Below are 51,964 nucleotides of genomic sequence, written 5' to 3' on the forward strand. Positions count from 1 at the left end.
CATCTTTTTTTCGCGTAACCTTATCGGCGTTGCGGGGCGCATTATGCGTATTGAGCCTTGAAGCGTCAACCCCTTTTTCATTGAAAATAGCTGGAATGTGACTGTTTGGTTAGGTTGCGAACAGCATGACGCAATATTCGGCAATTATTAGTTATTAATTGTTTTTTCGCGCGTTAAATCGACATAAAAAAAGAGCCCCGCAGGGCTCTTTGCTGATGATTCGCTTACTTATAGGCTGACTGATGCACGCCAACCGCGCGACCAGACGGATCGTTCATGGTTTTGAACGCTTCATCCCATTCAATGGCTTTTGCTGAAGAACAGGCAACAGAAGGGCCACCTGGAACACATTCAGCCGCGCTGGCAACCGGGAACAGTTCCTCAAAAATCTCACGATACAAATACGCTTCTTTAGAAGATGGCGTGTTATACGGGAAGCGGAAGCTGGCGGTTTCCAGTTGTTGGTCGGAAACTTGCTCTGCAGCGACTTCTTTCAGCGTGTCAATCCAGCTGTAACCGACGCCGTCAGAGAACTGCTCTTTCTGACGCCACGCCACGCTGGCGGGCAGATACGATTCAAAACATTCGCGCAGGACATGTTTTTCCATTTTTCCGTTGCCGCACATTTTGTCCTGTGGGTTGATGCGCATTGCCACATCAAGGAATTTTTTGTCCAGGAAAGGCACACGGGCTTCGACACCCCAGGCAGACATTGCTTTGTTGGCACGGGCGCAGTCGAACATGTGTAGCGCCTGCAGTTTACGCACGGTTTCTTCGTGCAACTCTTTCGCGTCTGGCGCTTTGTGGAAGTAGAGATAGCCGCCAAACACTTCATCTGACCCTTCACCCGATAACACCATTTTAATGCCCATTGCTTTAATCTTGCGCGACATTAAGTACATCGGCGTTGAGGCACGAATGGTTGTGACATCATAGGTTTCGATGTGATAAATCACGTCGCGAATAGCATCCAGACCTTCCTGCACGGTGAAATGGATCTCGTGGTGGACAGTACCAAGGTGGTTTGCCACTTCCTGCGCGGCTTTCAGGTCCGGTGCGCCTTCAAGGCCAACCGCGAAAGAGTGCAGTTGCGGCCACCAGGCTTCACTGCGTTCCTGATCTTCTACACGACGCGCCGCATACTTTTTCGTGATGGCGGAAATCACGGAGGAGTCCAGACCACCGGATAACAGCACGCCGTAAGGAACATCGGACATCAGGTGACTTTTCACGGCATCTTCCAGTGCCTGACGCAGCTCGTTTTTATCCGTAACGTTGTTTTTTACTGCATCGTAATCAAACCAGTCACGCTGGTAATACTGACGAATTTCGCCGTCTTTACTCCACAGATAGCTACCGGCCGGGAATTCTTTAATCGTACGGCAAACAGGGACCAGCGCCTTCATTTCAGACGCAACGTAGAAGTTACCGTGTTCGTCGTAGCCCATATACAGTGGGATGATGCCGATGTGATCGCGGCCAATCAGGTAAGCGTCCTGCTCGCTGTCGTACAGTGCGAAGGCAAACATGCCTTGCAGGTCATCCAGAAACTCTGGACCTTTTTCCTGATACAGCGCAAGGATCACTTCGCAGTCAGAACCGGTCTGGAACTGATAGCGATCGCCGTATTCAGCACGCAGCGCCTGATGGTTATAAATCTCACCGTTAACAGCCAGGATATGTGTTTTCTTCACGTTATACAGCGGCTGAGCGCCCGCATTGACGTCGACAATAGACAGACGTTCGTGCGCCAGAATGGCGTTATCACTGGCGTAAATACCAGACCAGTCCGGGCCGCGGTGGCGCATCAGACGGGACAATTCCAGAGCCTTTTTACGCAGTTCAACTGCGTCTGTTTTAATATCGAATACGCCAAAAATAGAACACATAACCTTCTCCGTTAACCTGTTGCGTGATGCTTTTTATGTTTGCTTGATAAAGAAAATGCCGCAAAGCCGCTGGGGGCGCAAGGAGTTTGGCACGCTGAAAATAAAAAACTCAATGATGATTGTTGAATGGTGAAAAAAGATTACGTAATGAGCGCATTTATTGATGAATCATCAATAAAATGGCAATTTTATTAGATGGGGTATTTCTGTGGGCCGAATAAGGCGCTTACACCATCATCCGGTATTCACGCCGCAACATTGCCGGATGATGACGCGCGTGCGTCTTATCCGGCCTGGGATCAAATCACATCAATCTCTGCAACGGAGGGATAGATCCAGCTTGGTCTGAATGGCATGTTGTCAATATCATCAAGCTTGGATACACCAGACAGAACCAGGATAGTTTCCAGACCCGCCTGGAAGCCTGCCAGAATATCGGTGCGCAGGTTGTCGCCAACAATGACCGTTTCTTCTGAGTGCGCCTGCATTTTGTTGAGTGCTGCGCGAATAATCCACGGGCTGGGTTTGCCGACATAAAACGGTTTACGGCCGGAGATCTTCTCAATACCGGCGCAGAGCGCACCACAGGCAGGGTAAAAGCCGCGACCGTGGGTATCCGGGTTAGTGGCGATAAAACGTGCGCCGTTAGCCACAAAGTAAGCCGCTTTATGCATCATGTCCCAGTTGTACGAACGGGTCTCTCCGACAATGACAAAATCAGGGTTAACGTCGGTAATAGTAAAGCCCGCTTTATACAGCTCATGGATTAACGCGCCTTCACCCACCACGTAGGCTTTTTTCCCTTCCTGGCGACGGAGAAAATCAGCAGTAGCCATGGCGGAAGTATAAAAGACGCTATCGGGGACATTCACACCCGCGGTGGCGAAGCGGTTTGCCAGATCTTGCCCGGTCTGCGAAGGGTAGTTCGTCAGCAGGACTAACGGTAAACCTTTCTCCAGAATGCCGGTCAGAAATTCTGCCGCACCGGGTACGGCAACATTGTCGTGCATCAGCACGCCGTCGATATCACAAATTACATTCTTAATGGTCATGAACTACCCAGGGAATTCGTTATGAGTCTTATATACCCGTCATACTTCAAGTTGCATGTGCGTTGGCTTTCCTCGCTCACCCCAGTCACGTACTGGTGTACGCTCCAGGGGATTCGCTGCGTCGCCGCGTTATTCGGCCAGGCGGCCTCACCCCTACGGGGCCAGCACAAGCGCTGTTCAAAACGCTAATGCGTTTTGTCCTGTAACTCGAATTATTTAGGGTATAGTAATCCACTACTATATGAGAGCATTAGCTTTCCAGCAAACGTTGCAGCAATGAACCATTGAGCATGGCGCGCTTCACCAACGCAAATGCACCAATCGCTGAACGGTGATCCAGCGTGGAACGTACCACCGGTAAATTGTGGCGAAACGCCTTCAGTGCCTGATTATTAATGCAGCTTTCTATTGCCGGAAGCAGGACTTTATCTGCTTCGGTAATCTCACCGGCGATGACGACTTTTTGCGGATTAAACAGGTTAATCGCAATCGCGATGGTTTTACCCAGGTGGCGACCCACGTGCTCGATAACTTCTGCTGCCAGATTGTCACCTTTGTTGGCTGCCTTGCAGATAGCTTTGATACTGCAATCGTCCAACGTGAGACGGCTCGGATAGCCTTGTTTCAGTAAATTTTGTACGCGATGTTCAATGGACGCATTGGCAGCGATCGTTTCCAGACAACCAAAGTTACCGCAATGGCAGCGTTCGCCCAGTGGCTCAACCTGGATATGGCCTATTTCGCCCACGTTGCCGTTGCGTCCGATGAAAATACGCCCGTTGGAGATAATCCCTGCGCCGGTTCCGCGATGGACACGCACCAGAATGGAGTCTTCGCAGTCCTGACTTGCCCCAAAATAGTGCTCGGCAAGCGCCAGGCTGCGGATATCATGGCCGACAAAACAGGTGACCTGAAAACGTTTTTCCAGTGCGTCGACCAGTCCCCAGTTTTCAACCTGAATATGGGGCATATAGCGAATGACGCCACTTTCGGGGTCAACGAGTCCTGGCAGGATAACGGAGATTGCAATCAGCTCACGGATTTTCCGCTGGCAACTGTCAATAAAGGTGGCAATCGTATTGAGCAGCGCGTGCTCCAGTGTTTCCTGGGTGCGCTCGGGTAGCGGATAATGCTCTTCGGCAACCACTTTGCTGCTCATATCATAGAGTGTCAGCGTGGTGTCGTGGCGGCCAAGGCGAACGCCAATTGCGTGGAAATTACGGGTTTCGGTGACGATAGAGATGGCGCGGCGGCCCCCGGTGGAGGCCTGCTGATCGACTTCTTTAATCAGCCCGCGTTCAATCAGTTGACGCGTAATTTTGGTTACGCTGGCGGGAGCAAGCTGGCTTTGCTCGGCAATCTGAATTCGCGAGATTGGCCCATGCTGGTCAATCAGACGATAAACTGCCGCGCTGTTAAGCTGTTTTACGAGATCAACATTACCTATTTGAGCTTGTCCGCCTGGTGTCATTCTTTCTCTTACTCAGTAACGACCTCGTTGCCATTAACGATGGTCTTGATAATTTTAAAGTCGTGCGTGAACGCGGTCAGGTTGGCTACTTTGCCTGGCGCGATACTGCCGAGTTGTTTGTCGACGCCAATGGCGCGAGCAGGGTAGAGCGTTGCCATACGCAGGACTTCGTCCAGTGCGATACCGCAATGTTCAACCAGATTGCGTACACCTTCGATCATGGTTAATGATGAACCGCTCAGCGTGCCGTTCTCATCAACACACAGTCCATTGCGGTAGTATATTGTTTTACCAGCGAAAATGAACTGTTCAATGTTTGCACCCGCTGGTGCAGTTGCGTCGGTCACCAGGCACAGTTTGTCACCTTTCAGGCGTTTGGCATTGCGGATGTTGGCATAGTCAACATGCATGCCATCGGCGATGATACCGCAATAAATATCGGCCTCATCAAGAACCGCACCTGCCAGACCTGGTTCGCGGCCGGTAATATAAGGCATCGCGTTGAACAGATGTGTTGCAAAGGAAATGCCTGCACGGAAACCGATTTTTGCTTCTTTCAGCGTCGCGTTAGAGTGGCCCGCAGACACCACGATACCTGCATTCACCAGTTGGGTGATCACTTCGGCAGGAACCATTTCAGGCGCCAGCGTCACTTTGGTGATGACATCCGCATTATCGCACAGGAAATCGACCAGCGCAGCGTCTGGCTGGCGGACAAAGCTCGGATTATGCGTACCTTTTTTCACCAGATTCAGCCATGGACCTTCAAGGTGTAGCCCTAATGCCTGATTTGGATGCTTAGCGAGGTATTCACGCATGACGCGAACGCCCTGCTTCATCAGGTCATCGCTGGTGGTGATTAGCGTTGGCAGATAGTTGGTGCAGCCAGATTTTTCATTGGCTTTCTGCATGATTTCCAGCGTCTCAACGGTAACGGCCTCTGCCGTATCGTTAAACTGTACACCGCCACAGCCGTTTAACTGCACATCAATAAAACCGGGGGAGACAATGGCCCCATTCAGTGAGCGTTGTTCAATCCCTGGCGGCAATTCAGACAGTGGGCAAACGCTATCGATCAGGCCATTGGCGACAACAATCGCATGGTCATCAAGAATTTCGTGACCGGTAAAAATCCGGCCCTGGGTTAAAGCATACATTCCGACCCCCGATTTCAAAAAAATGCCGCCCTGCACGTTTTCGGCAGGGCGGAGACATCATTACAGACCTTTAATATTTTCCGCTTCTAACTCGTTAAAGTATTTCAGCGTCTTCACTTTCAGCTCCATAGTGGAAGGCTCATCGCAGACCACAACCGCTTTCGGATGCAGTTGCAGACAGCTGATAGTCCACATGTGGTTAACGTTACCTTCAACAGCCGCCTGCAGCGCCTGGGCTTTCTGGTGACCCAGCACCAGGATCATCACTTCTTCAGCATCCAACAAGGTGCCCACGCCTACGGTCAGTGCATATTTAGGCACCTGGCTTACGTCGCCGTCAAAGAAGCGTGAGTTTGCTACGCGGGTGTCGTGGGTCAGCGTTTTGATACGAGTACGGGAAGCTAAAGATGAAGCGGGTTCGTTGAACGCAATGTGACCATCGTTACCTACGCCGCCCATAAACAGATGGATTTTACCGTAAGAACGGATTTTCTCTTCATACTGACGGCATTCTGCATCAATATCCGGCGCGTTACCATTGAGCAGGTTGATGTTTTCTGCTGGGATATCAACATGATCAAAGAAGTTGCGGTGCATAAAGCTGTGATAGCTTTCTGGATGCTCTTTCGGCAGGCCAACATATTCGTCCATGTTGAAAGTGACAACATGTTTGAAGCTCACCTGGCCCGCTTTGTGCATTTCGACTAATGCTTTATAGGCAGTCAGCGGAGTACCGCCAGTTGGCAGGCCCAGAACGAACGGACGATCTGCCGTTGGTTTGAATGCGTTAATACGGTTAACGATATGGCGAGCAGCCCATTTGCCGACTTGTTCAGCGGTATTCAGGGGGATCAGTCTCATTCTTCACCTCAAAAGTAAATGTAAGCAGTTGGCGGATTGAGTCTCTGTGCAGTATTAAGCGTAACCTGGTTTTGCATCGGTAAGGATCAATCCGTTTCGATTTTTTGAATGATAAAATAAGTTTTCGTAGTTAGCCAGTGTAAGGGAGGGTTAATAACGATATTTGGTGATTGGAATCACAAAAAACACGCTTTTAATTTGCGATACGAATTAATTTTTCACACACTCTGAATGTAGATGAATGGTTAATGTTGTTGTTCCAAAATCTCTTGCTGTTGCAGTTAGGAATGGTCGCACAATAAAAATATGGCTTCAAAGGAGCCTAATCGGGGTCTCGTAGGGGGAATAAAATGAATATTTTAGGTTTTTTCCAGCGGCTGGGTAGGGCGTTACAGCTCCCCATCGCGGTGCTGCCAGTCGCGGCACTGTTGCTGCGATTCGGCCAACCAGATTTACTGAACGTACCCTTCATCGCGCAAGCGGGTGGGGCTATCTTTGATAACCTCGCGTTAATTTTTGCTATCGGTGTGGCTTCCAGCTGGTCTAAAGACAGCGCGGGTGCGGCAGCGCTGGCAGGTGCGGTTGGTTATTTCATATTGACCAAAGCAATGGTTACCATTAACCCAGCGATCAACATGGGCGTTCTGGCAGGTATCATCACCGGTCTGGTCGGCGGCGCTGTGTATAACCGTTGGTCTGGCATCAAACTGCCTGATTTCCTGAGTTTCTTCGGTGGCAAACGTTTTGTACCTATCGCCACGGGCTTCTTCTGCTTGGTGCTGGCTGCTATCTTCGGCTACGTGTGGCCGCCGGTGCAGAACGCCATCCATGCGGGTGGTGAGTGGATCGTGGGCGCTGGCGCGCTGGGTTCCGGTATTTTTGGCTTCATCAACCGTCTGCTGATCCCAACCGGTCTGCATCAGGTTCTGAACACCATCGCCTGGTTCCAGATTGGTGAATTCACTAACGCTGCAGGCACAGTATTCCATGGTGATATCAACCGCTTCTACGCGGGTGACGGCACTGCGGGTATGTTCATGTCTGGCTTCTTCCCGATCATGATGTTTGGTCTGCCGGGTGCGGCACTGGCGATGTACTTCGCCGCGCCGAAAGCACGTCGTCCTATGGTCGGCGGTATGCTGCTGTCCGTTGCTATCACCGCATTCTTGACCGGTGTTACCGAGCCGCTGGAATTCCTGTTTATGTTCCTGGCTCCGTTGCTGTACCTCTTGCACGCTGTTCTGACAGGTATCAGCCTGTTCGTTGCGACGCTGTTGGGGATTCACGCCGGCTTCTCCTTCTCCGCAGGTGCTATTGACTACGTGTTGATGTACAACCTGCCGGCTGCAAGTAAGAACGTCTGGATGCTGGTCGTCATGGGTCTGGTGTTCTTCGTTATTTACTTCGTCCTGTTCAGCGCGGTTATTCGTATGTTTAACCTGAAAACGCCGGGTCGTGAAGATAAAGAAGACGAGATTGTTACTGACGAAGCGAACAGCAATACCGAAGAAGGTTTAGCTCAACTGGCAACTAACTACATTGCGGCGGTTGGCGGTACGGATAACCTGAAAGCGATTGATGCCTGTATCACCCGCCTGCGTCTGACCGTTGGCGATTCTGCCCGCGTAAATGATGCGATGTGCAAACGTTTAGGCGCATCGGGTGTGGTTAAGCTGAACAAACAAACTATTCAGGTCATCGTGGGTGCGAAAGCTGAATCTATCGGCGACGAAATGAAGAAAGTTGTGGCACGTGGCCCGGTTGCGGCAGCGTCTACTGACAGTACTCCGGCAGCGGCTGCCCCGGTTGCAAAACCGCAGGCGGTAGCGAATGCAGCCACCATTGAAGCGCTGGTTTCTCCGATTACCGGTGATGTGGTTGCACTGGAGCAGGTGCCTGATGAAGCCTTCGCCAGCAAAGCAGTGGGTGACGGCGTGGCGGTAAAACCAACGGATAAAATCGTGGTTTCTCCGGCAGCGGGTACTATTGTGAAAATATTCAACACCAACCATGCGTTCTGTCTGGAAACAGAAAAAGGTGCGGAAATCGTGGTCCATATGGGTATCGATACCGTGGCGTTGGAAGGTAAAGGCTTTAAACGTCTGGTTGAAGAAGGTGCGGTTGTTGCAGCAGGTCAACCGATTCTGGAAATGGATCTGGAATACCTGAACGCGAACGCACGTTCCATGATTAGTCCGGTTGTTTGCAGCAATAGCGATGATTTCGGTGGTCTGGTTGTTAAAGCCGAAGGTCATGTGGTTGCCGGTCAAACACCACTGTATGAGATTAAAGGTAAGTAATTGCTCGTAGGCTGGATAAGGCGTAAGCGCCGCCATCCGGCACGATGAGATGATTAACAGCGGCGGGGGATAATCCTCCGCCGCTTTTTTTTGCAGCAATTGCCCGCATAATAGCTGTCTGATACGTATTTTGCGTAACTAAAGGTTGTCAGTCAGTCCTGCTTATAAGATCATACGCCGTTATACGTTGTTTACGCTTTGAGGAATCCACGATGAGTGAGGCTGAAGCCCGCCCGAGTAACTTTATTCGTCAGATCATCGATGAAGATCTGGCCAGTGGTAAGCACACCACTATCCATACCCGTTTTCCGCCGGAGCCAAATGGCTATCTGCACATTGGCCACGCGAAATCCATTTGTCTGAACTTTGGTATTGCGCAAGATTACCAGGGCCAGTGCAACCTGCGTTTTGATGATACGAACCCGGTTAAAGAAGATATCGAGTACGTTGAATCGATTAAAAACGACGTTGAATGGTTAGGTTTCCACTGGACTGGCGATATTCGCTACTCTTCGGATTACTTCGATCAGCTACATGCTTACGCGGTAGAGCTTATTAACAAAGGTCTGGCGTATGTCGACGAACTGTCCGCCGACGAAATCCGTGAATACCGTGGCACGCTGACTCAGCCTGGTAAAAACAGCCCGTTCCGCGATCGCAGCGTTGAAGAAAACCTCGCGCTGTTTGAAAAAATGCGTACCGGTGGTTTTGAAGAAGGTAAAGCCTGCCTGCGTGCGAAAATCGATATGGCTTCGCCGTTTATCGTGATGCGTGACCCGGTGCTGTACCGCATTAAGTTTGCTGAACACCATCAGACTGGCAACAAGTGGTGCATCTATCCGATGTACGACTTCACCCACTGCATCAGCGATGCGCTGGAAGGCATCACACATTCACTGTGTACGCTGGAATTCCAGGATAACCGCCGTCTGTACGACTGGGTGCTGGATAACATCACCATTCCGGTTCACCCGCGCCAGTACGAGTTCTCGCGCCTGAATCTTGAATACACTGTGATGTCTAAGCGTAAGCTGAACCTGCTGGTGACTGATAAACACGTTGAAGGCTGGGACGATCCGCGCATGCCGACTATCTCGGGTCTGCGCCGTCGTGGTTACACGGCTGCTGCAATTCGTGAATTCTGCAAACGCATCGGTGTGACCAAACAGGATAACACCATTGAAATCGCTTCTCTGGAATCCTGCATCCGTGAAGATCTGAACGAAAACGCACCGCGCGCAATGGCGGTTATCGATCCGGTGAAACTGGTTATCGAAAACTACCCACAGGGCGAAAGCGAGTTGGTCACTATGCCTAACCATCCGAGCAAGCCGGAAATGGGCAGCCGTGAAGTACCGTTCAGCGGTGAAATCTGGATCGACAGGGCCGATTTCCGCGAAGAAGCCAACAAACAGTACAAGCGCCTGGTGATGGGTAAAGAAGTCCGTCTGCGTAATGCTTACGTCATCAAAGCTGAGCGCGTAGAGAAAGATGCGGAAGGTAATATCACGACTATTTTCTGCACCTACGATGCTGACACGCTGAGTAAAGACCCGGCCGATGGCCGTAAAGTAAAAGGCGTTATTCATTGGGTAAGTGCGGCTCATGCGCTGCCGATTGAAATCCGCCTGTACGATCGTCTGTTCAGCGTACCTAACCCGGGGGCTGCGGAAGATTTCCTGTCCGTTATTAACCCAGAGTCGCTGGTGATTAAACAGGGCTATGGTGAGCCTTCGCTACAGGCCGCGGTTGCTGGTAAAGCGTTCCAGTTCGAGCGTGAAGGGTACTTCTGCCTCGACAGCCGCTATGCAACAGCTGACAAACTGGTGTTTAACCGCACCGTGGGTCTGCGCGATACATGGGCTAAAGTAGGCGAATAAACCGTCGTTACGCATCCTTTCAAACGCCGCATTCTGCGGCGTTTTTTTTCGCCTGAAAATGGTTAGCAGACTCTATTTGCGCAGCGAAATAATTGTTATTCAGGAATGATTTTTGCTGTTTATATTTTTCTAACAAAAACCTTGTGTTATCAGTCACTCTGGACTGAAACCGATTTCATCTTTATGGAAAACAAGTCTTTTTTCAATTATTCAACGCTTTTTTATCTTCCAATGAAAATGTAACAGAAAGCAATGAAATATGTGCGGTTGCTCATGTTCTTACATACTGGTTACAAAAAGAGATTGATAATTCGCGTCGCGAAAAATAGTCTATTCATTGTAGTCAATGAGGTTTTCTCAGCGCTACTTTTTTAATTTTTGCTTTTTCGCTGTTCGCTTTTGTCGACAGCTTTTATACGTCAAAGAGGATTAACATATGCGTACGTTTAGTGGCAAACGTAGTACGCTGGCGCTGGCTATCGCCGGTATCACAGCAATGTCGGGTTTTGTTGTCGCTCCTCAGGTTCACGCCGAAGGTTTTATTGATGACTCTACCTTAACGGGTGGCATTTATTACTGGCAGCGTGAGCGCGACCGTAAAGACGTTACCGATCATGACAAATACAAGACTAACCTTTCTCACTCCACCTGGAACGCAAACCTCGACTTCCAGTCCGGTTATGCGGCTGATATGTTTGGTATTGATGTCGCAGCATTTACCGCTATTGAAATGAACGAAAGTAGCGAAAGTGGCCATCCAAACGAAATCGCATTCTCTTCAAAAAATAAAGGCTATGACGAAGATTACTCCGGTGATAAGAGCGGGATTAGCCTGTATAAAGCGGCCGCCAAATTTAAGTTTGGCCCAACCTGGGCGCGCGCTGGTTATATTCAGCCAACCGGGCAAACTCTGCTGGCACCACACTGGAGCTTTATGCCTGGCACCTATCAGGGGGCTGAAGCCGGTGCCAACTTCGATTATGGTGATGCGGGTGCGCTGAGCTTCTCCTATATGTGGGCCAACGAATATAAAGCACCGTGGCACACCGAAGTCGATAAATTCTATCAGGCCGATAAAAAGACCAAAGTTGATTACCTCCATTCAATCGGCGCAAAGTATGACTTCAAAAATAACCTGTTGCTGGAAGCGGCATTCGGTCAGTCTGAAGGCTACGTCGATCAGTATTTCGCCAAAGCCAGCTACAAATTTGATTTAGGCGGTAATCCGTTTACCACCAGCTACCAGTTCTACGGTGCCCGCGATAAGGTAGATGACCGCACTGTTAACGACATTTATGATGGCACGGCCTGGCTGCAGGCACTGACCTTCGGCTACAAAGTGGCAGAAGTCGTTGATCTGCGACTGGAAGGGACCTGGGTTAAAGCTGACGGGCAGCAGGGCTACTTCCTGCAGCGTATGACCCCGACCTATGCGTCTTCAAACGGTCGTCTGGACGTTTGGTGGGATAACCGCTCTGACTTCAACGCCAACGGTGAAAAGGCCGTGTTCTTCGGTGCGATGTATGACCTGAAGAACTGGAACCTGCCTGGCTGGGCAGTGGGTGCATCATACGTTTACGCGTGGGATGCTAAACCGGCAACCTGGCAGCTCAACCCGGATGCGTACTACGACAAAAATCGTACTATCGAAGAGTCGTCTTACAGCCTGGATGCGGTCTATACCCTGCAGGACGGCCGTGCGAAGGGCACTATGTTTAAACTGCACTTCACGCAGTACGACAACCATTCAGATATTCCAAGCTGGGGCGGTGGTTACGGTAACATCTTCCAGGATGAGCGTGACGTGAAATTCATCGTTATTGCTCCGTTCACCATCTTCTAATGCCGACAGCGGCAGGCCGCAAGCCTGCCGTTTTGTTGAGGAGTGTGTTATGAAAAAGCTGATACTCATCGCCGTCATGGCATCAGGGCTGGTTGCCTGCGCGCAATCACCCGCGCCGAAAGAAGATAGCCGTCTTAAGGAAGCCTACAGCGCGTGTATCAATACCGCGCAGGGCTCGCCGGAGAAAATCGAAGCCTGCCAAAGCGTGTTGAATGTGCTGAAGAAAGAAAAACAACACCAGCAGTTTGCGAATGAAGAAAGCGTGCGCGTACTGGATTACCAGCAGTGTATCCAGGCAACGCGTACGGGTAACGATCAATCCGTCAAGGCCGATTGCGATAAGGTCTGGCAGGAAATTCGCAGTAATAATACGGCGAAATAAAACGTGGTATGAACAAGAACGGGCGGAGAGATATCTTCGCCCGTTTGCATTTTAGCGTTGTTTTTCAATTGCCCACTTGAGTAATGCCGCACAACGGTAGAATCCGTGGGCAAATTTTCCGTATGGGATGGTCAGAAATAGCGCCATGACGACACCAAGATGAATAGCAAGCAAAATAGCCATCCATGAGGTATCTCTGCCTGCCAACAGCGCTAAGCCTGTCAGACTCGTCAGTAGCAGCAACAGGATAAAACCGCGGTCCATCGGCTTTTGCCTTGCGTCGCCCTGTAGCGGTGAGCGTTTAAAATTCAGCCATAGCAAGCCTGCAGGTCCGATCACCAGACCAATACCGCCCAATGTGCCAAGGATTACCGGGATGCTGAAAAACGGGTAGGGGGCTTCGATACCAGCGAAATAGTGGTAGCCTGTCGCCACGACGGTGGCGGCAAAACAGAGCATAAAACCGTAGAAAGTGAAGTGATGAAACCGGCGGCGCATCAGGGTGAAAGCATCATCCGCTTCGTTACACCCTTTACCGTGCCCACCATCGAGATATTTCAGCGTCAGCGCATTGTGTGAGGCTTCAGCAATGTCAGCAGAACGCGGCATCCCCGGAGAAATCTCCCGCCAGAACCGGATAACGCCCGCCATGAGCAGACCCATCGCCAGAATAAAGACTGAACCAAACATCCATGCCAGCAGGTTATGCGGGAAAATTTGATAAAAATCTCCGGCCAGCGGAGGATGGAGCAGGGAACCTTTTAACCCCACGGCAAGAAGTAAAAACAGGATCAGGCCGAAAACCAGCGACAGCGTTACGGTCATGCCAGCCCGGCGGTAAAGCGCGCCAAAAGTGGCGGGTTGCGTATAGTGTTGATAGGTTTCCAGCCTTACTTCTGCCATTGCTTTTGGCACATTGATGGCAAATTCATGGGGCGGTGCGTATTGACACGCGTGCAGGCAGGCGCCGCAGTTATGGCACAAATTGGCCAGATAGTTGATATCCGCTTTTCCGAATTCCAGACGCTGAGTCATCGCCGGGAAAACGGCGCAAAAACCCTCGCAATAGCGGCAGGCATTGCAAACTTGCATGACTCGTTCAACTTCTGCTTCTGGCTCGGTAAGCATTTTCGCTTCGATAATTAATCTCTCAAGCTGTTTCATGATGAGCCTCCTCACGTGCTGCCAGAGCGGCTTCTTTTCCGGCAATACGACCAAAGGTGGTCCCTATCGACATGCCCACACCTGCGGTGTAGCCTTTTCCCAGCACGTTGCCCGCCATCATCTCTCCGGCTACGAACAGATTGCGACTTGGAAGCCCTGCAAAATGCACCGCGGCGTGTTCATTCACCTTTAACCCCAGGTAGGTGAAGGTGATCCCCGGACGTAAGGCATAGCCATAGTAAGGTGGCGTATCCAGTGGTCGCGCCCAATGTGTTTTTGCCGGTGTCAGATTTTGTGTTGCACAGTTATCCAGTGTGGTGTGGTCAAAGTGCCCTGGCCGGCAGGCGCTGTTGTACTGCATGACAGTATGGGTAAAGCGCTCAGTATCCAGTCCCAACTGACGTGCCAGCTCTGCTAACGTATTGGCCTGTGCACCAGGAAAAACCGGGGGCATGAAGTGACCGATCGCTTTACTGTCGATAATGGAGTAACCAATTTGTCCGGGCTGGTGGGCAACCAGACGTCCCCAGATTGCATAACGTTTTGGCCAGAAATCCTCGCCTTCATCATAAAATCGTTCTGCATCACGGTTCACTACGATGCCCAGAGAGACACAGTCCACCCGGGTGCAAATTCCGCCGTCATATAAGGGAGCCCGGGCATCAATCGCCACGCAGTGTGATTGCGAGGGCTCGCCGATAATGTCCGCGCCGGCATCGATCATAAATTTGAGTAGTACGCCCTGATTAAAGCGCGTGCCGCGAATGAGGAAGTTATCCGCTGGCCATTCACCGCGGGCGTTCTCACCCCATGCTTCTCGCAGCCATTCGCGGTTAGATTCAAACCCGCCAGCAGCAAGTACACAGGTCTTTGCCGGAATGCGTTCTGCACCTGCCAGTGCTGCCACGAACTTGCCATTATGCAGTTCAAGTGCCTGGACTGGTGTGTTATAGCGGATTTGCACCCCCAGTTTTTCTGCGCTGCGATAATAGGCGTTTACGAGTGCTTTTCCTCCGCCCATAAAGAAGGCATTCGTTCGCGCGACATGCAAAGCGCCAGAAAGTGGCGGTTGAAAGTTAACGCCGTGCTGGCGCATCCAGTCGCGGCATTGGGAAGAGGTACGGATCACCAGCCGAGCCAGTGCTTCGTTGGTATTACCTTCCGTTACACGCCAGAGGTCCTGCCAGAACTCCTCTTCGGGATAGCTCTCCACCAGTACATCCTGTGGCGCATCATGCATACAGCGTAAATTACGCGTGTGTTGGGAGTTCCCTCCGCGCCATTCACGCGGGGCCGCCTCAAGCAGCAATACCGAAGCGCCTTGCTCCCTGGCGGTTAAAGCGGCACATAGTGCTGCATTGCCGCCGCCAATCACCAGAACATCAACCATCGCAGACTCCATTACCACTTAACCAATTGTTAAGTTTGTAATTAAAATGTATACGAGTAAGTTGTGGGGACGCTATGACGTGATGCTAAACAGCCCTTTAATTATTGTAAAGGGTAGCACCTGGCCAGCGTCCAGATTCCACCAGTTGATGCATCACTTTGGTGAGTACCACACGGGCAGCGAGGCCTGCTGGGGTGAGTTCATCGTCAGAAAGGCTGACCAAAAAGTTGGGGCGGCTAAGTATGGGATTATGGATGCCAACCACTCTTAATGTCTCTTTATCAAGATGGGAAATTGCCGCGCCGGGCTGAAGTGTTGCACCAATTCCGCTGCGAACGGCGTGCATCAGTAGCGTCAGGCCGTCAATTTCTGTGGCGATCTCAATGTTCAGCGCATGCTCCTGGCTGATAGCATCCAGTCTGCCGCGCAGACCATGACCTGGGCTTGGCATTATCAATGGAATATTAACCAGTTCGGCTGGCGCAATAGTGTCATCCGCAATACCTGCCAGCAAGGTATGAGTACCAATCAAAAATAACCGTTCCTCAAGAATCGCTCTTGCGCTCCAGCGCAGGATTTTTTCCTTCTGAAAGACCACGGCCAAATCAATTTGACGGGTATTAATCATTCGTTCCAGATTGCCAGAGAGACTTTCCACTACATGCAGGCGGACATCGGCATAGCTTTCCCGCATAGCGTTGATGAAAGGCATTCCGAGCACGGAAGCGGTGCTGGGTGCCATACCGACGCTGACGTGCCCGGAAAGTCTGGCCTCCCGTGCCGCAAGGATGGCATCGTCTGCGTGGCGTAATGCCAGTTGTGCCTGAGAGTAAAAAGCCAGTCCAGCGCTGGTGGGCGTCACGCCACGAGAAGTCCGTTGCAGCAGACGTATGGCGAGTTCGTTTTCCAGACGGGTCATTTGCTGACTGAGCGCCGAAACACCGATATTGAGGTCGAGCGCTGCGCTACCCATGCTGCCGGTTTCTACAATGCGCACAAAATAGCGTAACTGGCGAAGTTCCATTTCGACTCTCCGATGAAGGCAATTGATTTTTACATTAAAGCAACACAGGAGCGGTGGGAAGGGGAAAGGGGCAGGTAACGCCCATAAAAAAAGCCAACCGTAAGGTTGGCTTTTCAGAAAGCATCACATTATTTGGCGTCGTGCGCATGATCATCTTCGCGGCAATCGCCTTCAGCGCAGTGACCGTAAAGATAGAGGCTATGGTTAGTTAAACGAATACCATGTTTAGCCGCAATCTCACGTTGACGCGCTTCGATGGAGTCATCGCTGAATTCGACCACTTTGCCGCAGTCAAGGCAAATCAGGTGATCGTGATGATGTTGCTGGGTCAGTTCGAAGACGGATTTACCACCTTCAAAATTGTGGCGGGTCACGATACCGGCATCATCAAATTGGTTCAGCACGCGATACACGGTCGCCAGACCAATTTCTTCACCCATGTCGATCAGGCGTTTGTATAAGTCTTCCGCACTGACGTGATGGTTATCCGGTTCCTGAAGAACTTCCAGAATCTTTAAACGAGGAAGCGTTACTTTCAGGCCAGCCTTCTTTAATGCGGTATTGTTGTCAGTCATGCGGAATCTGTCCTGTAGCTAAACGGTTCACTTCATTAACAGAAGTGACAGAAATTGCACTTGAGATAATGCGTATCATTATAGAACTGCCATGCCTAAATGAAAACTGCAAGTCTCTGGCAAATATTGTTAATCAAAACGTGGTATCACCAACAAACACACTGTGCAATACCCGATTGGCATCCAGCCATTGTACAGGGTCAGGCGAAAAAGTTACAAATTTGTAGCAATTATTTTGATTGGTTTTATCTATTGATGCGGCGCAGATGAATATCTACGCCGCACGAAATCAGGCATTGATGATTTCGTCGAGGTGCAGCTCTTCAGCGATCTGCTTAACCCATTTTTCTACGCGTTCTGCGGTCAGTTCCGGCTGGCGATCCTCATCGATAGCCAGACCCACAAAGTGGTCGTCATCTGCCAGGCCTTTGGACGCTTCAAAATGGTAACCCGCCGTTGGCCAGTGGCCGACGATGGTAGCGCCGCGCGGCTCGATGATGTCGCGGATGGTGCCTAACGCATCACAGAAATATTCTGCGTAATCTTCCTGGTCGCCACAGCCGAACAATGCCACCAGTTTACCGTTAAAATCAATGTCTTCCAGAGTAGGGAAGAAGTCATCCCAGTCGCACTGCGCTTCACCGTAGTACCAGGTTGGGATGCCGAGCAGCAGAATGTCATACCCTTCCAGGTCTTCTTTGCTGCTTTTTGCAATGTCATGTACATCGGCAACGTCTTTACCAAGCTGTTTTTGAATCATTTTTGCGATATTTTCGGTATTACCGGTGTCGCTGCCGAAAAAGATGCCAGTGATTGCCATGAGTAAAATAACCTCTTGAAACTTATTGAAATGGTGGTGGCGCATTGCCCACGGATAAGGGCAATCATAGCAGAACAGTCCGGCATGCGGAAACAGCAAACACGCGGGACTGCACTCTGTGCTACACGATTTATGATTTAGAGCAGAAATTCAGACTATGCCTGACCGCGCAATGCGGTGAGTTGGTTCATCAGCATCTCTTCGATGAGTTCACTGCGACTCATGTTGCGCGCTTCCGCCAACTCATTTAGAGCGTCAACGGCATCCGCGTTCAATTTCAGTTCGACACGCTTGAGTCCACGAACTTTGTCGCGTTTAAGCTGATTACGTTTATTAATACGTAACTGTTCATCACGCGAAAGCGGATTGGTTTTGGGTCGTCCCGGGCGACGCTCCTGCGCGAACAGATCTAATGTCGTACGGTCCGTTTGTTCTTTGGCCATGATCTTGGTGACTTCGGGGAAACAATCAGCCAGGCGTCTGCCCGGATGGATAGCGCGCCATAATACATCAGCAGGGGAGGCGCGCCAACGCCCACGCACGTAATCGCGCGCGGACGCTGAGTTTTTAATCAGTTAACCTTCTCACTCAGATAACGACGGATAGCGCGCAGCACCGCATCGGGTTTTTCCGCATGTACCCAATGGCCTGCGCCGGCAATAACGTGGGCGCGGGCCTGCGGAAACTGGGCCAGTAATTGCTCGCGATACGCTTGTGTCACATAAGGTGAATTACCGCCGGGGATAAACAACGCCGGATGTTCCCAGGCGGGTATGGTTTCCCATCCTACGATATGGGGATACTGATCCCACAACACCGGGACGTTAAAGCGCCACTCGCCGTCAACAAAGGATTTCAGCAGAAACTGGATCACGCCTTCTTCTTGCAAATGCTGACGCATGACGCTCGCGGCCTGCTGGCGAGAGGAAGCCTGGGCATCTGTTACCGCGTTAATGGCGGCAAAAATCTCATCGTGGCGGCGTACGTGATAGTCAACCGGTGCAATATCGATGGCGACCAGTTGATCGATGCGTTCCGGTGCCAGTGCGGTCAGTGCCATGACGGCTTTGCCCCCCATGGAGTGCCCAATAAAGGTCGCTTTTTCGATGTGTTGCTCATCGAGGGTATCCAACAGATCCTGCGCCATTGCAGGATAATTCATCTCCGGTGAGCGGGGAGAGAGGCCATGATTTCGCATATCGACCTGGATGATATCGTGATCAACGACCAGGGAGCGTGCCAGTATGCCCAGATTATCCAGACAGCCAAACAGACCGTGAACCAGGACGATGGGAGAATTATTGTGCGGGTTTTGCGCAGATTGCGCTCGGATATTCAATTTCATGGCAAAGTTCTTTTTTTCACACTCACGGGTTAGGGTATCATGTTGACCATTCTGCCACATGGCTGCAACAACTACGGTTACTCCGAGTTTTGCTGGTCACCAGGCTCGACGCTATCCGCTGTTAGGATTTGCCTTTACACTACAGCGTGTAAAGTCCTGACAACTTGTATTCAGCCAAACATTGCACTGGATTAAGATGAAAACGATTGAAGTTGATGATGAACTCTATAGCTATATTGCCAGCCACACCAAGCATATTGGCGAGAGCGCATCCGACATTTTACGGCGTATGTTGAAGTTTTCCGCCGCATCACAGCCTGTCACTCCGGTAGTAAAAGAAGTCCGCGCCGTGCAACCTGTCGTGGAAGCCAAGCCGGTCAACCCCGCGAAAGACAAAGTGCGCGCTATGCGTGAACTGCTGCTTTCCGATGAATATGCGGAACAGAAAAAAGCAGTGAATCGCTTTATGCTGGTGCTGTCTACACTTTACTCACTGGATCAACATGCGTTTGCACAAGCAACAGAATCGTTGCATGGCCGCACGCGCGTTTATTTCGCAGCGGATGAACAGACGTTGCTGAAAAATGGTAATCAAACCAAACCGAAACACGTGCCAGGCACGCCATATTGGGTGATCACCAACACGAATACCGGCCGTAAATGCAGCATGGTTGAACATATCATGCAGTCAATGCAATTCCCCGCGGAGTTGATTGAAAAGGTTTGCGGAACAATTTAATCCTTGCATTAGAAGGACCAGGCAATGGCAATCCACAACCGTGCAGGTCAACCTGCACAACAGAGTGATTTGATTAATGTCGCCCAGTTAACGGCGCAATACTATGTACTAAAACCGACGGCAGGGAATGCGGAGCACGCGGTGAAGTTCGGTACATCCGGGCATCGCGGTAGTGCGGGTCGTCATAGTTTTAATGAGCCGCATATTCTGGCTATCGCTCAGGCGATTGCCGAAGAACGTGCGAAAAACGGGATTACTGGCCCGTGCTATGTGGGCAAGGATACCCACGCGTTGTCTGAACCGGCATTTATCTCTGTACTGGAAGTGCTGGCGGCGAACGGTGTTGATGTCATCGTGCAGGAAAACAACGGCTTTACGCCAACACCTGCCGTGTCTAATGCTATCCTGGTCCACAATAAAAAAGGCGGTCCGCTGGCTGACGGTATTGTGATCACGCCGTCCCATAACCCACCAGAAGACGGCGGCATTAAATACAATCCGCCAAACGGTGGCCCGGCAGATACCAACGTCACCAAAGTCGTAGAGGACAGGGCTAATGCACTGTTGGCTGATGGTCTGAAAGGCGTGAAGCGTATCCCGCTGGATGCCGCACTGGCGTCCGGTCATGTTAAAGAGCAAGACCTGGTTCAACCCTTCGTGGAAGGGCTGGCAGATATCGTCGATATGGCGGCAATCCAGAAAGCGGGTCTGACGCTGGGCGTTGATCCACTGGGTGGTTCCGGTATCGAATACTGGAAACGTATCGCTCAGCACTACAACCTGAATCTGACTCTCGTTAACGATCAGGTCGACCAGACTTTCCGCTTTATGCATCTTGATAAAGACGGTGCCATTCGTATGGACTGCTCCTCCGAGTGCGCGATGGCTGGTCTGCTGGCGCTGCGTGACAAGTTCGATTTGGCGTTTGCCAATGACCCGGACTATGACCGTCACGGTATCGTAACGCCGGCTGGACTGATGAATCCGAACCACTATCTGGCGGTCGCGATCAACTACCTGTTCCAGCATCGCCCACAATGGGGCAAAGATGTCGCTGTGGGTAAAACACTGGTGTCCTCCGCGATGATCGATCGTGTGGTGAACGACCTGGGACGTAAACTGGTCGAAGTGCCGGTGGGTTTCAAATGGTTTGTTGACGGTCTGTTCGACGGTAGCTTTGGTTTCGGCGGCGAAGAAAGTGCGGGGGCATCTTTCCTGCGTTTCGACGGTACACCGTGGTCGACTGACAAAGATGGCATCATCATGTGTCTGCTGGCAGCGGAAATTACGGCTGTGACAGGCAAGAACCCGCAAGAGCATTACAACGAACTGGCGGCGCGCTTTGGTGCACCGAGCTATAACCGAATTCAGGCTGGAGCCACCTCCGCGCAGAAAGCGGCGTTGTCTAAGCTCTCTCCGGAAATGGTTAGCGCCAGCACGCTGGCGGGCGACCCGATCACTGCGCGTCTGACGGCAGCGCCAGGCAACGGCGCATCGATTGGCGGCCTGAAAGTGATGACTGACAACGGTTGGTTTGCCGCACGCCCGTCAGGTACCGAAGACGCTTACAAGATCTACTGCGAAAGCTTCCTGGGTGAAGAACACCGCAAACAGATCGAAAAAGAAGCCGTTGAGATCGTCAGCGAAGTGTTGAAAAACGCGTAAAAATACTTTTTTAGTGGCCGAGTCTGACAGAGGCGATTACACAATCGCCTCTGTTTTTTTAGTCAATCTATTACACACTGCGAGAGCAGGCGATATCCATGGCGTGATCGCCTGCATTATCGTAAACGTTCCCGTTGGACCAGAACATATAGGTTCTTGAGTTACGTCCCTGTTCTTGTGCCCAGCCAGCGTTTTCGTTGCTGACCCGTGTCCATGTAGGGTAGTGGAGCAGCGATCCCCACTCGCCGTATAACGTGCCTGGCGTTCCATTATGCCCACTCCCGCCGAGAGGGGAATTGCTCATTTCCGTATAGCTGGGGACGTTCATCCCCATCGCTGAGCAAACGCCATCAGGTTCAGACTGATCGGCCGTCTGTTTCCCGGCGGATACAAACCAGCGATTGACGGTAAAGGTATAGGTCAGAGGATCGCCGGTTGCGCCATTTTTGGGCGTCGCGCTGACGGTAACCGTTTTAGTCGCGGTGCCAGGCGCGCCGGAAAACGTGACGGTACCGCTGCTGTCGACGCTCGCCCAGGACTGGTTCGTGCTCCAGCTATAGTTGGCTGCATTTCGGGCATCATAATTGATTAATATCTGAAAGTTCGCGCCAGGAAAACCGGTGGTTGGGACTCCTGCGCTGGGATCAAAACTAAAGCCGTTAATCATGACCTGGCTTATCGCGTTCTTATTAAAGCTAACGCTGCGAGACTGGCCGCTATCGGCGGTATTCGCCTTCGACCTGGCGTTAACGGTAACCGAACCTGCTGTTGTTGAGCTGAGTGTGACGGTTGCCTGGCCGCTGGTGTTGGTGGTGGCTTCAGTTGCACTGAGCGTGCCGACACCGTTTGTAATACTGAAGATGACATCTGAGTCTGGCACTCGGGCGCTGGCGCTCTGACCATTGGCGGTGAGTGTGGCAGTGAAGGCGATCGTTGCCTGTCCATTCGCATCTTGTGTGGTTACGTCAGAGGTTAATGCTCCAACCGCGATAGTAATGAATGAGGCGTTTGCTCTTCGCGTCTGACCGTTGTCCAGTATTGCCGTAATGGTGGCATTCCCGCCAACGGTATCCGTCATTGTGACCGAGGCTTTCCCTTCTTCATCCGTCGCGCCGGATGGTGTTAATACTACGCTGCTACGGCTACTCTGCCAGGTAATATTCTCTCCGGCGATCTTATTACCATAGGCATCGTTCACCATCACAGTGGCAATGTCTGTGCTTTTACCATCTGCAAAGCTGCCGTTTGGATGGACGATAAAACTGGCAATTTTTGCCGTTGCGCTGTTGGCAACGAACTGGCTCTGCACCGTTTTTGTGGCGCTGTTATCCAGTGTCGCGCTGATTGTTACCATTTGGGCTTTGGTATCAGTAAATGTGCCCGATGCCCTGCCATTGGCATCAGTCGTCGTATTTATTTGCGTGAACCTGGCGTTGCCGCTTTGCCTTGCCCACCGGACATGTTGATCGGGCATTGGGGTTCCGTTTTCGTCGACTACGGTCACCGTTGCCAGATTTTGAGTGACGCCATCAGCCGGGCTGTTGTCGTGCTCAACCACCAGAGACTGGATAGTCGCTGTTTGCTGGCCCTTGACAAAACTGGAGGTCACACTCAAGTGGTTTCCGTTCTCCAGTTGAGCCGTCACGGTGACGTTTTCGGCGATGGTGTCGGTAAACTGAATAGTTGTTTTACCCGACGCATCGGTGACGGGGGACGGGGTAAAATGAACGGTTGATTTATCGGCATGCCAGTTAACCTGTATGCCACTGAGGGCGTTGCCGTGGTCGTCTGTGACATACACTTGCGCAGCATTTTCCATTGAGCCATTTGCAAGGCTGCCATCTTGGGTGAGTTGCAAATCCTGCAATTGGGCAGATTTCGCGTCAGCTGCAAACTGTGCCGTTGCTGTTTTTGTTTCACCGTTATCAAGGCTAGCTGTCAGTGTGTCCGACTCCGCAATGGTATCGGTAAAGACTACCCGTAATTGGCCGTTTTTATCCGTTTGCGCAGACGATGATACCGAGGTAGCTTTCAGCGGTCTGAGCATGACCGTGTCGTTATTGACGCTAATATTGACACGTGTATCGCTGATGGGATTGTGGTTGGCGTCCGTTACAGTGAGCAGCGCGGCATCAGGTGTGATACCGTTGGCTGGACTGTTGTTCTTGACGATAGCAAAGGTGGAAATTACCGCACTTGCCGCATTGGCGACAAACGTACCTTGTTGTTCTGCGCTAAGGTTTCCTGCGTTAGCTTTGATGGTTGTCGTACCGGCCTGCGTTGCGGTTAGTTGTATTAGCGCCTGACCGTTGGCATCCGTTTGCGTATCGGCTTGTTTTACCACCGCTGGAGCGGTGACCGACCAGCTAATCTTGCTGTTAGCTATGGGACGATTATTGGCGTCCGTGATGGTTGCGACAGCGATGTCTGCTGAGCTGCCGTCAGCTACGCTTCCATCTTTAGTCATTTTCAGCGCCAGATTGCTGATGCTAACGGCGCTGAAATGACTCTCTTGCGCCACGGTAGATGCGCCGCTTTGGGCTGTGACGTTGACTGTTTCCACTGCCGTATTGGTCAGGTTGACGCTGGCGATCCCCTGTGCGTCAGTGACGGTGACGGTATTCTCCAATTTTGCTTGACCGCTGGTTGACCATACCACAGGCGCATTAATGACCGGCGTATTGTTCCGATTGGTTGCCAGCACTCGCAGAGTATTCGGCGTTAGTCCGTCGGCAGGCGAGTTATCGGTAATGGTTTGTAGCTTGAGATTGGCCACGCCCTGTGTAGCTTTCTTTTTATATTGCATAATTATCTGGTTATTTCGTTCAACCAGGTCATAGCGGCTCCCGGCCAGGGTACGCAATGCGTCCACATTTTCGGGATCCAGTTGGTAGCGCCAGTCGTGACCTAAATCATAACGAACATTCATCTGGAACTGCGTGTCGTTCTCAGCGTCCTGCCCCTGGCGAAAATGGGTCTCCAAAGATATAAGTGGGATAGGGGTGTAGCTCATGCCTAAGGTGATGGCTGAGGGGGAATGTTGTAGATGGTCGGTGTCGAAGAGTGCAACGTTATTGCCATAGTATTTTTCGTAGATAACTTTTGCGCCCATCTGCGGCCAGGCAGGGAGATAACCTTCAGCCTGAATATCGAAACCGTCTGCCGGTTTTTCATCATAGTCATCAAGATCGCGAGAATCATGCCACTGGCTAGTACCGACATAGGTGTTGGCCGATAATTTCAGGTAATTAGTCCACGCCTCAGCTCCAAATCCAATGCGCCGGTTTTTTCCGCTAACGTCGTCATCAAAAAAAACATTGCCACCAAACATCCAGTTATCGACATAGAACGTTCGTACACCAGAGCCGATATTGCTCGTGATGCGTCCGTCAGGTGCTCTCAACCCGAACTGCGTAAACCATACGGCTTTGCGATTATCGTAAAGTGGGGCGAGCAGATCGAATGCGCTTTGGTCCCAGTGTCCGTTGCTATCGACATTAAGAGCGACTTTGGCTGTGCCAAATTGGCTCAGCCACTGTTCTATATTGGCAGATGCTGCCCCGGTAGCCATACTTTGCGCATGGTTTTTAAGCCCGCTGGCGCCACTTGTCGATAATGAACTCGCGAGCGAACTTACCATCTGCTCATTCGGTAAATCATCGTTATTTTGCGGTGAAGCGGCGTTGGCGGAAAAGGCAGTAACTAATGGTAAAAGGGCCAGGGTGATGATTTGACTCCAGACAATAGCTTTCGTCTTAAAGGTAAAAAGTCCTTTAGAGGGGGATGTCATCAGATTATATCCGTATTTAAATAAGTGTTATGCCGTATAAGTGATTTCGTTATTCCAGAACGGTTGATTTATTTATCTGGTGGCCCTTTTAATAAAAGTAATGGTGGGAATATATATGCCGAAATCGTCGTACTCTAAGCTATAAGTGTCATAAATTTTCAGGTTTTTTTATTGATGAAATATGCTAATGGAAATGTTTTAGCGCTGCTAATGACTATTTTTAGCTATAATTTATATGTTCTCAATGATTGGTTTATAATGTCAGGGTTGTGATAAGTAATTTCTTGTGTAATATTTAGAAAAGGTTTGTTTGTTTTATTTTTTGTTTTTATATTTAATTTTTTTTTGTTGTGGTATATGCAGTCGTGCGGCAAGTAACAGGATGTATTAAATAAAATCAAGCGTTACCCATAATAATTTGTCACGTGGGTCATATTGAGCACAGTGATTAGATGTAACCGGGTACATGCTGAACCCGGCATTCGTTCAAGGCATAAACCGATAGCCAATCCCGGTTTCGGTAAGAAAATGGCGTGGGCGAGCCGGATCCAGCTCCAGTTTCTGGCGCAGGTGTCCCATATAAATTCGCAGATAATGGCTGTGCTCAACGGCGTTCGGCCCCCAGACCTGGTTCAACAGCTGGCGTTGCGTCAGTACCTTCCCGGCATTATTCAGCAGTACCGCTAACAGGCGAAATTCAATCGGCGTCAGATGGATTTCCTCGTCACCACGGTGTACGAGTCGGGCGGCGATATCCACTTTTACGTTGGAAAAATGCACCACCGGTTCGGGAGACGCGCCGCTGGCGTGGCGACGCAATGCCACGCGCAATCGCGCCTGTAGCTCGCCAATGCCGAATGGCTTGCTGAGATAGTCATCGGCACCGGCATCCAGCGCGGCGATTTTATCGCTCTCTTCGCTGCGGGCTGACAGCACGATCACCGGGATGGCGCTCCACTGCCGCAGGTCGCGGATAAAATCAATACCGTCACCGTCCGGAAGACCGAGGTCGAGAATGATGAGGTCGGGCTTTCGTGTGGCGGCTTCCAACAGACCACGTTGCAGCGTTTCCGCTTCATACACACGCAGGCCATCCGCTTCCAGCGCGGTGCGCAGAAAGCGACGAATGGCTTGTTCATCTTCAACAATCAGTACGTTTGTCACATATCCTCATGAAAATCTTCAAGTTCAGGGGGCGCTTCCTGCGGCAGTGTAACACGGAAACACGCCCCTCCCTGCGGACGATTATGCGCTGAAATCGTGCCACCGTGCACGTCGACAATCGCCTGACAAATTGCCAGCCCCAGCCCAACACCCGGTACCGATGATTCTTTGTTTCCACGGGAAAACTTGTCGAAAATACGCTGCTCCAGGCCGGCAGGAATACCGGGCCCATTGTCCCAAACATCCAGCAGCAGATGCTCGCCGTCGACCTGGGCGTCGATACCGATTTGCGCCTGCGGACCTGCATATTTGACGGCATTTTCCAGCAGATTGATCAGCACCCGCTCAAAGAGTGGCCCATCAACGTGTACCAGCGTCAACGGCTCCGGAAGTGACAGGTTAATGGGTGTTGCCAGCCCGGGCTCCAACATTTGCAGGGCGCTGCCTACTACCTCTTCCAGCGTTAGCCACTCTTTCTTAAGATTAAAGCCGCCAGACTGGATTCGCGCCATATCCAGCAGATTATTGACCAGTCTGGTGGTATTAAGCACGTGCTGGCGGATCTCGCTGGCCTGGCGAGCGTGTGGTGAACCTTCACTTGCCAGATCCAACGTTAATATCTCCGCCTGACCGAACAGCACCGTCAGCGGCGTGCGTAAATCGTGGGACAGGGCGGCAAGCAGTGCATTGCGAATACTTTCTCGCTCGCTGGCAAAGCGGGCCTGCTCTTCACTGGCCGTCAGAGTCAGGCGCTCCAGCGCACTGGCCACCAGTAGGGTGAAGGTTTCCAGCAGGCGTTGCTGTTCCGGGATCATCAGCTGACGCAGGTTTCCTGGCTCCACCACCAGTAGCCCATAGGTTTTATCGGCGCTTTTTAACGGTAAAATTTGATAGGGAACGCCGGGTAATGTGTCGGTGCCGGCACCGGCCATCTGCCCCTTGTCAAAACTCCACTGGGCAATGGCGTCATCCCACGGTGTCATACCCTGCTGATGCGTCAGGGGAACCAACTTACCGTTTTCGTCAGGTAATAACACCCGGCTACGGGCCTGAAACGTCGAGGCAATGAACTGTTCGCTGGTAGCCGCGATATCCTGCTGGCTGCGCCCCACAGCCAGTGCTTTCGACATCTCATACAGGTGCCGCGTTCGTTGCTCACGATAGCGTGCAACCCGGGCCTGATAACGTACCCCCGCGGTCAGATTACCGATAACCAACCCAACCGTCAGCATCACGGCGAAGGTCAGCAGGTACTGGACGTCAGACACGGCAAGCGTGCCGCGTGGAGCAATAAAGAAGAGATCAAAGCTGGCGACGTTGATAAACGTGGCCACCACCGACGGCCAGCGCCCGTAGAACAGGGCGATCACCACCACGCCCAGTAGATAGAGCATCACCAGGTTGGCTGCATCAAATGCAACCAGCCACTGCATAGCAATCAATGTGGTAACAGCGCACAATGCAGCCGCGACCACGCAACCCTGGATTTGTACCCGCCATTTATCCTTAAAGGTGCGGTTATCCGTGGTTTGTAATGTCTGACGAGAAGGGGGATCGTCCAGTGCGACAATCATCAGGTCGAGGTCTGGTGCGCGATGAGCCAGCTTGTCTGCAAAGGAATCGCTGCGCCACCAACGACGGGTTGTCGGACGCCCGAGCACAATTTTCCCCAGGTTGTGTTCCCGGGCATAACGGACAACGGCTTTGTCTTCGGCAGGGTCGGAGAGAGTGGCGGTTTCCGCCCCCAGTTCCTGCGCCAGTCGCAGCGCGCTTAAGATTGCCCGCCGCTGTTTTTCGGGTAGCCGGTGTAGTGCCGGTGTTTCAACATAGACCGCATGCCAGACGCTGCCGAGACGTGCCGCCAGGCGTGCAGCGGCTCGCACCAGTTTCTCGCTGCCGGTGTTGTGTCCAATACACAGTAAAATGGCATCGCGGGTATGCCAGACTTTTTCTTCTCCTGGGCGTCCCCGCCAGGCACGCATCTGATCGTCTACCCGATCGGCGGTGCGGCGCAGGGCCAGTTCACGCAGCGCTATCAAATTACCTTTGCGGAAGAAATGCTCGATAGCACGCTCTGCCTGACCGGCAATATAGACCTTGCCTTCGTTCAGGCGCTGACGCAAATCGTCGGGGGGGAGATCGACCAGGACCACATCGTCAGCGGCATCGAAAAACGGGTCAGGAACGGTTTCGCGCACCTGAATACCGGTGACGCCGCTGACCACATCATTCAGACTTTCCAGATGCTGAACGTTAACGGTGGTAAAAACATCAATCCCGGCTTCCAGCAGTTCTTCAATATCTTGCCAGCGCCGGGGGTGGCGTGATCCTGGCGCATTGCTGTGCGCCAGTTCGTCCATCAAAATCAGCGCCGGGCGGCGGGCGAGGGCGGCATCAAGATCGAACTCGCTGATATGCCGTCCACGGTGTGCCTGACGTTTCAGCGGTAGCACGGTGAGACCGTCCAGAAGTGCGGCGGTCTCCTTGCGCCCGTGGGTTTCCACCACACCAATCAGCACATCCAACCCCTGCGATCGTAGCCGTTGTGCCTCCGCCAGCATGGCCCAGGTTTTCCCTACGCCCGCACAAGCGCCAAAGAAAATTTTCAGTTTTCCCCGGTGCGGCGCGGTGGTCTGCTCCAGCAGGCGATCGGGGTTGGGACGTAGGGGTTCGCTATGCATGTCCTTTTTCTCAGTGCTTATCCAGCGCTAAATTAAGTTCCACGAGGTTCACTACCGGCTGGCCGATGAAACTGACCAGCGGCTTTTGTGTATAGTGTGCAACCAACTGCGTAACCTCTTCAACGCTGAGGTTGCGGGCTTGCGCCACGCGGGGAATTTGCCAGGCGACCGCATCGGGTGTCAGGTTATTGTCCAGACCGCTGGCGGACGCGGTGACCAGTTCCACGGGCACAACAGGGCTAGCCAGTGGGTTAGCAGCACGCAGTGCGGCAATTCGGCTTTGTAGCTGCTTATCCAGCTCCGGGTTGCTCGCTGCCAGGTTGCTGCCACCCGAAGCCATTGGATTATAGGGTACTTCTGCCGTTGCCGACGGGCGTCCATGAAAATAACCCGCGGCGGTAAAATTTTGCCCGATCAGTTCAGAACCGCGAATTATCTGACCCTCACGCAGAAGTGACCCGTTAGCCTGGTGGGGGAACCACCACTGCCCCAGCGCGGTGGTCAGCAGCGGATAAACACCGCCGGTGATAAGCATCAGGAAAAGCAATGTTGATAATGCAGGACGTAATCCACTCATCTGAAACCTCACACCAGACCCAGAAGGGTCAGCAGTAAATCAATCACTTTGATACCAATAAACGGCACAACCAGGCCGCCCAGACCGTAGAACCACAGATTGCGGCGCAGCATGGCGGAAGCGGATAACGGCTTGTAGCTCACCCCCTTCAGCGCCAGTGGGATCAGGAAGACAATCACCAACGCATTGAAGATGACGGCGCTCAGGATCGCAGAATCCGGCGAATGCAGTCGCATGACGTTCAGTGCGTTAAGCTGCGGGTAAGTTGCGGCGAACGCAGCCGGGATGATGGCGAAATATTTCGCCACGTCGTTGGCGATACTAAAGGTGGTCAGCGATCCGCGTGTCATCAGCATCTGTTTACCAATGTGCACCACTTCAATCAGCTTGGTGGGGTTAGAGTCGAGATCCACCATGTTGCCCGCTTCCTTCGCGGCCTGGGTCCCGGAGTTCATCGCGACCGCGACATCGGCCTGCGCCAGTGCCGGGGCGTCGTTGGTTCCGTCACCCGTCATCGCCACCAATCGACCTTCCGCCTGATACTGACGGATCAGTGCCAGCTTGGCTTCCGGTGTCGCTTCGGCTAAAAAGTCATCCACTCCCGCCTCTGCGGCGATTGCTGCAGCAGTCAGGCGGTTGTCGCCCGTGATCATCACCGTTTTGATGCCCATTTTGCGCAGCTGAGCAAAACGTTCTTTAATCCCACCTTTGACAATATCTTTCAGGGCTATCACACCCAGCACCCGTGAACCTTCAGCAACGACCAGCGGCGTCGCGCCAAGGCGAGCAACGTTTTCGACTTTCTGCTCTACATCGGCAGGGAAGTGGCCGCCGTTGGCTTCGACGTGACGACGAATAGCATCTACGGAGCCTTTGCGGATCATTCGGTTATCGATGTTGATACCGCTCATCCGGCTTTGCGCGGTAAACGGCACAAAGGTGGCATGGAGCGACTGTACATCACGTATCCGCAGGTTAAAGCGCTGTTTAGCCAGGACAACGATGCTGCGGCCTTCCGGCGTTTCGTCGGCCAGTGATGAAAGCTGTGCAGCGTCGGCCAGTGTTTTTTCGTCCACGCCCTGGGCGGGCATAAAATCAGAGGCCTGGCGGTTACCCAGCGTGATGGTGCCGGTTTTATCCAACAGCAGGACATCGACGTCGCCAGCCGCTTCTACCGCACGTCCGCTGGTGGCGATAACGTTCGCACCCAGCATGCGGCTCATCCCGGCGACGCCAATCGCGGAGAGCAGCCCACCGATCGTGGTGGGGATCAGACAGACCAGCAGGGCGACAAGTACCGTGATGCTGACCGCACTGCCGCCCCAGGCAGAGAACGGCCACAGTGTGGCGGTTGCCAACAGAAAGACGATAGTCAGCGCAATCAGTAGGATCGTCAGCGCGATTTCATTCGGCGTTTTACGCCGCTGTGCGCCTTCGACCATGGCGATCATTCGATCGAGAAATGTTTCTCCGGGATTGACGCTACACTCTATCACCAGCCAGTCCGAGAGAATGCGTGTCCCGCCAGTGACGGAGGCAAAATCGCCGCCGGATTCACGGATTACTGGCGCAGATTCCCCGGTAATGGCGCTTTCATCCACCGAGGCACCACCTTCGATAACTTCGCCGTCACAAGGGATAATATCGCCAGCTTCCACTAGCACGATATCTCCTTTGCGTAACTCCTCGGCTGGCACGTGATCCATTTGCGCGCCATATTTGGGTTCACGAAGTTTACGGGCAAAGGCGGTTTTTTTGACCCCTTTCAGGCTGTTGGCCTGCGCTTTACTACGCCCTTCAGCCAGCGCTTCCGCAAAGTTAGCGAACAGAACGGTCACCCACAGCCAGAGGCTTATCGCGCCGGTAAACACAGGGTTACCTGACATATGGCCTGTCGCCATCGCTACCGTTAACAGGGTAGTCAACAGACTGCCCAGCCAGACGATAAACATCACCGGGTTACGCCACTGAGTATGTGGACTTAATTTTTTCACTGCGTCCATTAGCGCTTGTGCGACCAGAGAAGGTTCGAACAGCGCCAGTTGCTTGCGACTCATAGTCATGTGCTCCGCATCACTCAACGTAAAGAGAGGTATTCTGCTACCGGGCCAAGCGCCAGCGCAGGAACAAAGGTGAGGGCGCCAACCAGCAACACTGTACCGATCAACAATCCAACAAACAGCGCACCGTGGGTAGGTAGCGTGCCGGGACTTGCTGGCTGACTCTTTTTACCGACAAGTGAACCGGCAATCGCCATCACCGGGATAATGACGCCGAAGCGGCCGAAGAACATGCACGCGGCCAGCAGGCTGTTCCAGAATGGACTGTTGGCACTTAATCCGGCAAAAGCGCTACCGTTGTTATTGGCGGCAGACGAGACTGCGTACAGCACCTCGCTAAAACCATGCGGCCCAGGATTGAGCATGGCGCTACGCCCGGCATCGCTCATCATGGCTATCGCTGTCCCAAGCAGCACCAACGCAGGGGTAACGAGAATCGCCAGCGCGGTCATTTTCATTTCGCGGACATCGATTTTTTTACCCAGATATTCCGGAGTGCGGCCAATCATCAGTCCGGCAATAAAGACCGCCAGCAGCACGAACAACAGCATGCCGTACAACCCTGACCCCACACCGCCGAACACCACTTCGCCAATCTGCATCAACCACATCGGTACCATGCCGCCCAGCGCAGTGAAGGAGTCGTGCATAGCAATAACTGCACCACAGGATGCGGCCGTCGTGACGACCGCAAACAGACTACTGACCAGCACGCCAAAGCGGCTCTCTTTACCTTCCATGTTGATATTGCTATCTGCGCCAAACGCCATCAGATGCGGGTTACCTTGCACCTCGGCCCACATCACAACCACCACGCAAACAACAAAAATGAGCGACATAGCCCATAGCAAGGTGCGTCCCTGTCGACGATCGCCCACGACGTCGCCAAAGGCGAAACACAGCGCCGTGGGAATTAAGAAGATCGCCCACATCTGTACCATGTTGGTCAGTGCTGTTGGGTTTTCAAACGGATGTGAGGAGTTGGCATTAAAAAAGCCACCACCGTTGGTACCGAGCATCTTAATGGCCTCTTGTGAGGCGACAGGTCCCATCGGCAGCAGTTGTTTTGCCCCTTCAAGCGTGGTGATCGCCTGATAAGGCAGCAGGTTTTGCAGCGCACCTTGCTGGATGAAAAACAGCGCGATGAGTAGAGAAATCGGCAGTAATATCCACAGCGTAATGCGTACCAGATCCACCCAGGCATTCCCCAGCGTGTTCATACTTTGGCGCGTAAAGGCGCGAGCCAGGGCAAAGATCACTGCAATACCTGTCGCCGCAGACAGGAAATTCTGCACAGTCAGGCCGGCCATCTGGCTGAAGTAGCTTAAAGTGGTTTCACCCGCATAGGACTGCCAGTTGGTGTTGGTCACAAAACTAACAGCGGTATTGAGCGCGAGATCCCACGACAGCCCCGGCAACTGTTGCGGATTCAGCGGCAGCAGGTTTTGCGCTATCAACATCGCAAACAGTATCAGCAGACCGAGGATATTAAGGGCGAGGATTGCCAGCAAATAGTGCAGCCAGGTCATTTCCTGCTGCGAAATACCCAGCCCACGCCACAGCACACGCTCAACGCCTGCAAGGCCGGGTAAGGAGGTGTTGTTGATAAGACGCGCCAGCCCAAAGCCCAGCGGCCTGGCGATAATAAACAGCACCAGCAGGAAACTGGCGATGAGTAAAAATCCTTGCGCTGCCATCAGAACGCCTCCGCATTAATCAAGGCATACACCAGATAACCCAGTAACAAAAAGACCAGCACAATGCCGGTTATCACGCCTGCACTCACAGTGCACCTCCAGTGGCATAAATGTGATAACCAGAGCGTAGGTTTTTGGTTGCAAAGATTTCGCAAAAATCTGCGGGCGGGGTGTAAAAAAAGTATAAAAATGGCAAAGACCATTATTTAACTAATGATTAGTATTAATTTAACTTTTATGTAACTTACTTACGAATTTAAGTTAAACGGAGCATCAATAGATAAAAATAAGTGGTCGGATGAGTAGCAAAATTACACACAAGGCGGTATTATTTTCATCAGTTAACCAAGTTTATTTTTCCGGTGCGATTCACCGAACAGATATATGGGAGAGGATTATGGACTTTTATAAAGAATATCCAGCACACATTGTTTTCTTGCGCCGTACCTTTGCCGTAGTGGCTGGTGTTCTGGCGCTGCCGGTCATGCTGTTCTGGAAAGACCGTGCCCGTTTTTACAGCTACCTGCATCGCGTCTGGTCGAAAACCAGTGATAAGCCGGTGTGGATGGAGCAGGCTGAAAAAGCCACCTGCGATTTCTACTAAGTTACCGTTCAGGCTCAAAAAAACCGCCAACAGCAATGTGGCGGTTTTTTTATACGTCGCAGTCTACACTTACCTGTGTAACGGATAAGGAGTGGCGATGAGCAAGAGAATTTCTGTTGGTATCCGCGCCTGTCTGACCACAGAAGCGAACGATAAATTTCTGTTTGACGAGAATACGCTGGTACGTATTTATGCCTTGCATGAATTGCACCGACTGCGCCAGAGCGGATTATCACGTGGTGCATTGATTGATTTTCACACCCGTTACAAGCTGGTGCTACTGGCACATTCCCAACCGGAGTATCGTGAGCTCGGCCCTTTTGTTGCCGCAATCCACGAATGGGCAAGCCTCGATGCTTTTTATACTGAGTACCGTTTGCGGTTGATTCATCTGCTGTTTAATCACGCCACCCGACGCAACCATACTAATGTCCTGATGCATGTGCAGGGTTATTTTCGTAACCAGCTCAATCTGCATCAACGTCAGGAATTGACCTCAATAATCGATAACTATCGACGTGAGATGCAGCCGCTGCTTGCGCCATTGATGCTCCTCCAACACTATATGACGGAACACCCGAACAGCTGGTTGTCCGGGCAACGTTACTTTGAACTCTGGCCTGCGATTCTGCGTTTACACGGCAAAGCTTAATTTTTATTCGGGAGTTTTATGACCACTCATCTGGTCTGGTTTCGGCGAGATTTACGTCTGCATGACAATCTTGCGCTGGCAGCGGCATGTCGGGATCGTTCGTCACGGGTATTGGCGTTATATATTGCCACGCCCGCACAGTGGAAAGCGCATGATATGTCACCGCGTCAGGCGGCGTTTGTCGGCAATCAGTTGAATGCGCTGCAAACGGCGCTGGCAGAAAAAGGCATCCCGCTGCTGGTTTATGACGTTGAGGATTTCACAGCCAGCGTAGAGATAGTCAAAAATGTCTGCGCACAGCATGACGTTAGCCGACTGTTTTATAACTATCAGTACGAAATCAACGAACGCCAGCGCGATGCTCAGGTAGAAAAATCATTACCCCAGGTGGTGTGTGAGGGCTTTGACGATAGCGTAATCCTGGCGCCGGGCGCGGTAATGACCGGGAATCATGAGATGTATAAAGTCTTTACACCGTTTAAAAATGCCTGGCTGAAGCGGTTAAAAGACAGTATCCCAGAGTGTGTTGCGGCACCAAAAGCCCGCGAAAGCGGCGCAATTCCCTCCCCATCAACGCCAGTTACGCTCAACTATCCACAGCAGGATTTTGATGTGGCGCTTTTCCCGGTAGAAGAAAAATCGGTTATCGCGCAATTACGTCAGTTTTGCCAGCAGGGCGCGGCAGAATACGAGCAACAACGTGATTTCCCGGCAAATGAAGGTACCAGTCGGTTGTCGGCAAGCCTTGCCACCGGCGGGTTATCGCCGCGCCAGTGTCTGCACCGTTTGTTAGTCGAGCAGCCTCAGGCGCTAGAGGGAGGCGCCGGGAGCGTTTGGTTAAACGAGCTCATCTGGCGCGAATTTTACCGCCATCTACTGACGTACTACCCCGCGCTGTGTCGGCATCAACCCTTTATTCGCTGGACCGATCGTGTGCAATGGCAAAATAACGTGACGCATTTTCAGGCCTGGCAGACGGGGAATACCGGGTATCCAATCGTCGATGCGGCGATGCGCCAGCTTAACGGCACAGGGTGGATGCACAATCGTTTACGCATGATCGCGGCGAGTTTTTTGGTGAAAGACCTGCTGATCGACTGGCGAAAAGGTGAGCAGTATTTCATGTCACAACTGATCGACGGCGATCTGGCGGCGAATAATGGTGGCTGGCAGTGGGCAGCTTCTACCGGAACGGATGCTGCGCCGTATTTCCGTATTTTTAATCCCACCACGCAGGGGGAGAAATTCGACCGTGACGGTGATTTTATCCGCCAATGGGTACCGGAATTACGCGATGTACCGGGAAAAGCCGTTCATGAACCGTGGACGTGGGCGGAAAAAATGCAGGTGACACTCAATTATCCTCGTCCGATTGTTGATCATAAGCAGGCAAGGTTAGCCACGCTGGCTGCCTATGAGGCAGCGCGTAAGGCGTGAGGGTAGAAGATTTCTGTGTAATGCCTTCCAGCAGAATGAATATGTTGCAGTCGTACACATTTAGCGCTGAAGGGGGCGCGCAAGTCTGCTAATGGCTGGATGTGCGGGGTGCTCCCCGGGCAGTAAAGTTCCGTTATCTTCTTTTCAGGTGACGGAACACGATGATAACGCCGACGACTTCCACACCGCATGATGCGGTATTTAAAACGTTTTTATACCATCCCGAAACTGCGCGGGATTTCCTCGACATACATCTTCCTGCTTCTTTGCGAACACTTTGCGATTTGGATACGCTGAAGTTAGAGTCCGAGAGCTTTATTGAAGCAGATTTGCGTTCCCGCTACTCCGATGTGCTCTGGTCGCTGCGCACACGCGACGGCGATGGCTATGTCTATGTCGTAATCGAGCACCAAAGTTCAGCCGACCCGCATATGGCTTTTCGTCTGCTGCGTTATGCGATAGCAGCCATGCAGCGCCATCTGGATGCCGGGCACAAGGAACTGCCGCTGGTAATACCGATGCTGTTTTATCATGGCTGTCGAAGTCCGTACCCGTATTCACTATGCTGGTTGAATGCGTTCGCCGAACCTGTGGCGGCCCGGCAACTTTATGCCAACACATTTCCGCTGGTGGATATCACGGTGGTGCCGGATGACGAAATCATGGCGCACAGGCGAATGGCGTTGTTGGAACTGATGCAAAAGCATATCCGCCAGCGGGATTTGATAGGGTTGGTAGAACAGCTGGCCTCACTGATCCTTACTGGATGTGCTAATGACACGCAACTCCAGGCGATGTTTAATTACATTCTGCAATCCGGTGATGAATCTCGCTTCAATGAGTTTTTGCAAGAGATGGCGCAACGGATCCCCCAACATAAGGAGAGGCTGATGACTATTGCAGAACGGTTAAGGTTAGATGGATTACAGGAAGGATTACAACAAGGGTTACAACAAGGTAAACACGAAGCCGCTTTGCGTATAGCGCAAACTATGCTGGCGCAGGGAATAGATCGCGAAATGGTGTTACTGGTTACAGGTCTGTCTGAAGAGGATTTAGCGGCAAAGAATTCGTAACCTGCGGATAAATAACGGGCCCGAGTGATATTACATCGTCGGGCCCGTAAACTCAGGACTCTACCGCGAGAGGACGGTTTTTAAATTTGAGTGATTGATATAACCAAATCAACAGCACCAGCGCCACACAGGCCAGCGCGCCCCAGGTAATTTCGCTAAAGACATCAATATAGGCGTTGATGGAATAGTTGATGGCACCGGAAGCATCAAACGCACCCTGTGATGTCTGGTCGGCAATCACACCCGCCAGGTAGTTGGCAATGGCCCCGGAAAGCAGCATATAGATGCCGGTTAATACGCCGGTTACCCCTGGGATCTCAATGCGAGTAATTTGTGACATGGCGACCGGGTCGATAAACAGCTCGGCGAAACCCATAACTGCCAGCCCTAAAACCATCAACGGCATAGAGGAGTGCCCATATGCGGCGGACCAGCGGGCGCTTAAGGTCAGAATACAGAAACCAGCACTCATTAACCCCAGACCGAGAGCAAACTTACCCCAGATACGAACGGTACGATTGCCACTCACGCTTTCTTTGACCACCCAGGCCAGCACGATGCCGCACAACATGACGGCGAAGGCGTTTACTGACTGGAACATGGCAGTTGGGACTGAATATCCCATCACGTTGCGATTAACAAAGCGGTCGATGTACAAGCTGATGGAACTACCACCCTGCTGTGCAAAGGCCCAGAACAACAAGCTGAAGAAGGTCAGGGTTACGATCAGACCCAGCTCTTTACGCTGCTTCTGCGTTTGCGCCTGACGGTAGATTTTTGCCAGAACCGCCAAACCAATGACAGTGGCAACAATCAGCGCGTACACGGACCACTCTTTCCAGAACAGGACGGTAATTAAAAGTGGTGCGGCGACCAGCAGAACCAGCAGCCAGGCCCAGTTCGGCAGAATGAACGATTTGGCACACAGCACGGCTTTGTTGACGCCGGTGGTGTGAGCAAAATGACGATTCCCGCATAAGAAAATGACCAGCCCGGCCAGCATACCGATAGCGGCCAGCGCAAAGCCCATTGCCCAACTGTACTCTTCCTGCACATAGCCGCAGGCGATAGGGGCAATAATTGAACCAATGTTACCGGCGGCATAGAGCAGAGAGAATCCGCCGTCACGGCGCGGATCTTCCGGTTTATACAATTCACCCAGCAGGCAACTGATGTTGGATTTAAACAAACCGTAGCCACAGACAATAATGGCCAGAGATAAGTAGAGAAACGCCGGAGCCATTTCACTGGCACCCAGGACCAAATGTCCCACTGCCATCAAAAATGCGCCAATCATTACCGCCATACGGTTACCGAGCACTTTATCCGCCAGATATCCCCCGAGAATCGGCGTGACATACACCAGCGAACAGTAAGCACTGAACAGTTCATACGCGTGATTATCGTTGTACTTAAGCTGGTTAGTGAGATACAGGATCAGCAGTGCACGCATGCCATAAAAACTGAAGTATTCCCAAATTTGCAGCGCGACGACGTAATAAATCGCGCGTGGCTGAGATGCTTGTTTATTCATTATTTTCTCGAAGTAAATGCCTCACGACGGAAGGAACGTGCCGTGTGAGTGTGTTTCCTTAAAGTTGTAACTTTGATACAGATCTGATTATTTTTGCAATATGCTGTCTGATTGCATAAATATACATGAATACGATCTCATGGTGGTAAGCAATTTACGTTTACAGGCCGCGTGATTGTTTCTTGATGTGTCAGCGAAATGGCTATCGACGAACGGAGGTGAGGACGCTATTTTAACTGAAGCTGTGTTGCTGATTGAGCAGGCAGAATTTATGACAACGAGGACGATGATGAAAAACACCGAGCTGGAACAACTGATTAACGACAAGCTGAACAGCGCAGCCATAAGCGACTATGCACCGAATGGTTTGCAGGTTGAGGGCAAAGAAACGGTGCAAAAAATCGTGACCGGCGTAACCGCAAGCCAGGCATTACTGGATGAAGCTGTTCGCCTTGGGGCCGATGCGGTCATCGTTCATCATGGTTATTTCTGGAAGGGAGAATCTCCGGTTATTCGCGGCATGAAGCGCCGGCGTCTGAAAACGCTGCTGGAAAATGACATCAACCTGTATGGCTGGCATCTGCCGTTGGATGCCCACCCCGAACTGGGGAATAACGCACAGCTGGCCGCGCTGTTGGGTATCACGGTGATGGGGGAGATAGAGCCTCTGGTACCGTGGGGGGAACTCTCCATGCCCGTTCCGGGGCTGGAACTGGCATCCTGGATTGAAGCGCGTCTGGGACGTAAACCGTTATGGTGCGGCGATACCGGGCCTGAAAACGTTCAGCGTGTTGCCTGGTGTACGGGGGGCGGTCAAAGTTTCATTGATAGTGCGGCCCGCTTTGGTGTTGATGCCTTCATTACCGGGGAAGTTTCTGAACAAACCATTCACTCTGCCCGCGAGCAGGGACTGCATTTCTATGCTGCCGGTCACCATGCTACCGAACGCGGCGGTATTCGTGCCTTGAGCGAATGGCTGAATGAAAACACCGATCTGGATGTGACGTTCATCGACATCCCTAACCCAGCCTAATAAAGAGGGACGAAAGTGCAGCGAGCGCGTTGTTATCTGTTAGGTGAAACTGCGGTGGTTCTGGAGCTGGAACCGCCGATTACGCTGGCAACTCAGAAACGCATCTGGCGTCTGGCTCAGCGTCTGGCTGATGCTCCGAATGTACTTGAGGCCATCCCGGGGATGAACAATATCACGGTGATCCTGAATTCCCCGCAGACGCTGGCGCTGGATGCAATTGAACGCCTGCAACGTTGGTGGGAAGAGAGCGAGGCGATGGAGCCGGATTCGCGTTTTGTCGAAATCCCCGTTATCTATGGCGGCGAATATGGGCCCGATCTGGCCGAAGTTGCCCGGCACAGTGGTTTGAGCGACAAGCAGGTCGTTGAATTGCATGCGTCAGTTGATTATGTCGTCTGGTTTTTGGGGTTTCAGCCGGGATTTCCCTATCTTGGGAGCTTACCTGAACCATTGCATACGCCAAGACGAGCTGAACCGCGCTTACTTGTTCCGGCAGGTTCGGTGGGGATCGGCGGTTCACAAACCGGTATCTACCCGATTGCAACACCCGGCGGGTGGCAACTGATAGGACGTACCGCGGTTAAGCTTTTTGATCCGCAGCGCGAGGAGCCTATCCTGTTACGGGCTGGAGATACTGTACGTTTTGTCCCGCAGAAGGAGGGCGTATGTTAAACATCATTCGTGCTGGCCTGTACACCTCCGTGCAGGATGGGGGGCGTCATGGCTTTCGTCAGTCAGGGGTAAGCCACTGCGGCGCGTTGGACAAACCGGCATTGAACGTTGCTAATCTGCTGGTAGGAAATGATGCGAATGCTGCCGCGCTGGAAGTCACGTTAGGTCAGCTGGTGGTGGAATTTGAAGCGGATGGTTGGTTTGCCTTGACCGGCGCGGGATGCGAAGCGCATTTGGATCGTACTCCGGTATGGAGCGGTTGGCGGTTGCCAGTTAAAGCCGGACAACGCCTGTCATTAAAACACCCGCATCATGGTATGCGCAGTTACCTGGCGGTGGCGGGCGGTATTGATGTTCCCGACGTTATGGGATCGCGCAGTACCGATTTGAAAGTCGGTATTGGCGGGTTTGAAGGGCGTTTGTTACGCGATGGCGATAAGTTGGCGATTGGCGTATCAACACGACAATTCAATGGCCCACAAGGGGTAAAACAGTTGATGTGGGGCAACCACATTCGTGCGTTACCTGGACCCGAATATCAGGAATTTGACGAGGCATCGCAGGCATCGTTCTGGCGCTCGCCGTGGCGACTGAGCCCACAGAGTAACCGTATGGGGTATCGCCTGCAGGGGCAGCCACTGACACGCACGACAGACCGCGAGATGTTGTCACACGGTTTGCTTCCCGGCGTGGTACAGGTCCCGCATAACGGGCAGCCAATTGTACTGATGAACGATGCCCAGACCACGGGCGGATATCCGCGTATCGCCTGTATCATCGAGGCGGATATGTATCACCTTGCGCAAATCCCTCTAGGACAACCGATTCACTTTGTTCAGTGCTCGCTGGAAGAGGCGTTGAAGGCACGTCACGATCAGCAGCGCTATCTGGAACAGTTAACATGGCGACTTAACGATGAAAATTGATTTGAATGCAGATCTCGGTGAAGGCTGTGCGAACGACGCGACGCTTCTCCAACTGGTGTCATCGGCTAATATCGCCTGTGGATTTCATGCCGGAGACGCACAAACCATGCTGGCAAGTGTGCGGGAAGCGCTGAAAAACGGCGTGGCCGTGGGGGCACACCCTGGCTTTCCGGACCGGGAAAATTTTGGTCGTAGTGCTATGAATCTGCCTGCCGAAACGGTTTATGCACAAACGCTGTATCAAATTGGTGCCCTGTCTGTCATCACCCGGGCAGAAGGGGGCGTGATGCGCCACGTGAAACCGCACGGCATGCTCTATAACCAGGCCGCAAAAGATCCTGTGCTGGCCGATGCGATAGCCAGAGCGGTTTATGCCTGCGATCCGTCATTGATACTGGTAGGGCTTGCGGGGAGCGAATTGATCCGTGCCGGTGAACATTATGGTCTGGAGACGCGTCAGGAGGTTTTTGCAGATCGGGGGTATCAGGCTGATGGTAGTCTGGTTCCGCGTAGTCAGCCAGGTGCACTGATCGAAGACGAAGAGCAGGCGCTGGCGCAAACGTTAGAAATGGTGCAGTCCGGGAGAGTAAAAAGTCAGAGTGGAACATGGGCAAGCGTAACCGCGCAGACGGTATGCATTCACGGGGATGGTGAGCACGCACTCGCTTTTGCCCGTCGTTTGCGCAGCGCGTTCAGCGCCTGCAATATTCAAATTAGCGCATAAGTATTTTTAATACAAAACAATAATATACAACACAACAACATAAGGGATTTAATTATGGGAGAGGCTATTTCTCTCTGGCCATTGACGGGGATCGCCATCATCGTGGTCGGATTTCTTTTACGTTTTAACCCGGTATTGGTGGTTATCGTTGCCGGGATCGTCACCGGGCTGGCAGCGCATATGCCAATCGCCACTATTCTCGAAAAGCTGGGTGAAGGCTTTCTCAACACCCGCAACCTGCCGTTTATCCTGCTGATTCCGCTGGCAGTCATTGGTCTGCTGGAACGTCACGGGCTGAAAGAGCGAGCCCAGGCGTGGATCGCGAAAATCCGTAGCGCCACCAGTGGTCGTCTGCTCATTGTCTATCTGTTTATTCGTGAAGCGACCGCCGCGCTGGGCTTGACCAGCCTGGGTGGGCATCCTCAGATGGTACGTCCGTTATTAGCCCCGATGGCTGAAGGGGCAGCGGAGAAAAACCACGGCGAATTGCCGGGGGCCGTGCGTTATCGCCTGCGTGCAATGTCTGCGGCGACTGACAACGTTGGTCTGTTTTTCGGTGAAGATATCTTCGTTGCCTTTGGGGCGATCATTTTCATGCACAACTTTATGCTGGAGTCCGGTGGGATCCAGACCGAGCCACTGCATATTGCTTTGTGGGGAATCCCAACGGCAATTTGCGCCTTCTTGATCCACGGTACGCGCTTGTGGCGTCTGGATAACTATCTGCAGCGTGAGGTGGCGAAAGCCAATGCGGCAGCGAAAGGAGCAGCGCAATGAATTTTCAGCAAAGCTATCTCTACTGGCTGGCGGGCGCGGTACTGTTGATTGTGGCGGTGATGTCCTGGCAGGACAAAGCGAACCCACGTCGTCTGAGCACGGGGCTGTTTTGGGGACTGTATGGTGTGCTGTTCCTGCTTGGCGACTGGACGTACTCACTGTTTGGTGACAAACGTACGGTACATATCGCGGTCGGCATTGCGGTAGTCGTATTGGCGCTGATTGCCGGGTTTGGCGGTGTGAAACTGGGAAGTTATCATCAACGCACCCAGCAGCAGCGTGAAGAAAGCGCCAGCCGACTGGGTAATCGCCTGTTTTTTCCGGCGCTGGCTATTCCGGTGGTGACCGTTATCGGTGTACTGATGTTTAACCATATTCCGGGCTTGCAGGATGCACTGTTTGGGCCGGGGAATCACGCCACGCTGGTCACGCTCTTTTCTATGACGGCAGGCTCGCTGATTGGCCTGGCAATGGCGATAAAAATGACCCATGAGCGCGTCCATCAGCCCATTCAGGAAGCCCGCCGTCTGCTGGACTCCATCGGCTGGGCGTTCATCCTGCCGCAAATTCTGGCGACGCTCGGGCTGCTGTTTACGGCGGCAGGGGTGGGCAGTGGTATATCGTATCTGACCCAGGAGTACCTCGCGGTAGATAGCCGCTTTATCGCCGTGGCGGTATACACCATTGGTATGGCGCTGTTGACGATGGTCATGGGGAACGCATTTGCTGCTTTCCCGATTGTAACCGCCGGGATCGGTATTCCAATTCTTGTGTTGCAGCATGGTGGTAACCCCGCGGTGATGGCGGCTATTGGGATGTTCTCCGGATATTGCGGAACCTTAATGACACCGATGGCAGCGAACTTTAACATCGTGCCTGCAGCCCTGCTGGAGTTGCCGGATAAAAACGCCGTGATTAAAGCGCAGGTGCCAACCGGCATACTGCTGTTGCTGGTTAACGTGTTCCTGATGTATTTCCTGATGTTCCTGTAAGGAGGAAGGATGAAAACGGTCTTAATCACCGGATTTGAACCCTTTGGCGGAGAGTCAGTTAACCCTTCCTGGGAAGTGGTCTCCGGGCTCGACAATGCTATCATTGCCGGATGTCGTGTCGTTGCGCGTCAGCTACCGTGCGTATTTGGCGAGTCTCTAACCGTACTTAATGCCGCGATTGACGCGTTGTCACCGTCGTTGGTGCTGGCGGTGGGGCAGGCAGGAGGCCGTACAGATATAACCGTTGAGCGTGTGGCGATCAACGTGGACGATGCGCGTATTGCGGATAACCACGGTCAGCAGCCTGTTGATGTGCCGATTGTCGCCGAGGGTCCGGCGGCATGGTTTAGCACACTGCCAATCAAAGCGATGGTGATGGCCATGCGCAATGCGGGTATCCCAGCCTCGGTTTCCCAAACAGCAGGTACCTTTGTTTGTAATCATGTGATGTATGGCCTGCTGCATACGTTACGCGACACACCGGCAGTGAAGGGCGGTTTTATCCATATTCCTTATCTGCCACAACAGGCCGCCGCGCACCCCGGAGCGCCAAGTATGGCGAGCGAAACGGTGCGCCGGGCGCTGGAAATTGCCATTGACACTGCATTGCAGGTGGACAGCGATATTGCAGTGACGGGCGGTGCAACACACTAACCAAGGACAGTATTATGCCTGAAGGCCCGGAGATCCGCCGCGCGGCGGATAACCTGGAGGCGGCAGTCAAAGGCAAACCGCTGACGGATGTCTGGTTTGCCTTTGAGCAGTTAAAACCGTATCAGTCTCAACTCATCGGGCAGCGCGTCACCCAGCTTGAAACGCGGGGGAAAGCATTGCTGACCCACTTTTCAAATGGCCTGACGCTATACAGCCACAATCAGCTTTACGGCGTATGGCGGGTGGTGGAGACCGGAAATATACCGGAAACGACGCGTGTGCTGCGTGTCAAACTGCAAACACACGATAAAACCATCCTGCTCTATAGCGCGTCTGATATTGAGATGCTGACATCAGCACAATTGGCGACTCATCCGTTTCTGCAACGGGTAGGGCCGGACGTGCTGGATCTGCGTTTAACGTCTGAGGAGGTTAAAGCGCGCTTGCTGTCACCCCGTTTTCGCAATCGGCAGTTTTCTGGCTTACTGTTGGATCAGGCGTTTCTGGCGGGACTGGGGAACTATCTGCGGGTAGAAATTCTCTGGCAGGTTGGACTGACCGGTCAGCATAAAGCATCGCAACTGAGTGATGAACAGCTCAACGCGCTGGCGCATGCGTTGCTCGAGATCCCACGCCTGTCCTACAACACCCGTGGGCTGGCTGATGAGAATAAGCATCACGGGGCGTTATTTCGCTTTAAGGTGTTCCATCGGGATGGCGAGTCCTGTGAGCGCTGTGGCGGTATTATTGAGAAAACGATGCTCTCTTCACGACCGTTTTACTGGTGCCCGGGATGCCAGCACTAAGCGGGCTGTTTTGGCGCATGCGCTGAGATAAACCGCGCGACTGTCGGCCCGGTTAATAAAATACTGAACAGTCGCAGGGTTTGCATCGCCATAACCAGTGCCATGTCGGCGTGGCTTCCAGCGGCAATCACTGCGACGGAGTCCACACCTCCCGGACTGGTCGCCAGATAGGCGGTGAGAAAGTCAATTTTCATATAATGTGCCAGCCCCCAGGCCATGGCGGCACAGATCGTCATCAGCGAAAAAATAGACAATAAAATTTGTGGCAACGGACGCAGTGCCATCAAAAATATCTGTTTGTCAAAACCCAGGCCTATTTGCCAGCCGATAGCCATATATGCCATTGCCAACAGCCATTCCGGCAGTTCAATTACCATGACACCGCCAGCGTTCAGCAATGCGCCCACCAGCATAGGCAGGAGCATGACGCCAGAGGGGATACGCAGCAAGCGTCCTGCCCCCCCGGCAACGGCGGCCAACATCAGGGTACTGAACAGGTTGATACTCAGTGGCGGAAACCAGACAATTTGTGCGCTGACCGCCTGTGCCTGGTCGCCCATTACCAGCCGGGTGACCAGTGCGGCCGCCCCCACCACCAACAGTACCCGCAGATACTGCATAAAGGCCACCAGGCGGATGTCAGCGCCGTAATCCTGTGCCATTGCAACCATTGCTGCGGCTCCGCCAGGCGATGAACCCCACGCACCGGTGTTACCGGGCAGGTTGCTGTAACGAACCAGCAGCCATCCTATGACCGCGCTGCTGATAAGTGTAGCCAGCAGGATGACCATAACCACCGGCCAGTGCGCCGCAAGCGTGGTTAAAATAGAGCCAGTCAGGTTTTGCGCAATCATACAGCCGAGAATGGCCTGAGCGCCAAGAAATGCACAGCGAGGGAGTTGTAGTGAAATGCCGCGCATACTGAAGATAATACCGACAATCATCGACCCAAGCAGCAAGGGACCCGGGAGATGAACAGACAGAAAGAGCAGGGAAAGAAGGAGTGACAGTAAAAACAGTAAACCCCACCGCAACACAGGCATCCCATGCTCCTGAATAATATTAAGTAACGCTTAATAAATCATAGAGAAAGCGCGATAAGAATAAAACTACGAGGGGCAATAAAAAGCAGAAATGTGCCGGATAGCAACGTCATGCGGCATATCCGGCCTATGTCTGGAACGTTTTATAGGCCGGATAAGCATGAGCGCCATCCGGCACGGCAAATTAACGCTTAATATCAGACTTAAAATCGCGTTTATCGTAGCCAGTGTACAACTGGCGAGGACGGGCGATTTTCATGCCGTCGGTGTGCATTTCGTTCCAGTGTGCAATCCAGCCAACGGTACGTGCCATCGCGAAGATTACGGTAAACATGGAGGACGGGATGCCCATTGCTTTCAGAATGATGCCAGAATAGAAGTCTACGTTCGGGTAGAGTTTCTTCTCGATAAAGTACGGGTCGTTGAGCGCGATGTGCTCAAGCTCCATTGCCACTTCCAGCAGGTCATCTTTGGTGCCCAGTTCTTTCAGCACTTCATGGCAGGTTTCACGCATGACGGTGGCGCGTGGGTCATAGTTTTTGTAAACACGGTGACCAAAGCCCATCAGACGGAAAGAATCATTCTTGTCTTTCGCGCGGCGAACAAATTCCGGAATGTGTTTAACTGAGCTGATTTCTTCCAGCATTTTCAGTGCAGCTTCGTTCGCGCCGCCGTGCGCCGGTCCCCACAGGGAAGCGATACCTGCTGCGATGCAGGCAAACGGGTTAGCGCCGGAAGAACCCGCAGTACGTACGGTTGACGTTGAAGCGTTTTGTTCGTGGTCAGCATGCAGGATCAGAATACGATCCATTGCGCGTTCCAGGATTGGGTTTACTTCGTATTTTTCGCACGGCGTGGAGAACATCATGTTCAGGAAGTTACCGGCGTAGGAAAGGTCGTTACGCGGATAAACAAACGGCTGGCCGATGGAGTATTTGTAGCACATTGCTGCCATGGTTGGCATTTTGGACAGCAGACGGAAAGCGGCGATTTCACGGTGACGCGCATTATTGACATCCAGCGAGTCATGGTAAAACGCGGCCAGCGCACCGGTAACACCGCACATAACGGCCATCGGGTGAGAGTCGCGGCGGAAACCGTGGAACAGACGGGTAATCTGCTCGTGGATCATGGTATGGCGAGTGACCGTGGTTTTGAACTCGTCGTACTCTTCCTGTGACGGTTTTTCACCGTACAGCAGGATATAACACACTTCCAGATAGTTGGACTCGGTCGCCAACTGGTCAATTGGGAAGCCGCGATGCAGCAAAACACCTTCGTCACCGTCGATGAAAGTAATTTTGGATTCGCAGGATGCGGTAGAGGTAAAACCTGGGTCAAAAGTAAACATCCCTTTTGAGCCAAGGCTACGAATATCAATAACATCTTGACCGAGCGTACCTTTCAGCACATCCAGTTCAATAGCAGCGTCACCATTAAGAGTGAGTTTTGCTTTAGTATCAGCCATTTACGGTCTCCTTAGCGCCTTATTACTTAAGACTACTCAGGTGAGATCTGTTTCAACTCATCAATTAACCATTACCAGTTTGTTATTCGGCTCGCCGCTCTGCGATAGAGGAGAAAACCAGGGTACAGAGCAATGGGCGCTTGCAGGTAAATCAGTTAACTCATGGTGAATTAGCAACAAATCAACAACTTAGCAATCCGAATTATTTAACCTGTCTATCACTAATAACTGTCCTGAAGGTATTGGTCAATACTTCCACACTGTTACATAACTAAATCTCCGGTGAAAGAGTGACCCCATAACTTTTACGCATTATATGCTTTTTCTGGTGTCGTTTGTAACAACTTTGTTTAATGATTGTCAAATCAGATGATTAAAAATTAAAATAATGTTGTTATCGTGACCTATGTCACTGTTCGGGATAAAACCCGACAAACTATATGTAGGTTAATTGTAATGATTTTGTGAACGTCCTATACTGCCGCCAGGTCTCCGGAATACCCTGCAATCCCGAGCCAACCAGCGTTGTAACGTGTCGTTTTAGCAACTGGAAGCAGTGTTTTATATGACGCGTAGTTATAGTAAGGACGCTGTCTGACCCGCACGCAGACCGGAGGAAGGAAATCCCGGCGTCTTTCAGACTACAGAAGTCTTTTTCTTCTGTGCCCGAAGTCCAAAGGGAATAATAAGAACAGCATGTGGGCGTTATTCATGATAAGAAATGTGAAAAAACAAAGACCTGTCAATCTGGATCTGCAAACGATCCGATTCCCAATCACGGCGATAGCGTCCATTCTCCATCGCGTATCTGGAGTGATCACCTTCGTGGCGGTCGGGATCCTGTTGTGGTTATTGGGTACCAGCCTGTCCTCCCCTGAAGGTTTCCTCGCCGCGTCATCCATTATGAATAACTTCTTTGTGGAGTTAATTCTGTGGGGGATCCTGATTGCGCTGGCCTATCACGCCGTCATGGGCATTCGCCATCTGTTGATGGATTTTGGCTATATCGAAGAAACCCTCGAAGCAGGGACACGCTCCGCCAAAATTTCTTTTGTAATCATTGTCGTGCTTTCACTTCTCGCAGGAGTCCTCGTATGGTAAGCAACGCCTCCGCATTAGGACGCAATGGCGTACATGACTTCATTCTGGTCCGTGCCACCGCTATCGTTCTGACGTTATACATCATCTATATGGTCGGCTTCTTCGCCACCAGTGGCGACTTGACCTTTGAAGCCTGGACCGGTTTCTTCTCATCGGCATTCACCAAAGTCTTCACCCTGCTGGCGCTTTTCTCCATCTTGATTCATGCCTGGATTGGCATGTGGCAGGTGTTGACCGACTACGTTAAACCTCTGGCAGTTCGCCTGATTCTGCAACTGGCCATTGTCGTTGCGCTGGTGGTTTACGTCATTTATGGATTTGTTGTGGTGTGGGGTGTGTAATGAAACTGCCAGTCAGAGAATTTGATGCTGTTGTGATTGGTGCCGGTGGCGCAGGTATGCGCGCGGCGCTGCAAATTTCCCAGAGCGGTCAGACCTGTGCGCTGCTCTCCAAAGTCTTCCCAACCCGTTCCCATACCGTCTCTGCGCAGGGTGGTATCACCGTTGCGCTCGGTAATACCCATGAAGATAACTGGGAATGGCACATGTACGACACTGTAAAAGGGTCGGACTACATTGGGGATCAGGACGCCATTGAATATATGTGTAAAACCGGCCCGGAAGCGATTCTGGAGCTGGACCACATGGGGCTGCCGTTCTCCCGCCTGGAAAATGGCACCATCTATCAACGTCCGTTTGGCGGTCAGTCGAAAAACTTCGGTGGCGAGCAAGCGGCACGTACTGCAGCGGCGGCTGACCGTACCGGTCACGCGCTGTTGCACACGCTGTATCAGCAAAACCTGAAAAACCACACCACCATCTTCTCCGAGTGGTATGCGTTAGATCTGGTGAAAAACGCCTACGGCGCAATTGTCGGTTGTACCGCACTGTGTATCGAAACCGGTGAAGTGGTTTACTTCAAAGCCCGCGCGACCGTGCTGGCAACCGGTGGCGCAGGCCGTATTTATCAGTCGACAACTAACGCTCACATCAACACGGGTGATGGCGTAGGTATGGCAATCCGTGCCGGGGTTCCGGTGCAGGACATGGAAATGTGGCAGTTCCACCCAACCGGTATCGCCGGTGCGGGCGTGCTGGTAACAGAAGGCTGCCGTGGTGAAGGTGGTTACCTGCTGAACAAACACGGCGAACGCTTCATGGAGCGTTATGCCCCGAACGCGAAAGACCTTGCGGGTCGTGACGTGGTGGCGCGCTCCATCATGATCGAAATCCGTGAAGGCCGTGGTTGTGATGGCCCATGGGGTCCGCACGCTAAACTGAAACTCGACCATCTGGGTAAAGAAGTACTGGAATCCCGTCTGCCGGGTATCCTGGAGCTTTCACGTACCTTTGCTCACGTTGATCCGGTGAAAGAGCCGATTCCGGTTATTCCAACCTGTCACTACATGATGGGGGGTATTCCGACCAAGGTGACTGGCCAGGCGCTGACCGTGAACGAGCAGGGCGAAGATGTAGTTATTCCTGGGCTGTTTGCAGTGGGCGAGATAGCTTGCGTATCGGTGCACGGTGCCAACCGTCTGGGCGGCAACTCATTGCTGGACCTGGTGGTCTTTGGTCGTGCGGTCGGTCTGCATCTGCAGGAGTCTATCGCCGAGCAAGGTAATCTGCAGGATGCGACGGAAGAAGAGATCGATGCCTCTCTGGCGCGTCTGAATCGCTGGAACGGTAACCGCGACGGTGAAGATCCGGTTGTGATCCGTAAAGCGCTGCAGGAATGTATGCAGCATAACTTCTCGGTATTCCGTGAAGGTGATGCGATGGCGAAAGGTCTTGAAGAGCTGAAAGCCATTCGTGAGCGCCTGAAAAATGCCCGCCTGGATGATACCTCCAGCGAGTTCAACACCCAGCGCGTTGAGTGCCTGGAGTTGGATAACCTGATGGAAACCGCGTACGCAACGGCGGTATCCGCCAACTTCCGTACCGAAAGCCGTGGCGCGCATAGTCGCTTCGACTTCCCGGAACGTGATGATGAAAACTGGCTGTGCCATTCCCTGTATCTGCCAGAGTCGGAATCCATGACCCGACGTCAAGTCAACATGGAACCGAAACTGCGCCCGGCATTCCCGCCGAAGATTCGTACTTACTAATGCGGAGACAGGAAAATGAGACTCGAGTTTTCAATTTATCGCTATAACCCGGATGTTGATGATGCTCCGCACATGCAGGATTACATCCTGGAAGCGGAAGAAGGGCGCGACATGATGCTGCTGGATGCACTGATGCAGCTGAAAGAAAAAGATCCGTCGCTGTCGTTCCGCCGTTCCTGCCGTGAAGGGGTCTGTGGCTCCGACGGTCTGAATATGAACGGTAAAAATGGACTGGCCTGTATCACACCTATTTCTGCGCTGAATCAGCCGGGCAAGAAGATTGTCATTCGCCCGCTGCCGGGTTTACCGGTTGTGCGCGATTTGGTGGTAGACATGGGGCAATTCTACGCACAGTATGAGAAGATTAAACCTTACTTGTTGAATAATGGGAAAAATCCACCGGCTCGTGAGCATTTACAAATGCCAGAGCAGCGTGAGAAGCTCGATGGGCTGTATGAATGTATTTTATGTGCATGCTGCTCAACGTCTTGCCCATCATTCTGGTGGAATCCGGACAAGTTTATTGGCCCGGCAGGTCTGCTGGCAGCGTATCGCTTCTTAATTGATAGCCGCGATACCGAGACCGACAGCCGCCTGGACGGTTTGAGTGACGCTTTCAGCGTATTCCGCTGCCATAGCATCATGAACTGCGTCAGTGTTTGTCCTAAGGGACTGAACCCGACGCGTGCCATCGGGCATATTAAGTCGATGCTGCTCAAACGTAGTGCGTAAGTTGTTGTCGTGGTTGCCGGATGGCGACGTAAACGTCTTATCCGGCCTACGGGTTATGTACCTTGTAGGCCTGATAAGCGAAGCGCCATCAGGCAATGGT

The 51,964-nt window shown here is 52.3% G+C and carries 45 protein-coding genes and 1 pseudogene; 22 read left to right on the top strand and 24 right to left on the bottom strand.

Going from position 1 to position 51,964, the window contains the following annotated elements; all coding sequences use genetic code 11:
• Window positions 1–224: 224 nt before the first annotated feature.
• From asnB to nagB, 5 genes are all read right to left on the bottom strand, one after another.
• Window positions 225–1,889, bottom strand: a complete 1,665-nt coding sequence (asnB, locus tag QMN38_RS07570; RefSeq protein WP_323604784.1) for an asparagine synthase B — start codon at window positions 1,887–1,889, stop codon at window positions 225–227.
• A 299-nt stretch (window positions 1,890–2,188) separates the two neighbouring features.
• Window positions 2,189–2,941 carry a ribonucleotide monophosphatase NagD gene (nagD, locus tag QMN38_RS07575; RefSeq protein WP_137345352.1) on the bottom strand — a complete coding sequence of 251 codons (753 nt, stop codon included), beginning with the start codon at window positions 2,939–2,941 and terminating at the stop codon, window positions 2,189–2,191.
• A gap of 250 nt (window positions 2,942–3,191) precedes the next feature.
• Entirely contained in the window at window positions 3,192–4,412 is a 1,221-nt protein-coding gene (nagC, locus tag QMN38_RS07580) for a DNA-binding transcriptional regulator NagC (protein ID WP_137384495.1), read from the bottom strand.
• Window positions 4,413–4,420: 8 nt separating this feature from the next.
• Window positions 4,421–5,569, bottom strand: a complete 1,149-nt coding sequence (nagA, locus tag QMN38_RS07585) for an N-acetylglucosamine-6-phosphate deacetylase (protein ID WP_271449861.1) — start codon at window positions 5,567–5,569, stop codon at window positions 4,421–4,423.
• A gap of 60 nt (window positions 5,570–5,629) precedes the next feature.
• The gene (gene nagB / locus QMN38_RS07590; protein WP_003022803.1) at window positions 5,630–6,430 is read right to left on the bottom strand and encodes a glucosamine-6-phosphate deaminase; all 801 of its coding nucleotides are present in this window, start codon (window positions 6,428–6,430) and stop codon (window positions 5,630–5,632) included.
• A 350-nt stretch (window positions 6,431–6,780) separates the two neighbouring features.
• On the opposite strand from nagB, the gene nagE reads away from it, so the two are divergent.
• From nagE to QMN38_RS07610, 4 genes are all read left to right on the top strand, one after another.
• Window positions 6,781–8,730, top strand: coding sequence for a PTS N-acetyl glucosamine transporter subunit IIABC (gene nagE / locus QMN38_RS07595; RefSeq protein ID WP_271441582.1), 1,950 nt, complete (start codon window positions 6,781–6,783; stop codon window positions 8,728–8,730).
• Between the two features lie 212 nt (window positions 8,731–8,942).
• Window positions 8,943–10,610, top strand: coding sequence for a glutamine--tRNA ligase (gene glnS / locus QMN38_RS07600; RefSeq protein WP_137384492.1), 1,668 nt, complete (start codon window positions 8,943–8,945; stop codon window positions 10,608–10,610).
• A gap of 436 nt (window positions 10,611–11,046) precedes the next feature.
• Window positions 11,047–12,453 carry a chitoporin ChiP gene (gene chiP / locus QMN38_RS07605; RefSeq protein ID WP_137384491.1) on the top strand — a complete coding sequence of 469 codons (1,407 nt, stop codon included), beginning with the start codon at window positions 11,047–11,049 and terminating at the stop codon, window positions 12,451–12,453.
• Window positions 12,454–12,502: 49 nt separating this feature from the next.
• Window positions 12,503–12,835 (top strand): ChiQ/YbfN family lipoprotein, encoded by a 333-nt coding sequence (locus QMN38_RS07610; RefSeq protein WP_005121405.1) that lies wholly within the window; start codon window positions 12,503–12,505, stop codon window positions 12,833–12,835.
• A gap of 51 nt (window positions 12,836–12,886) precedes the next feature.
• On the opposite strand, the gene tcuB is transcribed toward QMN38_RS07610, so the two are convergent.
• The 8 genes from tcuB to ybfF all read right to left on the bottom strand — a co-directional run bounded on the left by tcuB (window position 12,887) and on the right by ybfF (window position 19,153).
• A complete protein-coding gene (gene tcuB / locus QMN38_RS07615) occupies window positions 12,887–13,999 on the bottom strand; it encodes a tricarballylate utilization 4Fe-4S protein TcuB (protein WP_271454521.1) in 1,113 nt (370 codons plus the stop codon).
• Window positions 13,986–15,389 (bottom strand): FAD-dependent tricarballylate dehydrogenase TcuA, encoded by a 1,404-nt coding sequence (tcuA, locus tag QMN38_RS07620; RefSeq protein ID WP_271441584.1) that lies wholly within the window; start codon window positions 15,387–15,389, stop codon window positions 13,986–13,988. Before tcuA ends, tcuB begins: the two co-directional genes overlap by 14 nt.
• A gap of 97 nt (window positions 15,390–15,486) precedes the next feature.
• Window positions 15,487–16,413, bottom strand: coding sequence for a tricarballylate utilization LysR family transcriptional regulator TcuR (gene tcuR, locus QMN38_RS07625; RefSeq protein ID WP_271454523.1), 927 nt, complete (start codon window positions 16,411–16,413; stop codon window positions 15,487–15,489).
• 128 nt (window positions 16,414–16,541) lie between these two features.
• The gene (gene fur, locus QMN38_RS07630) at window positions 16,542–16,988 is read right to left on the bottom strand and encodes a ferric iron uptake transcriptional regulator (protein WP_271441586.1); all 447 of its coding nucleotides are present in this window, start codon (window positions 16,986–16,988) and stop codon (window positions 16,542–16,544) included.
• On the bottom strand, window positions 16,981–17,067 hold the full coding sequence (locus QMN38_RS07635) for a ryhB-regulated fur leader peptide (RefSeq protein ID WP_100247215.1): 87 nt from the start codon (window positions 17,065–17,067) through the stop codon (window positions 16,981–16,983). The genes fur and QMN38_RS07635 overlap by 8 nt, the downstream gene beginning before the upstream one ends.
• 210 nt (window positions 17,068–17,277) lie before the next feature.
• Complete coding sequence (fldA, locus tag QMN38_RS07640; RefSeq protein WP_005121401.1) at window positions 17,278–17,808, bottom strand: flavodoxin FldA; 531 nt, start codon at window positions 17,806–17,808, stop codon at window positions 17,278–17,280.
• 155 nt (window positions 17,809–17,963) lie between these two features.
• Window positions 17,964–18,251 (bottom strand): LexA regulated protein, encoded by a 288-nt coding sequence (ybfE, locus tag QMN38_RS07645; RefSeq protein ID WP_005121400.1) that lies wholly within the window; start codon window positions 18,249–18,251, stop codon window positions 17,964–17,966.
• A gap of 128 nt (window positions 18,252–18,379) precedes the next feature.
• On the bottom strand, window positions 18,380–19,153 hold the full coding sequence (ybfF, locus tag QMN38_RS07650; RefSeq protein ID WP_323604785.1) for an esterase: 774 nt from the start codon (window positions 19,151–19,153) through the stop codon (window positions 18,380–18,382).
• Between the two features lie 196 nt (window positions 19,154–19,349).
• Here ybfF and seqA point away from each other — a divergent pair, with 196 nt between their 5' ends.
• Together seqA and pgm are read left to right on the top strand one after the other, a co-directional pair.
• The gene (gene seqA / locus QMN38_RS07655) at window positions 19,350–19,892 is read left to right on the top strand and encodes a replication initiation negative regulator SeqA (protein ID WP_271441588.1); all 543 of its coding nucleotides are present in this window, start codon (window positions 19,350–19,352) and stop codon (window positions 19,890–19,892) included.
• Between the two features lie 24 nt (window positions 19,893–19,916).
• Complete coding sequence (pgm, locus tag QMN38_RS07660; RefSeq protein WP_101742411.1) at window positions 19,917–21,557, top strand: phosphoglucomutase (alpha-D-glucose-1,6-bisphosphate-dependent); 1,641 nt, start codon at window positions 19,917–19,919, stop codon at window positions 21,555–21,557.
• 70 nt (window positions 21,558–21,627) lie between these two features.
• On the opposite strand, the gene QMN38_RS07665 is transcribed toward pgm, so the two are convergent.
• From QMN38_RS07665 to kdpF, 7 genes are all read right to left on the bottom strand, one after another.
• The gene (locus tag QMN38_RS07665; RefSeq protein WP_323604786.1) at window positions 21,628–25,347 is read right to left on the bottom strand and encodes an Ig-like domain-containing protein; all 3,720 of its coding nucleotides are present in this window, start codon (window positions 25,345–25,347) and stop codon (window positions 21,628–21,630) included.
• A gap of 486 nt (window positions 25,348–25,833) precedes the next feature.
• Window positions 25,834–26,511, bottom strand: coding sequence for a two-component system response regulator KdpE (gene kdpE, locus QMN38_RS07670; RefSeq protein ID WP_006685492.1), 678 nt, complete (start codon window positions 26,509–26,511; stop codon window positions 25,834–25,836).
• Window positions 26,508–29,192 (bottom strand): two-component system sensor histidine kinase KdpD, encoded by a 2,685-nt coding sequence (gene kdpD, locus QMN38_RS07675; RefSeq protein WP_271449852.1) that lies wholly within the window; start codon window positions 29,190–29,192, stop codon window positions 26,508–26,510. The genes kdpE and kdpD overlap by 4 nt, the downstream gene beginning before the upstream one ends.
• A 10-nt stretch (window positions 29,193–29,202) precedes the next feature.
• The gene (kdpC, locus tag QMN38_RS07680; RefSeq protein WP_323604787.1) at window positions 29,203–29,769 is read right to left on the bottom strand and encodes a potassium-transporting ATPase subunit KdpC; all 567 of its coding nucleotides are present in this window, start codon (window positions 29,767–29,769) and stop codon (window positions 29,203–29,205) included.
• 8 nt (window positions 29,770–29,777) lie between these two features.
• Complete coding sequence (gene kdpB / locus QMN38_RS07685) at window positions 29,778–31,826, bottom strand: potassium-transporting ATPase subunit KdpB (protein ID WP_323604788.1); 2,049 nt, start codon at window positions 31,824–31,826, stop codon at window positions 29,778–29,780.
• A 20-nt stretch (window positions 31,827–31,846) separates the two neighbouring features.
• Window positions 31,847–33,526 (bottom strand): potassium-transporting ATPase subunit KdpA, encoded by a 1,680-nt coding sequence (kdpA, locus tag QMN38_RS07690; RefSeq protein ID WP_323604789.1) that lies wholly within the window; start codon window positions 33,524–33,526, stop codon window positions 31,847–31,849.
• On the bottom strand, window positions 33,526–33,615 hold the full coding sequence (gene kdpF / locus QMN38_RS07695) for a K(+)-transporting ATPase subunit F (RefSeq protein ID WP_001670793.1): 90 nt from the start codon (window positions 33,613–33,615) through the stop codon (window positions 33,526–33,528). The genes kdpA and kdpF overlap by 1 nt, the downstream gene beginning before the upstream one ends.
• Window positions 33,616–33,923: 308 nt before the next feature.
• Between kdpF and QMN38_RS07700 the strand changes: the two genes are divergently transcribed.
• From QMN38_RS07700 to QMN38_RS07715, 4 genes are all read left to right on the top strand, one after another.
• The gene (locus QMN38_RS07700) at window positions 33,924–34,130 is read left to right on the top strand and encodes a YbfA family protein (RefSeq protein ID WP_003022870.1); all 207 of its coding nucleotides are present in this window, start codon (window positions 33,924–33,926) and stop codon (window positions 34,128–34,130) included.
• A 97-nt stretch (window positions 34,131–34,227) separates the two neighbouring features.
• On the top strand, window positions 34,228–34,782 hold the full coding sequence (locus tag QMN38_RS07705) for a DUF1722 domain-containing protein (RefSeq protein ID WP_271449848.1): 555 nt from the start codon (window positions 34,228–34,230) through the stop codon (window positions 34,780–34,782).
• An 18-nt stretch (window positions 34,783–34,800) separates the two neighbouring features.
• On the top strand, window positions 34,801–36,219 hold the full coding sequence (phrB, locus tag QMN38_RS07710) for a deoxyribodipyrimidine photo-lyase (protein WP_323604790.1): 1,419 nt from the start codon (window positions 34,801–34,803) through the stop codon (window positions 36,217–36,219).
• A gap of 161 nt (window positions 36,220–36,380) precedes the next feature.
• Window positions 36,381–37,295 (top strand): Rpn family recombination-promoting nuclease/putative transposase, encoded by a 915-nt coding sequence (locus QMN38_RS07715; RefSeq protein WP_323604791.1) that lies wholly within the window; start codon window positions 36,381–36,383, stop codon window positions 37,293–37,295.
• A gap of 52 nt (window positions 37,296–37,347) precedes the next feature.
• Here the strand turns inward: QMN38_RS07715 and dtpD are convergent, their stop codons facing one another.
• Complete coding sequence (dtpD, locus tag QMN38_RS07720) at window positions 37,348–38,829, bottom strand: dipeptide permease DtpD (RefSeq protein ID WP_323604792.1); 1,482 nt, start codon at window positions 38,827–38,829, stop codon at window positions 37,348–37,350.
• Between the two features lie 289 nt (window positions 38,830–39,118).
• On the opposite strand from dtpD, the gene ybgI reads away from it, so the two are divergent.
• Genes ybgI through nei form a run of 8 tightly spaced genes read left to right on the top strand, consistent with a single transcriptional unit; the run spans window position 39,119 to window position 45,413 of the window.
• On the top strand, window positions 39,119–39,862 hold the full coding sequence (gene ybgI / locus QMN38_RS07725) for a radiation resistance protein YbgI (RefSeq protein WP_271449875.1): 744 nt from the start codon (window positions 39,119–39,121) through the stop codon (window positions 39,860–39,862).
• A 15-nt stretch (window positions 39,863–39,877) separates the two neighbouring features.
• Window positions 39,878–40,534 carry a 5-oxoprolinase subunit PxpB gene (gene pxpB, locus QMN38_RS07730; RefSeq protein ID WP_061067534.1) on the top strand — a complete coding sequence of 219 codons (657 nt, stop codon included), beginning with the start codon at window positions 39,878–39,880 and terminating at the stop codon, window positions 40,532–40,534.
• The gene (pxpC, locus tag QMN38_RS07735; protein WP_271442205.1) at window positions 40,528–41,460 is read left to right on the top strand and encodes a 5-oxoprolinase subunit PxpC; all 933 of its coding nucleotides are present in this window, start codon (window positions 40,528–40,530) and stop codon (window positions 41,458–41,460) included. The genes pxpB and pxpC overlap by 7 nt, the downstream gene beginning before the upstream one ends.
• Window positions 41,450–42,184: a 5-oxoprolinase subunit PxpA gene (gene pxpA / locus QMN38_RS07740; protein ID WP_271456750.1), complete on the top strand. Its 735-nt coding sequence runs from the start codon at window positions 41,450–41,452 to the stop codon at window positions 42,182–42,184. The genes pxpC and pxpA overlap by 11 nt, the downstream gene beginning before the upstream one ends.
• Before the next feature lie 54 nt (window positions 42,185–42,238).
• A complete protein-coding gene (locus QMN38_RS07745) occupies window positions 42,239–42,961 on the top strand; it encodes a DUF969 domain-containing protein (protein WP_323604793.1) in 723 nt (240 codons plus the stop codon).
• Window positions 42,958–43,953, top strand: a complete 996-nt coding sequence (locus tag QMN38_RS07750; RefSeq protein ID WP_048212260.1) for a DUF979 domain-containing protein — start codon at window positions 42,958–42,960, stop codon at window positions 43,951–43,953. Before QMN38_RS07745 ends, QMN38_RS07750 begins: the two co-directional genes overlap by 4 nt.
• Window positions 43,954–43,962: 9 nt before the next feature.
• Window positions 43,963–44,607, top strand: a complete 645-nt coding sequence (gene pcp, locus QMN38_RS07755) for a pyroglutamyl-peptidase I (RefSeq protein WP_202039122.1) — start codon at window positions 43,963–43,965, stop codon at window positions 44,605–44,607.
• A 14-nt stretch (window positions 44,608–44,621) separates the two neighbouring features.
• Window positions 44,622–45,413, top strand: a complete 792-nt coding sequence (gene nei, locus QMN38_RS07760; RefSeq protein ID WP_323604794.1) for an endonuclease VIII — start codon at window positions 44,622–44,624, stop codon at window positions 45,411–45,413.
• Here the strand turns inward: nei and QMN38_RS07765 are convergent.
• The 3 genes and pseudogenes from QMN38_RS07765 to QMN38_RS07775 form a co-directional block, all read right to left on the bottom strand.
• Window positions 45,410–46,456 (bottom strand): AbrB family transcriptional regulator, encoded by a 1,047-nt coding sequence (locus tag QMN38_RS07765; protein WP_271449844.1) that lies wholly within the window; start codon window positions 46,454–46,456, stop codon window positions 45,410–45,412. The genes nei and QMN38_RS07765 overlap by 4 nt on opposite strands.
• 184 nt (window positions 46,457–46,640) lie before the next feature.
• Window positions 46,641–47,924, bottom strand: a complete 1,284-nt coding sequence (locus QMN38_RS07770) for a citrate synthase (RefSeq protein ID WP_271442210.1) — start codon at window positions 47,922–47,924, stop codon at window positions 46,641–46,643.
• 202 nt (window positions 47,925–48,126) lie between these two features.
• Window positions 48,127–48,237 (bottom strand): annotated as a pseudogene (locus QMN38_RS07775) (hypothetical protein).
• A 383-nt stretch (window positions 48,238–48,620) separates the two neighbouring features.
• Between QMN38_RS07775 and sdhC the strand changes: the two are divergent.
• Genes sdhC through sdhB form a run of 4 tightly spaced genes read left to right on the top strand, consistent with a single transcriptional unit; the run spans window position 48,621 to window position 51,864 of the window.
• The gene (gene sdhC, locus QMN38_RS07780; protein ID WP_161959010.1) at window positions 48,621–49,025 is read left to right on the top strand and encodes a succinate dehydrogenase cytochrome b556 subunit; all 405 of its coding nucleotides are present in this window, start codon (window positions 48,621–48,623) and stop codon (window positions 49,023–49,025) included.
• A complete protein-coding gene (gene sdhD / locus QMN38_RS07785; protein ID WP_271449842.1) occupies window positions 49,019–49,366 on the top strand; it encodes a succinate dehydrogenase membrane anchor subunit in 348 nt (115 codons plus the stop codon). Before sdhC ends, sdhD begins: the two co-directional genes overlap by 7 nt.
• Window positions 49,366–51,132, top strand: coding sequence for a succinate dehydrogenase flavoprotein subunit (gene sdhA, locus QMN38_RS07790; protein ID WP_323604795.1), 1,767 nt, complete (start codon window positions 49,366–49,368; stop codon window positions 51,130–51,132). The genes sdhD and sdhA overlap by 1 nt, the downstream gene beginning before the upstream one ends.
• 15 nt (window positions 51,133–51,147) lie before the next feature.
• Window positions 51,148–51,864 (top strand): succinate dehydrogenase iron-sulfur subunit SdhB, encoded by a 717-nt coding sequence (gene sdhB, locus QMN38_RS07795; RefSeq protein WP_323604796.1) that lies wholly within the window; start codon window positions 51,148–51,150, stop codon window positions 51,862–51,864.
• The last annotated feature ends 100 nt before the right edge of the window (window positions 51,865–51,964 follow it).

The sequence above is a fragment of the Citrobacter sp. R-1.5.2 genome, assembly GCF_035064245.1.
Lineage (GTDB): Bacteria > Pseudomonadota > Gammaproteobacteria > Enterobacterales > Enterobacteriaceae > Citrobacter.

Bases quoted from the DNA above. Each gene is read 5' to 3' on its own strand.
- ybfF (WP_323604785.1), bottom strand. From the start codon at position 19,153: ATGAAATTGAATATCCGAGCGCAATCTGCGCAAAACCCGCACAATAAT.
- kdpD (WP_271449852.1), bottom strand. From the start codon at position 29,192: ATGCATAGCGAACCCCTACGTCCCAACCCCGATCGCCTGCTGGAGCAG.
- QMN38_RS07770 (WP_271442210.1), bottom strand. From the start codon at position 47,924: ATGGCTGATACTAAAGCAAAACTCACTCTTAATGGTGACGCTGCTATT.
- kdpC (WP_323604787.1), bottom strand. From the start codon at position 29,769: ATGAGTGGATTACGTCCTGCATTATCAACATTGCTTTTCCTGATGCTT.
- pxpA (WP_271456750.1), top strand. From the start codon at position 41,450: ATGAAAATTGATTTGAATGCAGATCTCGGTGAAGGCTGTGCGAACGAC.
- glnS (WP_137384492.1), top strand. From the start codon at position 8,943: ATGAGTGAGGCTGAAGCCCGCCCGAGTAACTTTATTCGTCAGATCATC.
- pxpC (WP_271442205.1), top strand. From the start codon at position 40,528: ATGTTAAACATCATTCGTGCTGGCCTGTACACCTCCGTGCAGGATGGG.
- chiP (WP_137384491.1), top strand. From the start codon at position 11,047: ATGCGTACGTTTAGTGGCAAACGTAGTACGCTGGCGCTGGCTATCGCC.
- fldA (WP_005121401.1), bottom strand. From the start codon at position 17,808: ATGGCAATCACTGGCATCTTTTTCGGCAGCGACACCGGTAATACCGAA.
- nagB (WP_003022803.1), bottom strand. From the start codon at position 6,430: ATGAGACTGATCCCCCTGAATACCGCTGAACAAGTCGGCAAATGGGCT.
- QMN38_RS07700 (WP_003022870.1), top strand. From the start codon at position 33,924: ATGGACTTTTATAAAGAATATCCAGCACACATTGTTTTCTTGCGCCGT.
- QMN38_RS07750 (WP_048212260.1), top strand. From the start codon at position 42,958: ATGAATTTTCAGCAAAGCTATCTCTACTGGCTGGCGGGCGCGGTACTG.
- QMN38_RS07635 (WP_100247215.1), bottom strand. From the start codon at position 17,067: ATGATACGCATTATCTCAAGTGCAATTTCTGTCACTTCTGTTAATGAA.
- pcp (WP_202039122.1), top strand. From the start codon at position 43,963: ATGAAAACGGTCTTAATCACCGGATTTGAACCCTTTGGCGGAGAGTCA.
- nagE (WP_271441582.1), top strand. From the start codon at position 6,781: ATGAATATTTTAGGTTTTTTCCAGCGGCTGGGTAGGGCGTTACAGCTC.
- QMN38_RS07745 (WP_323604793.1), top strand. From the start codon at position 42,239: ATGGGAGAGGCTATTTCTCTCTGGCCATTGACGGGGATCGCCATCATC.
- sdhD (WP_271449842.1), top strand. From the start codon at position 49,019: ATGGTAAGCAACGCCTCCGCATTAGGACGCAATGGCGTACATGACTTC.
- QMN38_RS07765 (WP_271449844.1), bottom strand. From the start codon at position 46,456: ATGCCTGTGTTGCGGTGGGGTTTACTGTTTTTACTGTCACTCCTTCTT.
- sdhA (WP_323604795.1), top strand. From the start codon at position 49,366: ATGAAACTGCCAGTCAGAGAATTTGATGCTGTTGTGATTGGTGCCGGT.
- asnB (WP_323604784.1), bottom strand. From the start codon at position 1,889: ATGTGTTCTATTTTTGGCGTATTCGATATTAAAACAGACGCAGTTGAA.
- ybgI (WP_271449875.1), top strand. From the start codon at position 39,119: ATGAAAAACACCGAGCTGGAACAACTGATTAACGACAAGCTGAACAGC.
- dtpD (WP_323604792.1), bottom strand. From the start codon at position 38,829: ATGAATAAACAAGCATCTCAGCCACGCGCGATTTATTACGTCGTCGCG.
- QMN38_RS07610 (WP_005121405.1), top strand. From the start codon at position 12,503: ATGAAAAAGCTGATACTCATCGCCGTCATGGCATCAGGGCTGGTTGCC.
- QMN38_RS07665 (WP_323604786.1), bottom strand. From the start codon at position 25,347: ATGACATCCCCCTCTAAAGGACTTTTTACCTTTAAGACGAAAGCTATT.
- nagC (WP_137384495.1), bottom strand. From the start codon at position 4,412: ATGACACCAGGCGGACAAGCTCAAATAGGTAATGTTGATCTCGTAAAA.
- kdpA (WP_323604789.1), bottom strand. From the start codon at position 33,526: ATGGCAGCGCAAGGATTTTTACTCATCGCCAGTTTCCTGCTGGTGCTG.
- sdhC (WP_161959010.1), top strand. From the start codon at position 48,621: ATGTGGGCGTTATTCATGATAAGAAATGTGAAAAAACAAAGACCTGTC.
- kdpB (WP_323604788.1), bottom strand. From the start codon at position 31,826: ATGAGTCGCAAGCAACTGGCGCTGTTCGAACCTTCTCTGGTCGCACAA.
- QMN38_RS07705 (WP_271449848.1), top strand. From the start codon at position 34,228: ATGAGCAAGAGAATTTCTGTTGGTATCCGCGCCTGTCTGACCACAGAA.
- tcuA (WP_271441584.1), bottom strand. From the start codon at position 15,389: ATGGTTGATGTTCTGGTGATTGGCGGCGGCAATGCAGCACTATGTGCC.
- sdhB (WP_323604796.1), top strand. From the start codon at position 51,148: ATGAGACTCGAGTTTTCAATTTATCGCTATAACCCGGATGTTGATGAT.
- phrB (WP_323604790.1), top strand. From the start codon at position 34,801: ATGACCACTCATCTGGTCTGGTTTCGGCGAGATTTACGTCTGCATGAC.
- QMN38_RS07715 (WP_323604791.1), top strand. From the start codon at position 36,381: ATGATAACGCCGACGACTTCCACACCGCATGATGCGGTATTTAAAACG.
- tcuR (WP_271454523.1), bottom strand. From the start codon at position 16,413: ATGGAACTTCGCCAGTTACGCTATTTTGTGCGCATTGTAGAAACCGGC.
- ybfE (WP_005121400.1), bottom strand. From the start codon at position 18,251: ATGGCCAAAGAACAAACGGACCGTACGACATTAGATCTGTTCGCGCAG.
- nagD (WP_137345352.1), bottom strand. From the start codon at position 2,941: ATGACCATTAAGAATGTAATTTGTGATATCGACGGCGTGCTGATGCAC.
- tcuB (WP_271454521.1), bottom strand. From the start codon at position 13,999: ATGAAACAGCTTGAGAGATTAATTATCGAAGCGAAAATGCTTACCGAG.
- fur (WP_271441586.1), bottom strand. From the start codon at position 16,988: ATGACTGACAACAATACCGCATTAAAGAAGGCTGGCCTGAAAGTAACG.
- nagA (WP_271449861.1), bottom strand. From the start codon at position 5,569: ATGTATGCTTTAACCCAGGGCCGGATTTTTACCGGTCACGAAATTCTT.
- pgm (WP_101742411.1), top strand. From the start codon at position 19,917: ATGGCAATCCACAACCGTGCAGGTCAACCTGCACAACAGAGTGATTTG.
- seqA (WP_271441588.1), top strand. From the start codon at position 19,350: ATGAAAACGATTGAAGTTGATGATGAACTCTATAGCTATATTGCCAGC.
- nei (WP_323604794.1), top strand. From the start codon at position 44,622: ATGCCTGAAGGCCCGGAGATCCGCCGCGCGGCGGATAACCTGGAGGCG.